This is a genomic window from Microbacterium sp. P5_E9, assembly GCF_054049175.1.
Map to the genome: position 1 here is coordinate 1 of NZ_JBFUMV010000018.1, position 57671 is coordinate 57671.

General features: G+C 70.3%; 48 protein-coding genes, 2 tRNA genes and 1 pseudogene (1 of these 51 running past the window's edge). 38 read left to right on the forward strand and 13 right to left on the reverse strand.

Translation table 11 applies throughout. From position 1 onward, the window contains the following. Window positions 1–297: pseudogene (locus ACXJ3V_RS17015) on the reverse strand (HNH endonuclease signature motif containing protein); the annotation flags it as partial. A 94-nt stretch (window positions 298–391) separates the two neighbouring features. Then, window positions 392–1609, reverse strand: coding sequence for an MFS transporter (locus ACXJ3V_RS17020; protein ID WP_457101526.1), 1218 nt, complete (start codon window positions 1607–1609; stop codon window positions 392–394). A gap of 85 nt (window positions 1610–1694) precedes the next feature. On the opposite strand from ACXJ3V_RS17020, the gene rsmA reads away from it, so the two are divergent. After that, the gene (gene rsmA / locus ACXJ3V_RS17025) at window positions 1695–2540 is read left to right on the forward strand and encodes a 16S rRNA (adenine(1518)-N(6)/adenine(1519)-N(6))-dimethyltransferase RsmA (RefSeq protein WP_457101527.1); all 846 of its coding nucleotides are present in this window, start codon (window positions 1695–1697) and stop codon (window positions 2538–2540) included. 120 nt (window positions 2541–2660) lie between these two features. After that, entirely contained in the window at window positions 2661–3584 is a 924-nt protein-coding gene (locus ACXJ3V_RS17030) for a phosphodiesterase (RefSeq protein ID WP_457101528.1), read from the forward strand. Here the strand turns inward: ACXJ3V_RS17030 and ACXJ3V_RS17035 are convergent. Beyond that, complete coding sequence (locus tag ACXJ3V_RS17035) at window positions 3532–4752, reverse strand: stealth conserved region 3 domain-containing protein (RefSeq protein ID WP_457101529.1); 1221 nt, start codon at window positions 4750–4752, stop codon at window positions 3532–3534. The two genes, ACXJ3V_RS17030 and ACXJ3V_RS17035, sit on opposite strands and share 53 nt — an antisense overlap. Window positions 4753–5290: 538 nt before the next feature. Here ACXJ3V_RS17035 and ACXJ3V_RS17040 point away from each other — a divergent pair. From ACXJ3V_RS17040 to ACXJ3V_RS17055, 4 genes are read left to right on the forward strand one after another with little or no spacing between them, the layout of a single operon-like run. Next, window positions 5291–6358 carry an aldo/keto reductase gene (locus ACXJ3V_RS17040; protein WP_457101530.1) on the forward strand — a complete coding sequence of 356 codons (1068 nt, stop codon included), beginning with the start codon at window positions 5291–5293 and terminating at the stop codon, window positions 6356–6358. Beyond that, window positions 6355–7290, forward strand: a complete 936-nt coding sequence (locus ACXJ3V_RS17045; RefSeq protein ID WP_457101531.1) for a 4-(cytidine 5'-diphospho)-2-C-methyl-D-erythritol kinase — start codon at window positions 6355–6357, stop codon at window positions 7288–7290. The genes ACXJ3V_RS17040 and ACXJ3V_RS17045 overlap by 4 nt, the downstream gene beginning before the upstream one ends. 16 nt (window positions 7291–7306) lie before the next feature. Further along, window positions 7307–8635, forward strand: coding sequence for a GNAT family N-acetyltransferase (locus tag ACXJ3V_RS17050; RefSeq protein ID WP_457101532.1), 1329 nt, complete (start codon window positions 7307–7309; stop codon window positions 8633–8635). Between the two features lie 49 nt (window positions 8636–8684). Further along, window positions 8685–10502, forward strand: coding sequence for an ABC-F family ATP-binding cassette domain-containing protein (locus ACXJ3V_RS17055; protein WP_457101533.1), 1818 nt, complete (start codon window positions 8685–8687; stop codon window positions 10500–10502). 18 nt (window positions 10503–10520) lie between these two features. Here the strand turns inward: ACXJ3V_RS17055 and ACXJ3V_RS17060 are convergent, their stop codons facing one another. Together ACXJ3V_RS17060 and ACXJ3V_RS17065 are read right to left on the reverse strand one after the other, a co-directional pair. Next, window positions 10521–11018 carry a MarR family winged helix-turn-helix transcriptional regulator gene (locus tag ACXJ3V_RS17060; protein ID WP_457101534.1) on the reverse strand — a complete coding sequence of 166 codons (498 nt, stop codon included), beginning with the start codon at window positions 11016–11018 and terminating at the stop codon, window positions 10521–10523. A 20-nt stretch (window positions 11019–11038) separates the two neighbouring features. Beyond that, the gene (locus tag ACXJ3V_RS17065; protein WP_457101535.1) at window positions 11039–12052 is read right to left on the reverse strand and encodes a LacI family DNA-binding transcriptional regulator; all 1014 of its coding nucleotides are present in this window, start codon (window positions 12050–12052) and stop codon (window positions 11039–11041) included. 138 nt (window positions 12053–12190) lie between these two features. Between ACXJ3V_RS17065 and ACXJ3V_RS17070 the strand changes: the two genes are divergently transcribed. The 7 genes from ACXJ3V_RS17070 (at window position 12191) to ACXJ3V_RS17100 (ending at window position 20492) form a co-directional block, all read left to right on the forward strand. Next, a tRNA-Gln gene (locus ACXJ3V_RS17070) sits at window positions 12191–12262 on the forward strand. Between the two features lies 1 nt (window position 12263). Beyond that, window positions 12264–13736, forward strand: a complete 1473-nt coding sequence (glmU, locus tag ACXJ3V_RS17075; protein ID WP_457101536.1) for a bifunctional UDP-N-acetylglucosamine diphosphorylase/glucosamine-1-phosphate N-acetyltransferase GlmU — start codon at window positions 12264–12266, stop codon at window positions 13734–13736. Continuing rightward, complete coding sequence (locus ACXJ3V_RS17080; protein WP_457101537.1) at window positions 13711–14745, forward strand: ribose-phosphate diphosphokinase; 1035 nt, start codon at window positions 13711–13713, stop codon at window positions 14743–14745. Before glmU ends, ACXJ3V_RS17080 begins: the two co-directional genes overlap by 26 nt. A 66-nt stretch (window positions 14746–14811) precedes the next feature. Then, entirely contained in the window at window positions 14812–17511 is a 2700-nt protein-coding gene (locus ACXJ3V_RS17085) for an HAD-IC family P-type ATPase (RefSeq protein WP_457101538.1), read from the forward strand. A 100-nt stretch (window positions 17512–17611) separates the two neighbouring features. After that, window positions 17612–18049, forward strand: coding sequence for an FMN-binding protein (locus ACXJ3V_RS17090; protein ID WP_457101539.1), 438 nt, complete (start codon window positions 17612–17614; stop codon window positions 18047–18049). After that, window positions 18046–18924 (forward strand): FAD:protein FMN transferase, encoded by an 879-nt coding sequence (locus tag ACXJ3V_RS17095; RefSeq protein WP_457101540.1) that lies wholly within the window; start codon window positions 18046–18048, stop codon window positions 18922–18924. Before ACXJ3V_RS17090 ends, ACXJ3V_RS17095 begins: the two co-directional genes overlap by 4 nt. Beyond that, the gene (locus ACXJ3V_RS17100; protein ID WP_457101541.1) at window positions 18921–20492 is read left to right on the forward strand and encodes an FAD-dependent oxidoreductase; all 1572 of its coding nucleotides are present in this window, start codon (window positions 18921–18923) and stop codon (window positions 20490–20492) included. The genes ACXJ3V_RS17095 and ACXJ3V_RS17100 overlap by 4 nt, the downstream gene beginning before the upstream one ends. Here ACXJ3V_RS17100 and ACXJ3V_RS17105 read toward each other — a convergent pair. Next, window positions 20486–22015, reverse strand: coding sequence for a sensor histidine kinase (locus ACXJ3V_RS17105; protein WP_457101542.1), 1530 nt, complete (start codon window positions 22013–22015; stop codon window positions 20486–20488). The genes ACXJ3V_RS17100 and ACXJ3V_RS17105 overlap by 7 nt on opposite strands. Before the next feature lie 11 nt (window positions 22016–22026). Continuing rightward, window positions 22027–22761 (reverse strand): response regulator transcription factor, encoded by a 735-nt coding sequence (locus ACXJ3V_RS17110; protein ID WP_457101543.1) that lies wholly within the window; start codon window positions 22759–22761, stop codon window positions 22027–22029. A 181-nt stretch (window positions 22762–22942) separates the two neighbouring features. On the opposite strand from ACXJ3V_RS17110, the gene ACXJ3V_RS17115 reads away from it, so the two are divergent. Both ACXJ3V_RS17115 and ACXJ3V_RS17120 read left to right on the forward strand, forming a co-directional pair. Further along, window positions 22943–24406, forward strand: a complete 1464-nt coding sequence (locus ACXJ3V_RS17115) for an ABC transporter permease (protein WP_457101544.1) — start codon at window positions 22943–22945, stop codon at window positions 24404–24406. Window positions 24407–24468: 62 nt separating this feature from the next. After that, window positions 24469–25215: an ABC transporter ATP-binding protein gene (locus tag ACXJ3V_RS17120; protein WP_457101545.1), complete on the forward strand. Its 747-nt coding sequence runs from the start codon at window positions 24469–24471 to the stop codon at window positions 25213–25215. Window positions 25216–25218: 3 nt separating this feature from the next. Here the strand turns inward: ACXJ3V_RS17120 and ACXJ3V_RS17125 are convergent, their stop codons facing one another. Continuing rightward, window positions 25219–26214, reverse strand: coding sequence for an SDR family oxidoreductase (locus ACXJ3V_RS17125; RefSeq protein WP_457101546.1), 996 nt, complete (start codon window positions 26212–26214; stop codon window positions 25219–25221). Between the two features lie 43 nt (window positions 26215–26257). Here ACXJ3V_RS17125 and ACXJ3V_RS17130 point away from each other — a divergent pair, with 43 nt between their 5' ends. Together ACXJ3V_RS17130 and ACXJ3V_RS17135 are read left to right on the forward strand one after the other, a co-directional pair. Beyond that, entirely contained in the window at window positions 26258–27268 is a 1011-nt protein-coding gene (locus tag ACXJ3V_RS17130) for a magnesium and cobalt transport protein CorA (protein WP_457101547.1), read from the forward strand. Between the two features lie 32 nt (window positions 27269–27300). Further along, on the forward strand, window positions 27301–28626 hold the full coding sequence (locus tag ACXJ3V_RS17135; protein WP_457101548.1) for an FAD-binding oxidoreductase: 1326 nt from the start codon (window positions 27301–27303) through the stop codon (window positions 28624–28626). Window positions 28627–28630: 4 nt separating this feature from the next. On the opposite strand, the gene gndA is transcribed toward ACXJ3V_RS17135, so the two are convergent. Both gndA and ACXJ3V_RS17145 read right to left on the reverse strand, forming a co-directional pair. Continuing rightward, window positions 28631–30091, reverse strand: a complete 1461-nt coding sequence (gene gndA / locus ACXJ3V_RS17140) for an NADP-dependent phosphogluconate dehydrogenase (RefSeq protein WP_457101604.1) — start codon at window positions 30089–30091, stop codon at window positions 28631–28633. A gap of 269 nt (window positions 30092–30360) precedes the next feature. After that, on the reverse strand, window positions 30361–30483 hold the full coding sequence (locus ACXJ3V_RS17145; protein WP_457101549.1) for a hypothetical protein: 123 nt from the start codon (window positions 30481–30483) through the stop codon (window positions 30361–30363). 230 nt (window positions 30484–30713) lie between these two features. Here ACXJ3V_RS17145 and ACXJ3V_RS17150 point away from each other — a divergent pair, with 230 nt between their 5' ends. Then, the gene (locus ACXJ3V_RS17150) at window positions 30714–31355 is read left to right on the forward strand and encodes a 50S ribosomal protein L25/general stress protein Ctc (protein ID WP_457101550.1); all 642 of its coding nucleotides are present in this window, start codon (window positions 30714–30716) and stop codon (window positions 31353–31355) included. An 87-nt stretch (window positions 31356–31442) separates the two neighbouring features. Next, window positions 31443–32027, forward strand: coding sequence for an aminoacyl-tRNA hydrolase (gene pth / locus ACXJ3V_RS17155; RefSeq protein WP_457101551.1), 585 nt, complete (start codon window positions 31443–31445; stop codon window positions 32025–32027). Here the strand turns inward: pth and ACXJ3V_RS17160 are convergent. Beyond that, a complete protein-coding gene (locus tag ACXJ3V_RS17160; RefSeq protein ID WP_457101552.1) occupies window positions 31992–32600 on the reverse strand; it encodes a hypothetical protein in 609 nt (202 codons plus the stop codon). The genes pth and ACXJ3V_RS17160 overlap by 36 nt on opposite strands. Window positions 32601–32650: 50 nt before the next feature. Between ACXJ3V_RS17160 and mfd the strand changes: the two genes are divergently transcribed. After that, window positions 32651–36262, forward strand: coding sequence for a transcription-repair coupling factor (mfd, locus tag ACXJ3V_RS17165; protein WP_457101553.1), 3612 nt, complete (start codon window positions 32651–32653; stop codon window positions 36260–36262). Window positions 36263–36284: 22 nt separating this feature from the next. Here the strand turns inward: mfd and gdhA are convergent, their stop codons facing one another. Next, window positions 36285–37643, reverse strand: a complete 1359-nt coding sequence (gdhA, locus tag ACXJ3V_RS17170; protein ID WP_457101554.1) for an NADP-specific glutamate dehydrogenase — start codon at window positions 37641–37643, stop codon at window positions 36285–36287. Between the two features lie 144 nt (window positions 37644–37787). Between gdhA and ACXJ3V_RS17175 the strand changes: the two genes are divergently transcribed. Next, window positions 37788–38387, forward strand: coding sequence for a gamma carbonic anhydrase family protein (locus ACXJ3V_RS17175; RefSeq protein WP_457101555.1), 600 nt, complete (start codon window positions 37788–37790; stop codon window positions 38385–38387). A gap of 27 nt (window positions 38388–38414) precedes the next feature. On the opposite strand, the gene ACXJ3V_RS17180 is transcribed toward ACXJ3V_RS17175, so the two are convergent. Continuing rightward, window positions 38415–41087, reverse strand: coding sequence for a phosphoenolpyruvate carboxylase (locus ACXJ3V_RS17180; RefSeq protein WP_457101556.1), 2673 nt, complete (start codon window positions 41085–41087; stop codon window positions 38415–38417). A gap of 81 nt (window positions 41088–41168) precedes the next feature. Here ACXJ3V_RS17180 and ACXJ3V_RS17185 point away from each other — a divergent pair, with 81 nt between their 5' ends. The 17 genes from ACXJ3V_RS17185 to ACXJ3V_RS17265 all read left to right on the forward strand — a co-directional run. Continuing rightward, window positions 41169–42341: a Na+/H+ antiporter NhaA gene (locus ACXJ3V_RS17185; RefSeq protein WP_457101557.1), complete on the forward strand. Its 1173-nt coding sequence runs from the start codon at window positions 41169–41171 to the stop codon at window positions 42339–42341. Further along, window positions 42338–42973, forward strand: coding sequence for a MazG family protein (locus ACXJ3V_RS17190; protein ID WP_457101558.1), 636 nt, complete (start codon window positions 42338–42340; stop codon window positions 42971–42973). Before ACXJ3V_RS17185 ends, ACXJ3V_RS17190 begins: the two co-directional genes overlap by 4 nt. A 31-nt stretch (window positions 42974–43004) precedes the next feature. Then, window positions 43005–44282, forward strand: coding sequence for a histidine--tRNA ligase (gene hisS / locus ACXJ3V_RS17195; protein ID WP_457101605.1), 1278 nt, complete (start codon window positions 43005–43007; stop codon window positions 44280–44282). A 62-nt stretch (window positions 44283–44344) separates the two neighbouring features. Then, window positions 44345–44701, forward strand: a complete 357-nt coding sequence (locus ACXJ3V_RS17200; RefSeq protein WP_457101559.1) for a GntR family transcriptional regulator — start codon at window positions 44345–44347, stop codon at window positions 44699–44701. Next, entirely contained in the window at window positions 44691–45707 is a 1017-nt protein-coding gene (locus ACXJ3V_RS17205) for a DUF1648 domain-containing protein (RefSeq protein WP_457101560.1), read from the forward strand. The genes ACXJ3V_RS17200 and ACXJ3V_RS17205 overlap by 11 nt, the downstream gene beginning before the upstream one ends. Window positions 45708–45738: 31 nt before the next feature. Then, the gene (locus tag ACXJ3V_RS17210; protein ID WP_457101561.1) at window positions 45739–46407 is read left to right on the forward strand and encodes an O-methyltransferase; all 669 of its coding nucleotides are present in this window, start codon (window positions 45739–45741) and stop codon (window positions 46405–46407) included. A gap of 110 nt (window positions 46408–46517) precedes the next feature. After that, a complete protein-coding gene (gene eno / locus ACXJ3V_RS17215; protein ID WP_457101562.1) occupies window positions 46518–47798 on the forward strand; it encodes a phosphopyruvate hydratase in 1281 nt (426 codons plus the stop codon). A 31-nt stretch (window positions 47799–47829) separates the two neighbouring features. Then, window positions 47830–48369, forward strand: a complete 540-nt coding sequence (locus ACXJ3V_RS17220) for an FtsB family cell division protein (RefSeq protein WP_457101563.1) — start codon at window positions 47830–47832, stop codon at window positions 48367–48369. A gap of 38 nt (window positions 48370–48407) precedes the next feature. Continuing rightward, window positions 48408–48923, forward strand: a complete 516-nt coding sequence (locus ACXJ3V_RS17225) for a DUF501 domain-containing protein (RefSeq protein ID WP_457101564.1) — start codon at window positions 48408–48410, stop codon at window positions 48921–48923. Continuing rightward, window positions 48920–50218 (forward strand): S8 family serine peptidase, encoded by a 1299-nt coding sequence (locus ACXJ3V_RS17230; protein WP_457101565.1) that lies wholly within the window; start codon window positions 48920–48922, stop codon window positions 50216–50218. Before ACXJ3V_RS17225 ends, ACXJ3V_RS17230 begins: the two co-directional genes overlap by 4 nt. A 46-nt stretch (window positions 50219–50264) precedes the next feature. Further along, window positions 50265–51683: an NAD(P)/FAD-dependent oxidoreductase gene (locus ACXJ3V_RS17235; protein WP_457101606.1), complete on the forward strand. Its 1419-nt coding sequence runs from the start codon at window positions 50265–50267 to the stop codon at window positions 51681–51683. Between the two features lie 50 nt (window positions 51684–51733). Continuing rightward, window positions 51734–53077, forward strand: coding sequence for a non-hydrolyzing UDP-N-acetylglucosamine 2-epimerase (wecB, locus tag ACXJ3V_RS17240; protein WP_457101566.1), 1344 nt, complete (start codon window positions 51734–51736; stop codon window positions 53075–53077). Continuing rightward, the gene (locus ACXJ3V_RS17245; protein WP_457101567.1) at window positions 53077–54435 is read left to right on the forward strand and encodes a glycosyltransferase family 2 protein; all 1359 of its coding nucleotides are present in this window, start codon (window positions 53077–53079) and stop codon (window positions 54433–54435) included. Before wecB ends, ACXJ3V_RS17245 begins: the two co-directional genes overlap by 1 nt. Before the next feature lie 30 nt (window positions 54436–54465). Then, window positions 54466–54539, forward strand: a tRNA-Leu gene (locus ACXJ3V_RS17250). A gap of 79 nt (window positions 54540–54618) precedes the next feature. Next, window positions 54619–55857 carry an amino acid deaminase/aldolase gene (locus ACXJ3V_RS17255; protein WP_457101568.1) on the forward strand — a complete coding sequence of 413 codons (1239 nt, stop codon included), beginning with the start codon at window positions 54619–54621 and terminating at the stop codon, window positions 55855–55857. Further along, window positions 55854–57167, forward strand: coding sequence for a D-arabinono-1,4-lactone oxidase (locus tag ACXJ3V_RS17260; protein ID WP_457101569.1), 1314 nt, complete (start codon window positions 55854–55856; stop codon window positions 57165–57167). The genes ACXJ3V_RS17255 and ACXJ3V_RS17260 overlap by 4 nt, the downstream gene beginning before the upstream one ends. A gap of 61 nt (window positions 57168–57228) precedes the next feature. After that, on the forward strand, window positions 57229–57671 hold the 5' portion of the coding sequence (locus ACXJ3V_RS17265) for a LemA family protein (protein WP_457101607.1). Its footprint extends 124 nt past the window's final position; only the first 443 of its 567 coding nucleotides appear in the window; its start codon is at window positions 57229–57231; its stop codon lies beyond the right edge, outside the window.

Genomic DNA, 57671 nt, shown 5'->3' on the forward strand with positions numbered 1-57671 from the left:
GGCGTGCGTTGCGCCCGTGAGGTCTTGAATCAACGCGACGGGGGAGCGGTGGCCGCGGACCTGCGCAAGCCCGTTATGGCCCGCATCTCGCGTCGAGCGGGCGGCGACGACCCCGGAGGCCGTGATCCGCACCTTCTCGGCGGCGCGGATGAGCCGGGATGCGACGCCGATCAGGCTCACGACGGTCGCGTCGTCGAGCTCGTTGATCTTCACCGGGAGAGCGTCGGCCGCAGTGTCTTCGCCCAGCGCGTCGCGCAGCACCTCGATGTGCTGCGCAAGGTCGGTGAAGAATGTCATAGTCGATGGTCCCAGCGACCACCGACATTAGAACGGAGATGCGAGCCAATTCCGCAATGCAAAGATAACGAATGCGTAACGGAATCGCCCCAGGTCACGCCCTCGCCGAGCGCACGGGCGAGAACACCGCGATCCCCGCCGCGACACCGAAGACTGCGGCGACGATCCAGAGCGATTCGGGCACGCCCACGGCCGACGCGAGCACCCCGCCCGCGACGGCGCCGATCGCGGCCGCGGTGCGATTCACCGACCTCCCGGTCGCATTCACACGGCCGAGCACCCGATCCGGCACAGCCTGCTGCCGGTAGCTCATCTCGTTCGCGTTCTCCAGGCCCGCCGCGAGACCTCCCACCGCAAGCGCGACGAACAGGAGAACGATCCCGCCTGCGCCCCCCACCGAAGGAACAAACGCGACGGCCACCCAGGCGACGGGATAGATCACACGCGCCCCGGCGATTGTCGCGCCCTGCCCGAAACGGTGGCCCAGCCGCTCAGCCAGCGACGCTCCGACGAGGGCTGCGGCGCCGATGGTGGACAGGAGAAGCCCGAACAGCGCCGCGCCGAGATCGAGCGTGCGCAGTGCGAGCAGCGACAGGATCGTCAGCGACGCGGCGTTCGCGACGAACCAGACGTGCGTCGAGAGCGCGAGCGGCAGGAGAATCGGATGCCGGTAGGTCGCCGTCAGCCCTTCCCTGATGTCCCGCAGCACGTGCCCGCGGGTGCGCGTGGGAGTCTCCTCCACGCGGATGCCGGCGACGAGCACGGCATCGACGAGATACGTGAACGCGTCGATCAGCAGGGCGAACGGTGCACCGACCCACCGGACGAGCAAACCGGCGAGCGTCGGGCCGACCGTCTGGGCGGCGGCCTCGCCCTGGTCCAGTCTCGCGTTCGCGCGAAGCAGTCCATCGCGAGCCACCAACCGCGGCAGAAGCGACTGAGACGCGGCAAAGCCGAACACCGCGAACGAGCCGAACAGCAGCAGCAGCGCGACGAGATTCCACACCGCGGGAACGTGAAGCCACCACAGCACCGCGATCATGCCGAGACTGAGCGCACGACCGAGACTCGCCACCACCAGGGTCGGGCGGCGACGCCACCGGTCGACGTACACCCCGGCGACGAGTCCCAGGACGGCGTATGGGACGAACTGGGCAGCATTGACGATCCCGACCTGCACAGGGTCGGCGCCCAGCCCGTCGACCACGAGGACGGGCAGGGCCACGGCGGTCGCCGTCGTGCCGAACGCGCTGAGCGTGTTCGCGCCCCAGAAACGCCGGAACCCGGCATCCTTCCCACGTTCCGCGTCCATCGCCCCAGTATCGCGTGCGGCGCGAAGAGGCCCAGGGAAGGCGGCCGCGCCGCGACCTAGCAGCCCGCCTGGCTACTGTGGACCCATGCCCGTTACCCTGCTCGGCGCCGGCGAGATCCGCGCCCTCGCCGCCGAACTCGACGTGACGCCCACCAAGAAGCTCGGCCAGAACTTCGTCGTCGACGCCAACTCGGTGCGCAAGATCGTGCACGTCGCGCGGGTCGCGGCGGGCGAACACGTCGTCGAGGTGGGGCCTGGACTCGGCTCCCTGACGCTCGCGATCCTTGAGTCCGGGGCATCCGTCACCGCCGTCGAGATCGACCACCGGCTCGCCGAGCGTCTTCCCGAGACCGCGGCGAAGCACGGGGTTGAGGATGGCGCGCTCACCGTCATCGACGCCGACGCACTGAGGATCACCGAGCTTCCTGGTGAGCCGACCGTCCTCGTCGCGAACCTGCCGTACAACGTGAGCGTCCCGGTGCTGCTGCACTTTCTGGAGACCTTCCCGCACCTCGAGCGCGGCGTCGTCATGGTGCAGGCCGAGGTGGGGGAGCGGCTCGCCGCGCCACCAGGATCCAAGATCTATGGCGCCCCCAGCGTCAAGGCCGCCTGGTACGGCCCATGGCGCCTTGCCGGCACCGTCTCGAGGCAGGTGTTCTGGCCCGTCCCCAACGTCGACAGCGTGCTCGTCGCCTTCGAGCGCGATCAGCTACCGCGCGGCACCGAGGCGGAGCGCCTGCGAACATTCCAGATCGTGGATGCCGCGTTCCAGCAGCGTCGCAAGATGCTCCGGCAGGCGCTGTCCGCTGTCCTGGGCGGCACGTCGGCCGCGGCATCCGACCTTCTCGAACGCGCCGGCGTCGCCCCCACCGCCCGCGGCGAAGAGCTCTCCATCGAGGATTTCGTGCGAATCGCGCGCACTCCGGCGTGACGCAGGGTTACACGTTCCCGGCTTGTTCTCCGGGTGTTCACGAAACATGCCTGTAACATTTGGCGGGCTCGGTCATCGTGGCGTGAGCAGCATCACCACGTCGACGAGAGGGACGAGCGCATGCGTCAAGCCGAATATGCGGCACCGGAGCGTGTGTTGCTGCACCTGAGCGACACTCACCTGCGCGCGGCGGGATCGCGGCTGTTCGACCTCGTTGATGCGACGGCGCAGCTGCGCAAGGCGCTCGGTGCGATTGAGGCATCCGGCATCTCGCCGGACGGGATCGTGTTCACCGGCGACCTCGTCGACCTCGGTGAGGGTGATGCCTACCGCGAGCTGCGGGCGATCGTCGAGCCCTTCGCGGCCCGCCTCGGCACCCGGGTGTTCTGGGTCATGGGCAACCACGACGACCGCGCGGGCTTCCGCTCGCGCCTGCTCGACGAGCACTTCACCGACCCGATGCGCCCCGTCGACCGGGTCGACGAACTCGACGGGCTGCGGCTGATCACTCTGGACTCGACGGTTCCCGGCCTGCATCACGGCGAACTGCGCGAGGAGCAGCTCGCCTGGCTCGCCGGCGTGCTGGCGACTCCTGCGCCGCTCGGCACGATCCTCGCGATGCACCACCCGCCGGTTCCGAGCGTGCTTCCCCTGGCATCGACGGTCGAGCTGCGCGATCAGGCGCGTCTCGCCGACGTGCTCCGCGGCACCGATGTGCGGTCGATCATCGCCGGCCACCTGCACTACTCGACGTTCGCCACCTTCGCCGGCATCCCGGTGTCGGTCGCCTCATCGACCTGCTACGCGCAGGACCTCACCGTGCCGGTCGGCGGCACCCGGCCGCAGGACGGCGCGCAGGCTTTCAACCTCGTGCACGTCTACGACCAGACGATCGTGCACTCGGTCGTCCCCGTGGATGCGCCGCGCACGCTCGAATTCATCGATCCCGCGGAGGCCCGCCGGCGCATCTCCGACGCCGGGATCGCCCCGCTCAGCGCCGCGCGGACGGATGCGCCGACTGAGCCGATCGGCGTGCTTCGCTGATTTCGTCCCGCTCCCACGGCGCGCGTACCGGGAACATCCGCTCGAGCGACGTGCGCAGCGCATGCACGCGCACCTCTTCGGGAATCTGCGCCGGTCCGCCGTCGTTGAGGCAGAACATGTCGATGTCGGTCCGGTCCGCCAGCCGCTCCATGCGGCGCAGCGAATCGGTGAGGGTCGTCTGCACGTAGCGCACCCTTGGTCGCTTCGTGGTGACCGCTCGTCCCGTCATCAGCGCGTAGTAGTGGTACAGGCTGTTGGTGACCGACACGTCGGTGGCGGAGCGGAATCGGGATGCCGCGGTCCGGGCGAAATCGTCCGGGAAGGTCTGCTMGAGCTCGGTCATGACGCTGCGCCGGAGCGGCGTCGCGCAGTGCTCCAGGTCGCGGACGATCGTCCGGCCGAACCGGCGGCGCAGCAGGTCGCGGTTGACGCGAAGCCCGTTGTCATGTCCGCTGCGCGCCGACGCGGGGGCGCCGGCGCCGATGCGCACCTCGCACTCGACGAACTTCGACACCCCGGCAGCGGTGAAGAAGAGCTCCGGCTCGACGAGGCGGCCGAAGAACATGTCGTCGTTGGAGTAGATGAAGTGCTCGGCGAGCCCGGGGATGCGGTGCAGCTGCGCCTCGATGGCGTGCGAGTTGTGCGTCGGCAGCACCGAGGGATCGGCGAAGAACTCCTCGCTGCGCACGATGGTGACTTTGGGGTGCTCCACCAGCCACGTCGGCACCGGTGAATCGGTGGCGATGAAGATGCGACGCACCCACGGGGCGTACATGTGCACGCTGCGGAGTGCATAGCGAAGCTCGTCGACATGGCGGTAGCGCGCCGGACCGTCATCGCCGGCGCCGACGACGTACTCGGCCATCTGCGCGGCGCGTTGGCGCTGGAACTCGCTCGCCGAGCCATCAACCCACGAGAAGACGACATCGACGTCATGGGTGAACTCGTCCGGCTGCGCGTCGAACATCCCGGAGATCGTGCGCCACGTCCGTCCGTAGCGCTCCACTTCGGTGAAGGTCAGGTCGTCCGTCGCAGTGCTGCGTCGGGTGAGGGCGTTGTCGTTCGGCGCTTCTACGACGTCGTCGCCGAAGTGCCAGAACTCGAGCCGCGCGGCGGTCGGCGAGCCGTACCGCACCCGTGCGCTCCCGGCGACGCGCGGGCGGAACACCCGCAGTGCGCTCGGAGTCGTGGGGATCGGATCCGCCTCGACGGCCAGCTGCGCCGGGCGGTTGCGCGCTTTGACGTACAGGGGCTCGTGGGTGCCGAGCTCGGCCAGCGCAGCGGTCGCGGCATCCCGGTCCGCGATGCTCGCGACCAGCGCGGGAACCCGGCGATCATGCCGGATCAGCAGAGTCGCGACTCCTGCCTCCGCGAGAGCGTCCGCGACGAGCAGGAGGTCGGCGATGCGCGCCTCCTCGGGGGAGACGGTGTCATGGACGAGGTGCAGGATGCCGCCGTCCAGCGCGATGTCGCCTCGTTCGACGAGGCCGGACCAGGAGTTCTGCTGCCGCGGCAGTGCCGTGAGTTTCGAAATGGAAAGCCTCCTTTGCGGATCGCGCTGCGTCGGGATCCCGGTGTGCTCCTCACACTATGGACGGAGTGTTTCCGGAGCATTTCCCGGGCCTGCCCCTTGACACCGGATTCACGGCGTGCCACTGGCGCAATCGGCCCTGCGCGCGGKGGGCGCCCGCCGATAGCCTGGTGGCGTGACCGACGCATCCCGCTTCCGCCTTGACGTCAAAGACCTCCACCGCCCCTATTCGGCGGCTGCCGACCGCTACGCGGCGACGGACTACCGTCAGGTCGGAGCGTCCGGTCTCTACCTGCCCCCGATCTCGCTCGGGCTGTGGTGGAACTTCGGCGACAACATCCCGTTCGACCGTCAGCGCGAGGTGCTGCGGCACGCGTTCGACCGCGGGATCACGCACTTCGATCTCGCCAACAACTACGGCCCGCCCTACGGCGCCGCGGAGACGAACTTCGGGCGGATGATGCGCGAGGACTTCGCGCGCTACCGCGATGAGCTCATCGTCTCGTCGAAGGCGGGCTACGACATGTGGCCGGGCCCGTACGGCGACCTGGGTTCGCGCAAGTACATCCTCGCGAGTGCCGAGCAGTCGCTGACGCGGATGAGCCTGGACTACGTCGACATCTTCTACTCGCACCGCGTCGACGCGGTGACTCCGATCGAGGAGACCATCGGGGCGCTCGACACCCTCGTGCGGCAGGGCAAGGCGCGCTACGTCGGGATCTCGTCGTACAGCGCCGAGCGCACGGCGGTGGCCGCCGCGGTCGCGCGGAGCCTCGGGACGCCGCTCGTGATCCACCAGCCCTCGTACTCGATCCTCAACCGCTGGGTCGAAGACGGCCTCACCGCAGTGCTGAAGCAGGAGGGGATGGGCGCCATCGCGTTCACGCCGCTCGCCCAGGGCCTGCTGACTGGGAAGTATCTCGGGGACGGCACCGCCCAGCGCGCGCAGCAGCGCTCTTCGCTGCCGCAGCAGACCGTGTCCGAGACGGGCCTCGCGCACCTGCGCGGACTCGACGTCGTCGCGAAGGGCCGAGGGCAGACGCTCGCCCAGCTCGCCATCCAGTGGGTGCTGCGCGACCCGGTGGTCACCTCCGCGCTGATCGGGGCATCCTCGACCACGCAGCTCGACGAGAACCTGGCGGCGCTGTCCGGACCCGCCTTCACGACCGAGGAGCTCGAGCAGATCGACGCGCTCTCGGATGGCATCGACGTCAACATCTGGGCGCAGTCGGCCGAGCTGTGAGCGACTTCGCCGCCGCCGATCGCGTCCATGTCCGGGCGCCCGGAAAGATCAACCTCTTCTTCGAGGTCGGGGGTGTGCAGGACGACGGCTATCACGACGTCGCCTCGGCGTATCAGGCGGTGTCGCTGTACGAGGACGTCTGGGCAGAACCGGCCCGGGACTTCTCGATCTCGGTCAGCGGCAGCGTCGACATCGACGGTGTKCCGAGCGACGACCGCAACCTCGCCCTGCGCGCGGCGCGCATGCTCGCCCAGCGCGCGGGCTACGACGGCGGCGTGCACCTCGAGATCGTCAAGCATGTGCCGGTGGCCGGGGGGATGGGCGGAGGGTCAGCGGATGCTGCGGCCGCCCTCGTCGCGTGCGACCTGCTGTGGGGCACCGAGGTCGGCCAGGCCGAGATGCTCCGCCTCGCCTCGCGGCTCGGCGCGGACGTGCCGTTCGCGGTGCTCGGCGGCACCGCCGTGGGCACCGGACGCGGCGACCAGCTGAGCCCCGCCCTCGCGACTGGACGCTTCGACTGGGTGATCAGCGTCTTCGCCGGCGAGGGGCTGTCCACTCCGGAGGTGTACGGCCGGCTCGACGAGCTGCGCACCCGCTCCGCGCCCGACATCGAGCCGCATCGGGCGACGCCCGAGGTCGACCCGGGGGTGCTGCACGCGCTGCGCGCGGGCGACCCGCACGCTCTCGCCGAGCACGTGCGCAACGACCTTCAGCCGGCCGCCCTGGCGCTGCGACCGGTCCTCCGCGATGCGCTGGAGCTCGGGGAGCGGTCCGGCGCGCTGGCGGGGATGGTGTCCGGGTCGGGACCGACGCTCGCCTTCCTGACCGAGGGGCCGGAGGCCGCCCTCGAACTGCAGGTCACGCTCGCGGCCGCGGGCCTCCACGCGCTGCACGTGCACGGGCCGGTGCCCGGGGCGCGTGCGATCGGCTGATCGAGAGGAGAGATCGATGCACACGAAGGTCGATTCCACGGCGTTCCTGACGGAGCCCCTCGACGAGGAGTCCCGGCAACGGCTCGCGGCGACGGGGCTGGAGCCGCGACTGGTGTCGTTCGAAGACCCGGAGGGGTACGCGAACTGGTACCAGATCGTGGCGCGCGGGTTCCTCGACGGCGAGCGCTCCGAGGCGGAGGTGGCGGCGAGCCGGGAGCGGAGCGGCCATCGGCGCATGACGGGCATCTTCGATCCCGCCGCGCCGATGCCCGCCGCGCCGGTCGCCTCGATCGCGTCGTGGATCGGCGAGCTGACGGTGCCGGGCGGTCGCGGCATCCCGTCCTGCGCCATCTCCGCCGTGACGGTCGCCCCGACGCATCGACGGCGCGGGATCGCCCGGGCGATGCTCGAGGGCGAGCTGCGCACCGCGGCGGCCGCCGGCATCCCGCTCGCCATGCTCACGGTGAGCGAGTCGCAGCTCTACGGCCGCTACGGGTTCGCGCCGGCGGCGGCGAGCGCGTCGTGGCACATCGATGTCAAGCGGGCGGTCTGGATCGGGCCGCGGCCCGGCGGGCGGGTCGACTTCGTGCCCCGGGAGCGTGCCCGTGCGCTCATCGCGCCGCTGCACGAGCGGGGACGACTCACCGTCGCGGGCGAGATCGATGTGCCGGCGGCGCTCTGGGACGTCTTCGCGGGCACCCGGCCCGACGCTAAGGAACCCGGCAAGACGCGTGCGATCCAGTACGCCGATGAGGACGGCGAAGTGCGCGGGGTCGCGCTGTACTCGGTGCGCGAGAACGAGAAGGACTTCACCAAGTCCACCGTCACCGTCTCCTACCTGCTCGCGGAGACCGACGATGCCTACGCGGCGCTCTGGCGATTCTTCGTCGAACTCGACCTGGTCGGCGAGGTGCGGGCGCATGAGCGCTCGGTCGACGAGCCGCTGCGCTGGATGATCTCCGACCAGCGGGCCGCGACCGTGATGATCGCCGACCACCAGTACGTGCGGATCCTCGATGTGCCGACAGCGCTCGAGGCGCGCACGTTCGGCGCGGCCGGCGTGCTCGCCCTCGAGGTCTCGGACTCGCTCGGCTTCGCTGCGGGCCGGTGGCTGCTGACGGTCGACGAGGCAGGTCGGGGCGAGGTCACCGCGTGGGACGCGCCGGAGGCACCGGCCGGCGCGGTGACGGTGGCGCTCGGAGTCGAAGAGCTCTCGGCCGTCTACCTCGGCGGGGTGTCGCTCGCGACGCTCGCCGCAGCCGGTCGACTGCAGACGACGGATGCCTCGGCCGCCGCTCGCGTGTTCGGCTGGCACGCCGCGCCGCGCCTCAGCATCTGGTACTGATCCCATCCTGGCGCGGGCACCCAGCCGGCTCGCCTAGCCTGGGAGGGACATGGCACATCTTCTCGGGGCCGAAGCCCTGCACCTGGAATTCCCCACCAAGGTCGTCTTCGACGGCGTTTCGCTGGGCGTCGACGAGGGCGACCGCATCGGCATCGTCGGCCGCAACGGCGACGGCAAGTCGAGCCTGATGGCGATGCTCGCGCGCAGATTCGAACCCGACGCGGGCCGCGTGACCTACCGCGGCGGCGTGCGGGTCGGCGTGCTCGACCAGGCCGACACGCTCGACGACGCCCTCACTGTAAGCGGTGCCGTGGTCGGCACGCGCTCCGAGCACGAGTGGGCGGGCGACGCTCGTACGCGCGACGTCATCGCCGGCCTGCTCGCCGACATCCCRTGGGATGCCGAGATCGGGAGCCTCTCCGGCGGCCAGCGGCGGCGCGTTGCCCTCGCCGCGCTCCTCTCCGGCGACGATGACGTGCTCTTCCTCGACGAGCCCACGAACCACCTCGATGTCGAGGCCATCGCGTGGCTCGCCGAGCATCTGAAGCGGCGCTGGGCCGCGACATCCGGCGCCCTGCTCGTCGTCACCCACGACCGGTGGTTCCTCGATGAGGTCTGCACCAAGACGTGGGAGGTGCACGACCGCATCGTCGAGCCCTTCGACGGCGGCTACGCCGCGTACATCCTGCAGCGCGTCGAGCGCGACCGGCAGTCCACCGTCATCGAGGCGCGACGACAGAACCTCGCCCGCAAGGAGCTCGCCTGGCTGCGGCGCGGCGCCCCGGCCCGCACCTCGAAGCCGAAGTTCCGCATCGACGCCGCGAACGAGCTCATCGCCGATGAGCCGGAGATCCGCGACAAGCTCGCACTGCAGTCGCTCGCGGTCTCGCGGCTCGGCAAGGACGTCGTCGACCTGCTCGACGCGTCCGTGTCTTACCCTTCGACAGGCTCAGGGACCCCGAAAGAGGTCCTGCATGCCGTGGAGTGGCGCATCGCGCCGGGCGAGCGGACCGGCATCCTCGGGGTGAACGGCGCGGGCAAGTCCACCCTGCTGGGGCTCGTATCCGGCGACGTGGAGCCGACGGCGGGCCGCGTCAAGCGCGGCAAGACCGTCCAGGTCGCCACGCTCACGCAGCGCCTCGACGAGCTCGAAGAGCACCTGAACGATCCGGTCAGGGTCGTGATCTCGCGCCTGCGCACGACCTACGAGTTCGGGTCGGGATCGAAGTCGCAGGAGCTCACCCCTGGGCAGCTCCTGGAGCGGATGGGCTTCGCCAGCGCGCAGCTGTCCACGCCCGTCAAGGACCTCTCCGGCGGGCAGAAGCGGCGGCTCCAGCTGCTGCTGATCCTGCTCGAGCAGCCCAACGTGCTGATCCTCGATGAGCCGACCAACGACCTCGACACCGACATGCTCGCCGCGATGGAAGACCTGCTCGACTCATGGCCGGGCACCCTCATCGTCGTCTCGCACGACCGCTACTTCCTGGAGCGCGTCACCGACCAGCAGTACGCGATCCTCTCCGGGCGCCTCCGTCACCTGCCCGGCGGGGTGGACGAATACCTGCGACTCCGCAAGCGCGAGCAGGACGCGCCCGCCGCGGGGGCGAGCGCGCCGACCGCGTCCCCGACGGCAGCGCCTGCGCTCGCCGGCGCCGAGCTGCGCACCGCGCAGAAGGAGCTCGCCGCGCTGGAACGACGCCTGGCGAAGCTGGAGACCCAGATCCTCGCCGGACGCGCCGGGCTGGCCGATCACGATCAGGGGGACTACGTCGGCATCGCCGCCGAGATGGCTCGCATCGGGGGCCTCGAGAGCGATCGCGAAGCCGCCGAGGCGCGCTGGTTCGAGCTCAGCGAGCTGCTCGGCTGATCCGCCGGGCTGGCCTGGTCAGGCGTCGAATCCGAGGCTGAGCTTGCGCAGCAGGCCCGCGAGGCGCTCGCGATCGCCGCGCGTCAGCGCAGCGAGCAGCACGGCCTCGGCGTCGACCAGCCGCGTGATCGCGGCATCCACTCGAGTACGTCCATCCGGCGTGAGGGTGACCAGGATGCTGCGCCCGTCGTCCGGGTCGGCTTCCCGCCGCACCAGCCCGCGTGCGACGAGCCGGTCGATGCGGTTGGTCATGGTCCCGCTCGAGACGAGCGTCTGCTGCAGGAGCTGCTTCGGGCTCAGCTGGAACGGTTCGCCGGCGCGGCGGAGTGCCGACAGCACGTCCCATTCCCACGGTTCGAGCTCACTGCGGCGGAATGCCTCTCGGCGGGCGCGGTCGAGGTGGCGGGACAGCCGGTCGACCCGGGAGAGCACTTCGAGGGGCGAGAAGTCGAGGTCGGGGCGCTGCGCGGTCCACGCCTCGACGATGCGATCGACCTCGTCGGCCTCCTGAGTCATGACCCCATTATCGGGGGCGCTCAGGCGCTCTCGCGGACCACGAGGGTGGTCGGCAGGGCGATCGACTCCCGCTTCCGGCCGGCGATGGCGTCGATGAGGAGGTCGACCATGCGCTCGCTGATCTGGTCCCACGGCTGGCGCATGGTGGTGAGCGGCGGCTCCTGGGTCTCGGCGAGCCCGGAGTCGTCGAAGCCCGCGACGGCGACGTCTTCGGGGATACGCCTGCCCGCCTTGCGCAGGGCCGCCATGGCGCCCACGGCGATGATGTCGGATGCCGCGAACACGGCGTCGATGTCGGGCGCTCGCTCGAGCAGTCTCGTCATCGCCTCAGCGCCGGCGCCGCGTTCGTAGGCCACCTGCTCGACGAGCGCCGGATCGAACCGGTCGCCCATCTCGGCCTGAAATCCCACGAGGCGGAAGCGACCGCCGGGCGTGTCATCGGGACCCGTGATGATCGCGATGCGCCGGTAGTCCTTCTCGATCAGATAGCGCGTCATCGCCCGCGCTGAAGCTTCCTCGTCGACCGACACGGTGGGAACGTGCGCATGATCGCCGAGCGGGACGCCCGAGCAGACCGTGGGGATCCCGGCCGCGACGAGGGAGGCGAGCAGCGGGTCGGATTCATGGGAGGAGACCAGCAGCACGCCATCGACGTGGCCCGCCTTCACATACTGCTCGACGCCGGCCCGTTCCGTCGGGGTGCCGGCGACCAGCAGCACGAGGGTCATCGAGCGCGACGTGAGGGCCTCGGCGGCTCCGCGGAGGAGCAGGGCGAACGTCGGATCCTCGAAGAGGAGATGCTGGCTCTCGGTGAGCAGGAACGCGAGGGATCCGGAGCGCCCGGTCGCGAGGCTCCGCGCGGCGTGGTTCGTCGTGTAGCCGGTGCGGTGGATCGCCTCCTCGACGGCCTCTCGGGCCGCGGGGGAGACCCAGTGGCCGCCGTTGAGCACGCGGGACACCGTGCCGTGCGAGACTCCCGCCTCGGCCGCGACATCGCGGATGGTCGGCTTCTTCCTGCCGGTACTGGTCCCCACGAGCGCTGACTCTACCCGGAGCCGTCACGGGCTGATCCACCCGTGGCGGCGGGGGCACGGCGAACCCCGGCGCCACGGTCGTCCGGCCCGCACATGGCAGACTTGATGCGCGGCGCCCGATTCGTTCGGACGCAGCGGTCCGCCGTGGTGTAACGGCAGCACGACAGCCTTTGGAGCTGTTAGGCCCAGGTTCGAATCCTGGCGGCGGAGCATGTCAGAGATCGCCGCAGACCCGCAGCTCGCCGTCATCGTCCTGGCCGCGGGTCAGGGCACCCGGATGAAGTCCGCCCTGCCGAAGGTGCTGCACGGCATCGGCGGCCGGCCGCTGGTCGGGCATGTGCTCGACACCGCCTACTCGCTCTCGCCCGCGCGCGTCGTCGTGGTGGTGCGCCACGAGCGCGACCTGGTCGCCGCGGCCGTGCTGGACTCGGCGCCGACCGCGATCGTGGTCGACCAGGACGACGTCCCCGGCACCGGGCGGGCCGTCGAGCTCGCCCTCGCCGCGCTCGCCGGCTTCGACGGCGACGTGCTCGTGCTGAGCGGCGACGTGCCGCTGCTCGAAGGCGACACCCTGGCCGGCCTCGTGKCGGCCCACCGCGCCGGCGCGGCCGCGGCCACCGTGCTCAGCGCCGATGTCGCCGATGCCACCGGCTACGGCCGCGTCATCCGCGACGCCGACGGCGCGGTGCAGCGCATCGTGGAGCAGAAGGATGCGACGGCGGACGAGGCATCCGTCTCCGAGATCAATGCGGGGGTCTACGTCTTCCAGGCGCCCGCGCTGCGCACGCACATCGCGCTCGTGGGCACGGCCAACGCGCAGGGCGAGCGGTACCTCACCGACGTCGTGGCGCTCCTGCGCGACGCGCGGCTGACCGTGGCGGCGTCGAGTGCTCCGGATGCCGCGACCGCCCTGGGCGTCAACGACCGGGTGCAGCTGGCCGAGGCCGCCCGCCTGCTGAATGCCCGCACCGTCCGGCGGTGGCAGCTCGCGGGAGCGACGATCCTCGATCCTGCGACGACCTGGATCGATGTGACCGCCACGCTCGCGCCCGACGTCACGGTGCTGCCCAACACGCACATCCTGCGCGCCACCGTCGTGGAGACCGGCGCCACCGTCGGACCGGACACGAGCCTCGTCGACTGCGAGGTGGGGGAGGACGCCACCGTCACCCGCACCGATGCGACCCTCGCCRTCATCGGCGCCGGCGCCAGCGTGGGCCCGTTCGCCTACCTCCGCCCAGGCACAGTGCTGGGCGTGAACGGCAAGATCGGCACGTTCGTCGAGACGAAGAACTCCACGATCGGGGCGCGCAGCAAGGTGCCGCACCTTTCGTACATCGGCGACACCACCATCGGCATCGGGGTCAACCTCGGCGCCGGCGCCATCACCGCGAACTACGACGATCTCACCAAGCACCGCACCGAGATCGGCGATGAGGTGCATGCCGGGTCGCACAACGTCTTCATCGCTCCCGTTAGGATCGGAGATGGCGCGAAAACCGGGGCCGGGGCGATCATCCGCAAGGATGTTCCTGCCGGCGCACTGGCGTACAGCGTCGCTCCTCAGCGCAATGTCGAGGGGTGGGTCGAGACCAGAAGACCGGGGACCGGCGCGGCCGAGGTCGCTGCCCGGGCTCGGTCCGCACAGAAGGCGGACGATGGCGCGCAAGAACAAGACGGTTGATCTGGACCGCGAGCACGACATCGCCCCCGGGCTGGTGGCCAAGACCAAGAAGCGTCTCGTCGTCGCCGAAGGCCGCTCGCACCCCACTCTCGCTGCGGATGTCGCGTCGTCGCTCGGCACCCAGCTCGTGCCGACCGAGTACCGCACCTTCGCCTCCGGAGAAATCCTGACCCGGTTCGAGGTGTCGATCCGCGGGTGCGACTTCTTCCTCATCCAGAGCTTCGGTCCGCCGGTGAACGAGTGGCTCATGGAGACGCTCATCATGCTGGACGCCGCGAAGCGCGCGTCGGCGAAGCGGATCACCGTGGTCGCCCCGTACTACCCGTACTCCCGCCAGGACAAGAAGAGCCGCGGCCGTGAGCCGATCAGCGCACGACTCGTCGCGGATCTGCTCAAGACCGCCGGCGCGGACCGGGTGATGAGCGTCGACCTCCACGCGGCCCAGATCCAGGGCTTCTTCGACGGTCCGGTGGATCACCTGTTCGCCAAGCCGGTGCTGCTGGAGTACTTCGAGCGGACGCTCAGCGCGGAGGACCGCGCCAAGCTCACGGTGGTCTCGCCCGACACCGGTCGCGTGCGTGTCGCGGACACCTGGTCGGACAGCCTCGGTGCGCCCCTTGCCATCATCCACAAGCGCCGTGATCCGAATGTCGCGAACCAGGTCACGGTCAACGAAATCGTCGGTCAGGTCGATGGCCGGGTGTGCCTGCTGGTGGACGACATGATCGACACCGGCGGCACGATTGTGAAGGCCGCCGAAGCACTCAAGGCCAGCGGCGCAGAACGCGTGATCGTCGCGGCCACGCACGCGATCTTCTCGCACCCCGCCGTCGAGCGACTGCAGAGCGAGGCGATCGACGAAGTGGTCGTGACCGACACCGTCCCGATCCCCGAAGTCAAGCGCTTCCCGACCCTGACGATCCTCCCGATCGCGCCGCTGCTGGCGCGTGCGATCCGCGAAGTCTTCGAGGACGGCTCGGTCACCAGCATGTTCGACGGCGCCGCCTGACCCCACCGGAATCGCTGTGGCATAGCCTGACAGTGCACCCGCCGGACGGTGCACGAAGGGGTTCCGATGCCGACACCGCAGACAGAAGCCGAACTCGTCGTCGCTCGGCCGTTCGCGCTCGAGATCGATGAGGTGGTCGAGTCGCTTGCCACTGACCGTGGCGGACTGACGACCGCGGACGCGGCCAACCGGCTCACGCTGATCGGCCGCAACGAGCTGCCCGCGCCGAAGCAGAAGCCCGCGATCCTGCGGTTCCTCGCGCACTTCAACGACACCCTCATCTACATCCTGCTGGCCGCCGCGGTCATCAAGGCGCTGATGGGGGACTGGCTCGACTTCTGGGTCATCATGGCCGTCGCGATCATCAACTCCGCCATCGGCTTCATCCAGGAGGGTCGCGCCGAGAAGGCGCTGGCGGGCATCCGGGGCATGCTCTCGGCGGAGGCGAGCGCGCGGCGCGACGGTGGATGGGTCACCGTCCCGGCGGCCGAACTCGTGCCCGGCGACGTGGTCCGGCTGATGCCCGGCGACAAGGTGCCCGCCGATGTCCGGCTGCTGGAGGCGTTCCAGCTCCGCGTCGACGAATCGGCGCTCACCGGCGAGTCGGTGCCCTCGTCGAAGACCACCGAGCCGGCTCCGGTCGACGCCGGGGTGGGCGACCGCACATCGATGGCCTTCTCCGGCACGATCGTCTCGGCCGGGCAGGGGCGGGGCCTGGTCACCGGCACCGGCGTCGGCACCGAGATCGGCAAGATCCAGAGCCTCTCCGACGAGGCGGGGTCGCTCCAGACGCCGCTCACCCGGCAGCTCGACGACTTCGGGCGCATCCTGACGATCGTCATCCTGGCGATGGCGGCCTTCATGCTGCTGATCGGCAAGTTCCTGCACCAGATGCCCTTCGACGACCTGATCTCCGCCACGATCGGCTTCGCGGTCGCGGCGATCCCCGAGGGCCTGCCGGCGCTCGTGACGATCACGCTCGCGCTCGGCGTGCAGCAGATGGCCCGCCAGAACGCCATCACGCGCAAACTCCCCGCCGTCGAGACGCTCGGGTCGGTGACGACCGTCTGCTCCGACAAGACGGGCACGCTCACCAAGAACGAGATGACGGTGCGGCGCATCGTGACGCCGGTCGCGACGTACGACGTCACCGGGCTCGGCTATCAGCCCGACGGCGCGATCCAGCCGCTGGACGGCGCGGTCGCGGGCGGCGACCTCTCGGCGATCCTCGCGGTCGCGACGCTCTGCAACGACGCGCACATCGTGCCCGACCCAGCGACCGGCTCAGGAACCACCGGTTGGGCGCTCGTCGGCGAGCCCACCGAGGGTGCGCTCAAGGTGGTCGCGATGAAGGGCGGCGTCGACGGCGCCGGGAGCGGCCGGCTCGCCGTGCTGCCCTTCGATTCGGCGAACAAGTTCATGGCGACGCTCAACGGCGGCGCCGAGGGTTCCAGGGCGATCCTCGTCAAGGGCGCACCCGACCGGCTGCTGGAGCGCTCGATCGCGCAGCGCGGTGCGAGCGGTCCAGAGCCGCTCGACGTCGCCCGGTGGGATGGCGTCATCGACGAGCTCAGCGCGCAGGGACTGCGGGTGCTGGCGGCCGCCCGCCGCGCGGTCGGGGCGACGGTGGACGGCGTGACGGCGGACGACCTCCGGGACCTCGAGTTCCTGGGAGTCTGGGGCATCGTCGATCCGCCCCGGCCCGAGGCCATCGCCGCGATCGCGGACTGCCACGCCGCGGGGATCAGCGTCAAGATGATCACCGGCGACCACGCCGGCACGGCCCTCGCGATCGGTCGCGAGATGGGACTCGTGAGCGGCGATCACGTGCGCGTCCTCACCGGCCCGGAGCTCGAGGCGCTCAGCCAGGAGCAGCTCAAGGAGGTCGTGCGCGACGTCGACGTGTACGCGCGCACGAGCCCGGAGCACAAGATCCGCATCGTCCGCGCGCTGCAGTCCCACGACGAGGTCGTCGCCATGACCGGCGACGGCGTCAACGATGCCCCGGCACTGACGCGGGCCAACGTCGGCATCGCGATGGGCATCAAGGGCACTGAGGCCACGAAGGAGGCCGCTGAGGTCGTCCTCGCCGACGACAACTTCGCCACGATCCGCAGCGCGATCGCGGAGGGGCGCCGGATCTACGACAACCTGCGCAAGTCGGTCATCTTCTTGCTGCCGACKAACGGGGCGCAGTCCCTCGTCATCCTCATCGCCGTCCTGTTCGGGCTGACCCTGCCGCTCACCTCGGTGCAGGTGCTGTGGGTCAACATGGTGACCGCCATCACCCTCTCCCTCGCGCTGGCCTACGAGCCCGCGGAGCGCGGCATCATGTCCCGGCCGCCCCGCAAGTCCGGCGGCTCCATCATCGACGGCCGCGAACTCGCGTTCGTGCTGCTCGTCTCGTTCGTCATCGGCGGTGCCGCGATGGGCGTGTTCTACTCGGTCGCCGCGACCGGCGTCGACGTGAACTATGCGCGGACCGAAGCCGTGCTGATGCTCGCCCTCGGCCAGATGGCGTACCTGCTGAACTGCCGCTTCATGTCCCGTTCGTCCATCACGCTCGAGGTGCTCCGCGGCAACCGGACGGTCTGGCTGTCCGCGGGCGCGCTGCTCGTGCTGCAGGCGCTGTTCACCTACGTCCCGGTGATGAACACGCTGTTCGAGTCGCAGCCGCTCGCCCTCATCTCGTGGGTGCTCCCACTCGTCCTGTCGGTCGTCATCTTCTTCGTCGTCGAAGGGCTCAAGGCGCTCTTCCGGCGGTGACGCTCATAACCGATTCATAGGCGGAACCGGCCGATCCGGCTTCCCGCGCCCTCTAGCGTGGAGTGAGCACCTGCACCCCCCTGTACCGAGGAGAGCCCAGATGAACCCGCGCACCGTCGCCACCCGAGCCACGATCACCGCCGGAGCGGGGATCATCGGGCTTCTGTCGCTCGCCGGCTGCGCCGCCGATGCCCCCTCGACTGGGGACGCGGCACAGGGCGGCTCGGACACCTCGGCGCCGGCCTACGAGGACGGCACCTACACGGCTGATGGCACCTACTCGACGCCGGAATCGGTGGAGACCATCACGGTCACCGTGACGCTGGAGAGCGACATCATCACCGCGGTCGAGGTCACCGGCAATCCCTCCAAGCCGGAGTCGAAGGTCTACCAGGGCAAGTTCATCGGCGGCATCTCCGAGGAGGTCGTCGGGAAGGACATCGACGAGATCTCGGTGAGTCGCGTGGCCGGCTCCTCGCTCACGAGCAGCGGGTTCAACGCCGCGATCGAGACGATCAAGGACGACGCGGCGGGTTGACCGTGCCCGGTGCCGATGACCGCGCGCGGTGGCGTTTCGACGCGATCGGCACGGTGTGGGAGATCGAGACGGATGCCGCGCTCGGCGCCGCACTCCGCACCGAGGTCACCCGCCTCATCGGGGGCTTCGACGCGGAGTGGTCACGCTTCCGCGATGACTCGGTCGTCTCCCGGCTCGCGCGGCACGGCGGTGAGGTGCCCGCGCCGGCGGACGCCGCGATCATGCTCGACGCGTTCGCCGACCTCTCCCGCGCCACCGACGGTGCGGTCAACCCGCTCATCGGCGCCGCGCTCGAGCACCGCGGCTACGACCGCCGCTACTCCTTCGTCGATCGCGGCCCGCAGGCTGCGCCGGACCAGTGGCAGCGGCTGCTGACCTGGACCGCTGACCGCCTGACGCTGTCCGAACCCGCCCTCATCGACGTCGGGGCGCTCGGCAAGGGCCGCCTCGTCGATCTCGTCATGGCCGCGGTCTCCGCCGTGACCGACGGCACCGTGACCGTCGACGCGGGCGGCGACCTCGCCGTCCGCGGACCCGCACAGCGCATCGGGCTCGAGCATCCGTACGATCCGCGCCGCGCGATCGGCGTCATCGAGCTGACGGATGCCGCGCTCTGCGCGTCGGCGACCAACCGGCGTGCGTGGGGCGAGGGCCTGCATCACGTGCTGGACGCGCGCACCGGCGTTCCGGTGCGGACGATCGCCGCGACCTGGGCGGTCGCCGCCACGGCGATGCACGCCGACGCGATCGCGACAGCGCTGTTCTTCGAGGGCGGACCGGCGCTCGCTCACGCGTGGGGCGTGGAGTGGGTGCGGATGACAACGGACGGCCGCGTCGAGTGGTCGCCCGGGAGTACGGCAGAGTTGTTCGGGTGACCAGCTCTCTCACTGCCGCGTCCGCGCGCGGCCTCGACCTGCTCGGCCGCCTGTCGATGTACCGCCTCGTGGTGCTCTCCCTGGCGTGCCTCGCCGTCTTCGCGTTCGCGAGCTCGTTCTTCGGGCTGGTCGCACCCACGTGGCTCGAGCTCGTCGTCACGCTCGCGGTGCTGACGGGGGTGTGCATCGCGGTGGATGCCGCGGCCCAGGCGATGCTGAAGCTGCCATGGCGGCTGGAGTCCTCGCTCATCACCGCGCACATTCTGCTGTTCGTGCTGCGCCCCACCCTCGACCCGGCGGCCCTCGCGGGGATCGTGCTCGCCGCGGGCGCGGCATCCCTCTCCAAGTACGTCCTCGCGTGGCAGGGGCGGCACATCTTCAACCCTGCCGCCGTCGGCGCGACCGTGCTCACCGTCGTGGCGATCTGGGTGCCCGCGCTCGGGACGTCGTCGTGGTGGGTCGGCACGCCGGTCATGGCGGGACCCGTGATCGTGCTGGGCTTCCTCGTGCTGTGGCGCACCGAGAAGCTCCGTGTCATCGGCGTGTTCCTGGTGGTCGCGGTCGCGGTCGCCCTGATCCGCACGTCTGCGCAGTATCAGGCTGCCGGGGTCGAGATCGAGACCCTCACGCTCTTCTGGCAGATCCTGTGGTCGTCGCCGTTCCTGTTCCTCGGCGCGTTCATGCTCTCCGAGCCGCTTACCCTGCCGCCGCGGCGCTGGCAGCAGTTCATCGTCGCGGGCGTCGTCGGCTTCTTCGCGGGCTGGCCGATCGACCTCGGGCCGATCAGTCTCGGGCAGGAGCGGGCGCTGCTGATCGGCAACGCCGTGGCGTTCGCGCTGTCGCTGCGGATCGCGGTGAAGCTCACGCTGCAGGACCGCACCGCGCTGACGCCCACCGTGCGCCAGCTCACCTTCCGCACCCGCCGGAAGCTCTCCTTCGTCCCCGGTCAGTACCTTGAGCTCGAGCTCCCGCATCACCACCCGGATGCGCGCGGCACCCGCCGCGAGTTCAGCATCGCCTCGGCGCCCGAGGATCTCCCGCTCGTCACGGTCGCCTTCCGCGAATCGGCCGGGTCGGCGACGAAGCCGCTCAGCTCGTTCAAGCGCGCGCTGGCGGAGGTCACCGCCGGCACGGACCTCGGTGTCACCGGGGTGTGGGGCGACTTCCTCCTCCCCGCCAAGACGACGAACCCCATCCTCATGGTCGCCGCCGGCATCGGTGTCACCCCGTTCGTGTCGCAGCTGCGCCACCTGCGTCTCACCGGGGAGGACCGCGACATCGTGCTGGTCTACGTCGCGTCGGATGCCTCGGAACTGGCGTTCCGCGATGAGATCGAGGCATCCGGAGTCCCGGTGATCGTCTTCACGCGGGATCAGCCCGCCGACCTGCCTCGGCACTGGCTGTGGGCGCGCGGCGTGCGACTAGATGCGGAGGGCCTGCTGCGGGTCGTGCCGGACATCGCCGCCCGCCACGCCTACATCTCGGGCCCGTCCGGGCTCATCGCGGAGCTCGCCCCCGCGCTCGAAAAGGCGCGGTCGATCACGACCGACGCCTTCTCGGGCTACTGACCCGGCGCCGCCGGAGGGTCCGCCGGGCGGGCGGGGAGGCGCACTTCGAAGACCGTGTCGCCGGGCTCGCTGCTCACCGAGATCGACCCGGAGTGCGCGTCGACGATGGCCCGGGCGATCGAGAGACCGAGGCCGGTGCCGCCGGTCTTTCGGGCACGTGAGCGGTCGGCCCGCGAGAAGCGCTCGAACAGCTCGTCGCGCACGGCCGGATCGATGCCGGGGCCGTCGTCGCGCACGCGCAGGAGGGCATCGGTGCCGTCGCGCTCGACGCTCACTGTGACCGTGGTGCCGGCCGGCGTGTGGGTGGACGCGTTGGCCAGGAGGTTCGCGGCCACCTGATGCAGCCGGCCCGCGTCGCCCGCGATGACGACGGGCACTTCGCCGACGTCGAGCACCCAGGCGTGGTCGGGGCCGGCCGGCTGGGCGTCGCCCACCGCCTCGATCGCCAGGCGGGTGAGATCCACGGTGCCGTAGACGAGTTCCTGCCCTTCGTCCAGGCGGGCGAGCAGCAGCAGGTCTTCGACCAGCGTCGTCATGCGCAGCGACTGCGCCTGGATGCGCTCCAGCGACTGCTCGGTCGGATCCTCGGCGACAGGGGCCGCGTCATCCGAGATGCCCTCCGCGTCGCGGGCCATTCGYAGGCCGCGCAGCGACAGCTCCGAGTAGCCGCGGATCGAGGCGAGAGGCGTGCGCAGCTCATGGCTGGCGTCGGCGACGAACCGCCGCATCCGCTCCTCATTGTGCTGGCGGGCGTCCAGTGACGCGTCCACATGGTCGAGGAGGGTGTTGAGGGCATGGCCGACCCGCCCGATCTCCGTGCGGGGGTCGGCCTCGGCATCCGGAACGCGCTCGGTGATCGAGACCGCACCGGCGGCCATCGGCACGTTCGCGACCCTCGTCGCCGTCTCGGCGACGGCGCGCAGCGGTCGCAGCCCGGCGCGGACGATGAGGGCGATCGCGATCGCGAGCACCAGCAGGCCGACTGCCGAGATCCCGAGCACCGCCGCGAAGATCTTCGCGATCGTGGACTGGACCTCGCTGAGCGGCATACCGACGATCGCGACGTAATTCTGCAGCTGGTACGCGTAGACCCGGTACTCGCCGATGCCGTCGACCGAGATCGAGCTGGAGCCCGGGTGCGTCACGTCGCCCACCACGTCGGAGACCTGCTCCGCGGTGAGCTCCTCGACGGTGCCGTCCGAGCCGACCACCGCGCCGTTGGTGAGGCCGCTGCCTGAACTCAGGACGAGCATGACGCCGGGCTCCTGGCGCCCCGCGCTGAGCACGTCGTATGCCGTGACCGTGCGGCCCGCGGTCGACGGGTGTCCCTGCAGGCTCAGCAGCACCTGAGCGGTCTCCTGGGCCCGCTCGCTGACCTTGGCGGTGAGGTTGTCCTGCAGGATCTGCCCGAGGAAGGCGCTGATCGCGACGGCGATGCCGACGACGATGAGCGCCACGATGCCGATGATCGTGACCATCAACCGCGCCTGCAGGCTCCACGCCCGGCGCGTTGCGGTGCTCATGGTGCCGTCGCTCACTGGGGTGTTTTGATCATGTAGCCGACGCCGCGCACGGTGTGGATGAGCGGTTCGCGACCCTGGTCGATCTTCTTGCGGAGGTACGAGATGTACAGCTCGACGACACTGGAGCGCCCGCCGAAGTCGTAGTTCCACACTCGGTCGAGGATCTGGGTCTTCGAGACCACGCGGCGCTGGTTGCGCATGAGGTAGCGCAGCAGCTCGAACTCGGTCGCGGTGAGTTCGATCTGGTCGCCGGCGCGCTCGACCTCGTGGCTGTCCTCGTTGAGCGAGAGGTCGCCGACGCGCAGGATCGGCTCGGCCTCGGCAGCCATCGCGGTGCCGGCCCGGCGCATCAGCCCGCGGAGGCGAGCGACCACCTCTTCGAGGCTGAACGGCTTGGTCACGTAGTCGTCGCCGCCGGCGGTGAGGCCGGCGACGCGGTCGCCCACGGAGTCCTTCGCGGTCAGGAACAGTACCGGCACGTCGTTGCCGGACTGGCGGAGCCGGTGCAGCACGGCCATGCCGTCGAGGTCGGGCATCATGATGTCGAGCACCATGACGTCCGGATCGAAGTCGCGCGCCGACTGCAGCGCCTGGAATCCGGATGCCGCGGCCCGGACATCCCAGCCCTCCATGCGGAGGGCCATCGAGAGCAGATCGGTGAGCATCTGCTCGTCGTCGACGACCAGCACACGCAGCGGCGAGCCGTCCGGACGGGTCAAGGCGTGGGTGGGGGAAGTCACGGTCATGACCTCATCTTGGACCCGTTCCTATGGACTTGCTATGGAGCGCGCTATGCGTCATCTGTGAATCGTCAGACGGATGCCTCGTGCCTCATCGCCCATTCATAGGCGGCCCTGAAGATGCGCATCGAACCGCTTCCTAGCCTCGTCGACGACGGCAGGCCCACCGCCCGCCGGAAGGAGATCCATGTACTGGACGTATCTGCGGCGCGAACTCGCCGGCCGCAAGAAGCAGACGATCATCGTCGCGGCGGGACTCGCCATCGCGATCGCCCTCGTCATCATCGTCAACGCCCTGTCGGCCGGAGTGCGCGACGCGCAGGCACAGGCGCTCGAGTCGGTCTACGGGGTCGGCACCGACCTCACCGTGACCGGCGCGATGGCCGAGCCCGGTTCCGACGGCGGAGGCAGGCAGTTCGACTTCGGCGAGGACGGCGGCGAGACCGCGGACGACGGCACGACCTCGCTCAGCCAGTTCCGCCTCTTCGCCGACCGCATGCGCGGCACCCTCGACGCCTCGACCGTCGACACGGTGGCCGGTGTGGACGGCGTGGCCGCGGCATCCGGCGCTCTCAGTCTGACGAACACGACCTTCTCGGGCGAGCTCCCGCAGCGGCCCACTGATAGCACCGACGGTCAGCCCGCTCAGGGCGATCAGGGCGCTCAAGGCGGCCCGCAGGGCGGCTTCGGCGGCGGCTCGTTCGACGTCGACGCGTTCACCGTGCTCGGCATCGATCCGTCCGCCTCCGCCGTGGGACCCCTGTCCGCGGTCACCGTGAGCGATGGCCGAACGCTGACCTCCGACGACGCCGGAGCGAATGTCGCGGTCCTCGACGCCACGTACGCCTCGACCGCGGACCTCGCCGTCGGCGACACGGTCGACGTCGGAGGAACCGCGATGGAGGTCGTCGGGATCGTCACCTCGACGTCCAGCTCGGCAGACACCGCGGCGAACGTCTACATCCCGCTGGATGTCGCCCAGACCCTCTCCGGGGTCGGCGATGTGGTCTCGACGGTCTATGTGCAGGCCGAGTCCGCCGATCAGATCGCGACAGTGCAGGCCGACATCGAGGCCGCGCTCCCCGATGCCACGGTCAGCTCGCAGTCCGACCTCGCCTCGACGGTCTCCGGGTCGCTCTCCAGCGCCTCGTCGCTCATCACGAACCTCGGCACCTGGCTTTCACTGATCGTGCTCGCGGTGGCCGTCGTGCTCGCGGTGCTGTTCACGATCTCGGGCGTCTCTCGACGCACCCGAGAGTTCGGCACCCTCAAGGCGATCGGCTGGTCGAACGGCCGCGTCGTGGGTCAGGTCGCAGGCGAGTCCATGATCCAGGGGCTGATCGGCGGTGTCGTCGGGCTCATCGTGGGGCTGACGGGGATCTGGGTGATCAACCTGGTCTCTCCGACGATCTCGTCCGCGCCGACCGTGACCCAGGGYGGCCCGGGCCAGGGCGGACCCGGCGGCGGCTTCGGCGGCGCGGCAGCGATCGCGCAGCAGACGGCGGATGTCGTCCTCCACGCACCGCTGAGCATCTGGGTCGTCGTGGCCGCGGTCGGCCTCGCGGTCGCGGGCGGTCTCATCGCCGGCGCCTTCGGCGGCTGGCGTGCGGCCCGGCTGAGCCCGGCCGAAGCCCTGCGCTCGGTCGCCTGATGAATCCGCTGGACCGCTCCGCGGCCGCGCCCGCCCATCCCCGCACGATAGGAGAACACGACATGACCATCATCGATCCCACCCACCCCGCGACCTCGACGCCGCAGCTCCTCGACGGTGCACCGCCGGCGGCGCCGATGTACCGGCTCTCCGGTGTCGCCCGCAGCTACGCGCAGAAGGGCCGCGTCGTCCAGGCGCTGACCGGCGTCGACCTCGAGATCCGCGCCGGCGAGTTCGTCGCCATCCAGGGGCCCACCGGAGGCGGCAAGTCCACCCTGCTGCAGCTGCTCGGGGCGCTGGACCGGCCGTCGGCGGGCGTCGTCTTGCTGGGCGACACCGACATCGCGAGCGCGTCGAACGCTCAGCTCGGACGCATCCGCGCCGCAGAGATCGGTTTCGTCTTCCAGGGGTTCAACCTGATCCCCACCCTCACCGCGCACGAGAACGTCGACATGGCGCTCGAGCCGATGGGCCTGCCGAAGGCGGAGCGCGCCGCCCGGGTCAGCGAGGCGCTCAGCCACGTCGGACTCGCCGACCGCGGGGACCACCGCCCCGGGGAGCTGTCCGGCGGTCAGCAGCAGCGCGTGGCGATCGCGCGGGCGATCGTCAAGCGACCCCGCGTGCTGCTGGCGGACGAGCCGACCGGCAACCTCGATGAGAGCATGCGCGACGAGATCCTCGCAGTGCTGGAGACTCTGAACGCCGAAGGGCTCACACTCGTGGTCGTGACGCACGACTCTGCGGTCGCGCGTCGCGCGGACCGTCGCCTGCGACTGGAGCGGGGGACAGTGCGCGAGATCACGCGCTGAGCCTCAGTCCGCAGAGCGGGCGTGGGCCGCGATCCTGTCGAACAGGGCGTCGCGGTCCACGTCGTTCTGCTGCTCTTCTGGGTGCGCGTCGTAGTACGCGAGAATGCGGCGGGCGCCCTCGTCGAACGTGATCGTCGTGCGGAACTCGGGCACGAGGGCGGTCACCTTGCTGTTGTCGAACAGCACCGAGTGCGCCTTGTCGCCGAGGAGCCCAGGTCCGATCTCCGGCGAGAACGCCGCGATGGTCTCCGAGGCGACGTGCACGAAGTCGGGGTCGGAGACCCCGGCAGCCTCGGCGAGCCAGCCGTAGACCTGATTCCAGGTCGGCGCGTGCGATCCGGTGATCGTGAACGCATCGCCGATCGCCTCCGGGTTGCCGAGCAGCCCTGCGAACGCGACAGCGAAGTCGTCGGCGTGCGTGAGGGTCCACAGGCTCGTGCCGTCGCCGTGGATCACGACGGGCTTGCCGGCGCGCATGCGCGCGATGTCGGTCCATTGGCCGGTGGTGGGGATCATCCGCTCGTCGTAGGTATGCGACGGGCGCACGATGGTGACCGGCAGCCCGCGCTCGCGGTGGGCGGCGACCAGCAGGTCCTCACAGGCGATCTTGTCGCGCGAGTACTGCCAGAACGGGTTGCGCAGCGGCGTCGATTCGGTGATCGGCAGGCGGCGCGGCGGCTTCTCGTAGGCGGATGCCGAGCTGATGAACACGTACTGTCCGGTGCCGCCCTCGAACAGGTCGAGATCCTGCTGGACGTGCTCGGGAGTGAACGCCAGGAAGTCGGCGACCACGTCGAACTCGGCGCCGGCCACGGCCGCGCGCACGGCCTCGGCGTCGCGGACATCGGCGACGACCTCCTGCACGCCCGGCGGCAGCGGCCGGCGCGATGAGCCCCGATTGAGCACGGTCACGTCGTCGCCGCGCTCGACGGAGCGGCGCACGCACGCCGAGCTGATCGTCCCGGTGCCGCCGATGTAGAGGATGCGTCGATTGGTCACGACACGACACTAGCCGCGGTGGGCGCTGACCTAGGGTGGCCTCATGACTCTCGTCGACGCCGCCGTGTACAAGGACGGCCGCAGAGTTCTCAGCGGCACCGCCGCCGAAGTGCTCCACGAGGCGAAGGCTTTCGGCGGCATGGCCTGGGTGGGTCTGTATCGGCCCGACGCTGAGGAGATGCACGCGATCGCGGAGGTGCTCGACCTGCACCCGCTCGCGGTGGAAGACACGCTCAAAGGTCATCAGCGGGCAAAGCTGGAGCGCTACGGCGACATGACCTTTCTCGTGCTGCAGCCCGCGCGGTACATGGACGAGTCCGAGACTGTCGAGTTCGGCGAGGTGCACGTGTTCGTGGGTCCCGGCTACGTCATCACCGTGCGCCACGCCGAGAACCCCGACCTGTCCGCTGTCCGTCACACGCTCGAGGCTCGGCCGGAGATCCTTTCGCTCGGCCCGTACGCGGTCGTGTGGGCGGTCTGCGACGACATCATCGATCAGTACCTCCCCGTGGTCGCAGGCGTCGAGAACGACGTCGACGAGATCGAAGATGAGCTTTTCTCCCGGGATCGCGAGGTGTCGAAGCGCATCTTCGGGCTCCAGCGCGAGGTGGTCGACCTGCAGCACGCGACGACCCCGCTGGTGGACATGTTCGATCGGCTCCAGAAGATCGTGATGGAGGTGACCGGTGCATCCGAGGCACCGGCGTTCCGTGACGTGGACGATCACGCGCGACGCGTCGTCGAAAAGGTCGACTCGTTCCGCGCGACCCTCGACAGCGCGCTCACGGTGCACGCGACGATGGTCGAGCAGGAGAACAACGAGGCGATGCGGCGGATGGCGGAGCTCGGCCTGAAGCAGAACGACCAGGTGAAGAAGGTCTCGGGCTGGGCGGCCATCCTCTTCGCACCCACGCTCGTGGGCACCATCTACGGCATGAACTTCGTGCACATGCCGGAGCTGGAGTGGGTGTTCGGCTACCCGATGGCGCTCGGCCTCATGGTCGCGACCAGCGCGACCCTTTACGCCGTGTTCAAGCGGCGGGGCTGGCTGTAGCGGATGTCGCCGGTCACGGTTACCGTGACCGCATGACTGTGACGACCCTGAACGAACTGCCTCCCGGCGCCGTCGCCCGACCCGGTGATCCCGACTGGGACACCGCCCGCCGGTTCCATGCCGGCATCGGCGAACCGGCCGTGATCGTGCGCGCCTCCTCCGTCGACGACGTGCGCGCCGCCCTGCGATATGCCGCCGACGAGCACCTCGAAGTGATGGTCCGCTCCGGCGGCCACAGCGCGTGGGGCACTCTGCCCGGCGGTCTCACGATCGACCTTGCCGCTCTCAACGCCGTCGACGTCGAGGGCACCCTCGTCCGGGTCGGCGGCGGCGCGACCTGGGGGAGCGTCGCGCGCACCCTCGCCGGGCGCGGACTGGGCGTGAGCTCCGGCGACACGGCGTCGGTGGGCGTCGGCGGACTCACCCTCGGCGGCGGCATCGGCTGGATGGTGCGCGCGTGGGGACTCGCGGCCGACCAGCTCGAGGCAGCGCAGCTCGTCACGGCCGACGGGCACGTCCTCGAGGTGTCCGCGGCCTCTCACCCCGACCTCCTCTGGGCCCTCCGCGGCGGTGGCGGCAACTTCGGCGTCGTCACGCGCTTCGACTTCCGCGCGCACGAGCTGCATTCGGTGGTGTTCGCGACGCTGGGCGTGACCGGGGACTCGCGACCGATCCTCCGTGCGCTGCGCGACACCCTCCGCGGCGCACCGCGGGAGCTCACCGTCACCTTCATGGACGTGCCGGCCATGGATCCGAGCGCGCCCGCGGGCGCATCGATCACGGCGTGCTGGATCGGCGACGACGAGCAGGCGGCACGTGCCGCCCTCGCGCCTCTGCTCGCGCTCGAGGGCGTCACCGAAACGGCTCTGTCCGCCCAGCCCTACCCCGCGATCTTGATGGAGGCGCCGCCCGCCGATCCCGAGCAGCCGATGCCCGGGTTCATCGGCGGCAACACGCTGCTGCGCGACCTCACCGACGAGGCGATCGAACGACTCGTGTCGTTCCGCGAGGCGAACCAGATGTCGGTGCTGTTCCTGCGCTCGCTCGGGGGAGCGTACGGCGACGTCCCGCAGGAGCGCACGGCCTTCCCCGCCCGCGACGCGACCTGGTTCGCGATGGCCGGGGCGTTCGACATCCCGGGACTCGTCACCGACGAGAGCCGGGGACTGATCCAGGCGGAGTGGGACGCCACGGCCGCGCTGGGCGAGGCCCTCTATGGCAACTTCACGCTGTCCGCCGATCCGGGGCTGGTCTCACGCATGTATACGCCCGAGACGATGCGCCGGCTGGCCCGGCTGAAGCGCGAGTGGGACCCGCAGAACATCTTCAGCCGGTGCCACAACGTGCAGCCCGCCTAGCCGGTCAGTGCGTGTCTTCCGCCTCGATCTCGGTGCGGTCGCCCGACCACAGCGTGTGGAACGTGCCGGGCCTGTCGATGCGCTTGTAGGTGTGCGCACCGAAGAAGTCGCGCTGGCCCTGGATGAGGGCGGCCGGCAGTCGGTCCGCGCGGAGACCGTCGTAGTACGACAGCGACGACGAGAACGCGGGAGCGGGGATGCCGACGGTCGCGGCCGTCGAGACGATCCGGCGCCACGCTGCCTGGGCACGGCCGAGCGCCTCGACGAAGTACGGCGCGGTGAGGAGCACCGGAAGAGCGGGAGCCTCGTCGTACGCGTCCGCGATGCGGTTGAGGAACTGGGCGCGGATGATGCAGCCGCCACGCCAGATCTTCGAGACAGCGCCGAGATCGATCGACCAGTCGTACTCGGCGGCGCCGGCACGGATCTCGTCGAAGCCCTGCGAGTACGCCACGATCTTCGAGGCGTAGAGCGCCAGGCGCACATCCTCGATGAACGCGTCCGCGTCCTCCGCGAATCCGGTCGATCCGGTCGCTGAGCCTGTCGAAGCGTCCGGGCCCGGGAGGTCGCGCGAAACCTCGCGCTGCTCCGGGTGGCTCGACAGCGACCGGGCGAACGTCGCCTCGGCGATGCCCGAGACCGGGGTGCCGAGGTTGAGCGCGGTCTGCACTGTCCAGGCGCCGGTGCCCTTGGCTCCGGCCTGGTCGAGGATCACATCGACGAGCGGTGCGCCGGTGGCGGCATCCGTCTGCTTGAGCACCTCGGCGGTGATCTCGATGAGGTACGACTCGAGTTCGCCGGCGTTCCACTCGGCGAAGACGTCGGCGATCTCGGCGGGGGACTTGCCGGTGCCGCGGCGGATGAGGTCATATGCCTCGGCGATGAGCTGCATGTCGGCGTACTCGATGCCGTTGTGCACCATCTTCACGAAGTGTCCGGCGCCGTCATGGCCGATGTGCGTCACGCACGGCTCGCCCTCGGCGATCGCGGCGATCGACTTCAGGATCGGGCCAAGGGTGACCCAGGACTCGTCGGAGCCGCCGGGCATGATCGAGGGGCCGAGGAGGGCGCCCTCCTCGCCGCCGGAGATGCCCGCGCCGACGAAGTTGATGCCGGTCTCGCGGACTGCCTTCTCGCGGCGGATCGTGTCGGTGAACAGGGCATTGCCGCCGTCGACGATGATGTCGCCCGGCTCGAACACCTCCACGAGGGCGTCGATGACGGCGTCGGTGGGGCGGCCGGCCTTGACCATGATGATCGCCGTGCGGGGCTTCTGCAGCGACGCCGCGAACTCTTCGTAGGTGGCAGCCGAGACGAACTCCGCCTCGGGGTGCTCCGCGAGCAGCGTCTCGGTCTTCGCGTGGCTGCGGTTGTACACCGCCACCTTGTTGCCCTCACGGCTGGCGAGGTTGCGGGCAAGATTCGAGCCCATCACCGCCAGTCCGACGACGCCGATATTGGCGATCGCGGAGGTGACGGCATCCGGACCCTGCGGCGTGGGAGCCGGACGCGAGACGTCCTCCGGGGCCGGCGCCCCTTCGTGTGCCGGCGCGGAGCCGGGCTCGTCATCGCGGTCGGTCGAGATGTTCGTCGGCGCCGAGGGGTCGTTCGAAGACACGCGTACTCCTGAGGATCGGATCGGGGAGGATTCCAGCCTAGAGTCTCGCGCACGCGTGTTACGCGGCGTTCACCGGCTCCTCACCGATGCGGGAGGGCCGGTGTGAGGGGGAGCGGTCAGTCCTTGCGGTACGCCGCGCGCCCCATCGTCCAGAACGCGAGCACCGTGCCGACGAGGCCGACGGCGGCCAGCCCGCCGATGAGCCACAACAGGGCGTGCGAGGCGAATCCGTATTCCATTTGGTCCTCCGGGGCGGGTCGCGACCAGGCACGACGAGTGTGTTCCTCATGGTAGCCGTGCCACTGATAGACTTGAGGACGAACTTCGGCGAGGGATGCTCGCGCCGGCCCCGGCCGCAGCATCCGTGATCGACGCAGTGATGTGGGCTCCTTGGCTTTCCTCACGCGCATGCGTTCGAGTCGAAACCGCACCCCAACATCCGGGCATATCGCCCGCAAGGAGATTTCACATGTCGACTGAAACCGACACCAAGGTCCACGCCGAGCTGCGCGAGAACTTCGGCAAGGGCTACGCCCGTCGCCTCCGCGCCTCGGGCAAGATCCCCGCCGTCATCTACGGCCACGGCACCGACCCGGTGCACGTCGCGCTCCCGGGCCACCAGGTCGCGCTGCTCATCCGCCGCGCGAACGTCGTGCTCGAGCTGGACGTCAACGGCACGCAGCAGCTCACGCTGGTCAAGGACGTCCAGAAGGACCCCGTGCACCAGATCATCGAGCACATCGACCTCCTCGTGGTGAAGAAGGGCGAGAAGATCCAGGTCGACATCCCGATCGTCCTCGTGGGCGAGTCGGCTCCCGGCACGATCGCGAACCTCGACGCCGTGAGCATCTCGCTCGAGGTCGAGGCGACCCACATCCCGCAGAACATCGAGCTCGACATCGAGGGCCTCGAGGACGGCACCCACATCACCGCTGCCGACCTCACGCTCCCGAAGGGTGCCGTCCTGGTCGCCGACCCGGAGACGCTCGTCGTCGCGATCTCGGTCCCGTCGTCCGCGGGCGACGCAGACGAGATCGAGGCCGCCGATGCGGCCGTGGCCGCAGACCAGGCCGAGGAGTCCGACGAGGCCAAGGGTTCCGACGCCGAGTAATTCCGGCAAACCGTTCGGCGAGGGGGTGCGGATTCCGCGCCCCCTCGCTGCATGAGCGGCCCGAGTCATTCGGGCAGGATGTGTGACATGGCAGACGTGTGGCTCGTGATCGGCCTCGGCAACCCGGGGCCCCGCTATGAGTCGACCCGGCACAACGTCGGTCAGCTCGTGGTGGACGAGCTCGCCGCGCGCCGCGGCGAGGCGTGGCGCGCGCACAAGGCGAACGCGCGGGTCGCCGAGACCTGGCTGCGCCCCGGCGGACCGAAGCTGGTCCTGGCCAAGCCGAACTCCTTCATGAACGTGTCCGGTGGTCCGGTGGCGGGACTCGTGCGGTTCTACGGCGTGGAACCCGATCGGGTGATCATCGTCCACGACGAGCTCGACATCCCGTTCGACACCATCAAGCTCAAGGTCGGCGGCGGCCACGGCGGCCACAACGGCGTGCGCGATGTCGCGAAGGCGCTCGACACGCCGGAGTTCCCGCGGGTGCGCGTCGGCATCGGCCGCCCGCAGGGGCGTCAGGACGCGGCCGACTGGGTGCTCGACCCGTTCGGCGCGACAGAGCGCAAGACCCTGCCGATTCTGGTTTCGGATGCCGCGGACGCGGTGGAGCAGCTCATCGGCGAGGGGCTGCTGTCAGCCCAGCAGAAGCACCACGCCCCCCGCGAATAGCGTTCCCTCCTCGACTGCCGCCGGGAAGCCCGCGGCGAGGCCCAGGCCCAGGAAGACGTTCAGCGCGATGAAGAACGCGATCGGGCCCGCCACGGCCAGAGCGACGGCGGCGATACCGGCGCCACGACCGCGACCGGTCACGATCGCGACGATCCCCTGGGCGAGCGCCCAGAGCCCGAACACGGTGCCCACCCAGAACGAGATCTCGCCGAGCAGCACCCAGTCGCGCACTGGCGCGAGGATGCTCCAGTCGAAGTCGGCGGTCAGCGCGCGTGCGGCGAGCTGGCGGCCGGCGCCGTGGCCGATCTGGTACGCCGCGATCGACACGGCGATCGATGCACCCACGAKGGCGATGACTCCGGCGATGAGCGCGACGACGCCGAGCGTGCCGTCCGGGCGACGCTCCGGCAGCGGCGGAGCGTACGGGACCTGCGGGCGTGGCGCGCCCGGCGCGACGAACTGCGGCTGCCCGGGGTACTGCGGCGGCTGCCCGGGGTAGGGCTGCGGGTACTGCTGCGCGGGGTACGGAGGTCGGGGGTACGGCGGTCCTGGCTGCGCGGCGGGGTCGGTCACGGCACTCATCCTAGGAGTCGCAGTGTCGGACGCGCCCGTAGACTCTTCCGGTGACAGTTCCCGGGATCGTGCGCGCCCTCGAGCAGGCTGAGCCTTTCCGCGAGGCGGCTGCCGCGGCATCCGTCTCCGCGGATTTCTCGCTTGCTGAAGGACTCAGTGCTCCGCTGCTGGCGAGCCTCATCGATCGTCGCCTCGCGTCCGGGCGGGTGGGAGCGCTGCTCGCCATCGCGCCGACGGGGCGTCGCGCGGAGGCGCTCGGCGCGGCCCTCGCGGCGCTGTTGCCGACGGCGACCGTGGTGCACTTCCCGGCCTGGGAGACGCTGCCGCACGAACGGCTCAGCCCGAGCCCCGAGATCGTCGGGCGACGCCTCGAGGTGCTGCGCGGCATCCGGCACTGGTCCGGTGAACACCCGCTCATCGTCACGACCTCGGTGCGCGGCGCGCTGCAGCCGATCGCCACGGGACTCGCCGATGTCGAGCCCCTGCTGCTTTCGACCGGCGCGCGCGGGCACGACCTCAGCGCCGTCTCGGCGCGGCTCGTCACCCTCGCCTACCACCGCGTCGACATGGTGTCGCGGCGGGGCGAGTTCGCCCTCCGCGGCGGCATCCTCGATGTCTTCCCGCCGGTGGACGACCACCCGTACCGCATCGAGTTCTTCGGCGACGAGGTCGACCAGATCCGCGCCTTCTCGGTCGCGGATCAGCGCTCGCTGCCCGGCGAGATCAGCGAGGTCGCGCTCGTCCCGAGCCGCGAGCTGCTGCTGACCGACCAGGTCCGCGGGCGCGCGCGCCAGCTGAAGGACGAGTTCCCGGCCCTGCGCGGCATGCTCGAGAAGATGGCCGAGGGCATCCCGGTCGAGGGGATGGAGTCGCTCACCCCCGCGCTCGTAGACCGCATGGTCACGATCATCGACTACCTGCCGGAGTCGTCGGCGATCGCGCTGGCCGACCCGGAGCGCTCGGTCACCCGGGCGATCACCCTCGGCGACACGAACCGGGAGTTCCTCGAGGCCGCCTGGAGCGCCGCGACGTCGGGAGCGCAGGCGCCGATCGACCTCGGCGCGGGCGACTTCCTCACGATCCCGCGCCTCCAGGAGGCCGCGCGCGATCGCAGCGATCCGTGGTGGACGCTCTCGGCCTTCGACTCGGGCGAGGCCGCCGCCACGGCTGAGGGCTTGATGGATGTGGATGTCGCGCTCGAGGCGCTGTCCGTCATCCGCATCCCCGGCACCGGGGTGCCGTCGTTCCAGGGCAACGTCGACGGCGCGTGCGCCCATGTCGCCGGGCTGCTCCAGGACGGCTGGCGTGTCGTGATCGCGACCTCCGGAGTGGGCCTCGCCGAGCGCGCGCACGACGTGCTCGCCGAGCGCGGGATCGCCGCCCGTCAGGTGGACAGTCTGCTCGAGGCGCCCGAGCCCGGCGTCGCCCACCTCGTCGTCGCGCCGGTCGAACGCGGCTTCGAGGTCGTCGAGGCGAAGTTCGCCGTCCTCACCGAGTCGGAGTTCTACGGACGCACGATCGGCGGCGACAGCCGGGTCATCAAGAAGCTGGCCTCGCGCCGCCGCAACGTGGTCGATCCGCTGCAGCTGAAGACCGGCGACTACGTCGTGCACGCGACCCACGGCATCGGCAGGTTCGTGGAGCTCACCCAGCGCGAGGTCTCCAGCGGCGGTCGCAATGCCGTCAAGAGCGTCCGCGAGTATCTCGTGCTCGAGTACGCGCCCTCCAAGCGCGGCTATCCCGGTGACAAGCTGTACGTCCCCACCGACCAGCTCGATCTCCTTTCGAAGTACGTCGGGGGAGAAGCCCCGGTGCTGTCCAAGATGGGCGGCAGCGACTGGGCCCAGGCGAAGGGCAAAGCCCGCCGCGCGGTGCGCGACATCGCGGTCGAACTCGTGAAGCTCTATTCCGCGCGCATGGCCGCCAAGGGGCACGCCTTCGGCCCGGATACGCCCTGGCAGCGGGAGCTCGAAGAGGCCTTCCCGTTCGCCGAGACCCTCGATCAGCTGCAGACGATCGACGAGATCAAGGCCGACATGGAGAAGCCGATCCCGATGGACCGGCTGCTGTCCGGCGACGTCGGATTCGGCAAGACCGAGGTGGCCGTTCGCGCCGCGTTCAAGGCGATCCAGGACGGCAAGCAGGTCGCCATGCTCGTCCCCACGACACTGCTGGTCAAGCAGCACATCGAGACGTTCACGGAGCGCTTCGCCGGCTTCCCGGTGAAGGTGCAGCCGCTGTCGCGCTTCCAGACCGACAAGCAGGCGCGCGACACGCTCGCCGGGATCACCGACGGCACCGTCGACATGGTCATCGGCACGCACCGGATCCTCACCGAGAAGGTGCTCTTCAAAGACCTCGGACTGCTCATCATCGACGAGGAGCAGCGCTTCGGCGTCGAGCACAAGGACGCCCTGAAGAAGCTGAAGACCAACGTCGACATCCTGGCCATGAGTGCCACGCCGATCCCGCGCACACTCGAGATGGCGGTGACCGGCATCCGCGAGATGTCCACGCTGCAGACCCCGCCCGAGGATCGGCATCCGATCCTCTCGTTCGTCGGTCCGCGCAACGACAAGCAGATCGCCGCGGCGATCCGGCGCGAGCTGCTGCGCGAGGGTCAGATCTTCTACGTCCACAACCGGGTGTCGTCGATCCAGGGCGTGGCCGCCCATCTCGCGGAGCTGGTGCCGGAAGCCAGGATCGCCGTCGCGCACGGCCAGATGGGCGAGAACGCGCTGGAGCATGTCGTCGACGACTTCTGGGAGCGCCGCGCCGATGTGCTCGTCTGCACGACGATCGTCGAGACCGGTCTCGATATCTCCAACGCGAACACGATCATCATCGACCGCGCCGACAAGTACGGGCTCTCGCAGCTGCACCAGCTGCGCGGCCGCGTGGGTCGCGCCCGCGAGCGCGCCTATGCGTACTTCCTCTACGACGAGTTCAAGCCGATCTCCGAGCTCGCCGCCGACCGCCTCGAGACGATCGCCGTGAACAACGACCTGGGCAGCGGCATGCAGGTGGCGTTGAAGGACCTCGAGCTGCGTGGCGCGGGCAATCTGCTCGGCGCGGAGCAGGCCGGGCACATCGCCGGGGTCGGCTTCGACCTGTACCTGCGCATGATCGGCGAGGCGGTGTCGGCGTTCCGCGGCGACGAGACCGAGGAGCAGACCGAACTGCGCCTCGAGCTGCCGGTGCAGGCGCGCATCCCCGAGGACTACATCGACAGCGAGCGGCTGCGCCTCGAGGCATACCAGAAGCTCTCCGCCGCGGCAGCCCTCACCGCCAAGGACGACGCGCTCGACCTGGTCATCGAGGAGCTGCACGATCGCTACGGCGAGCCGCCCGCAGAGGTCGATGGCCTCCTCGCCGTGGCGCGGCTGCGCCGGCGCGCCGCGCAGGCGGGGCTGTCCGATGTCGTGGCGATGGGCCCGAACCTGCGGATCGCGCCCGCGCACCTGCCCGACTCGCGCCGAGTGCGCCTGCAGCGGCTGTACCCGACGGCGAAGCTGCTCGCCGGCGGGGACGCGCTGGTTGTGCCGATGCCCCGGCCCGGGGGCGAAGCCCTGGCCGACGCGGAGCTCGTCGCGTGGGTCGCGCAGCTGGTCGGTCAGCTGTGGCCGGCCGAGGTTCCCGCGCAGGCTCAGGCCGACGCCTGAGCCCKCGCAGTTGGAGCGTCGGTCAGATGACGCCCTGGGCGAGCATCGCGTGCGCGACGCGCTCGAACCCGGCTGAGTTCGCACCCACGACGTAGTCGCCGGGGCGGCCGTAGCGCTCGGCGGCCTCGAAAGCGGAGTCGTGCACGCCCTGCATGATCGACCGCAGCTTCGCCTCGCTGTCGGCGAAGCTCCAGCGCTGGCGCGCCGCGTTCTGGCTCATCTCGAGGGCTGAGGTGGCGACACCGCCCGCATTCGCCGCCTTGCCCGGTCCGAACAGCACACCGGCACCCTGGAACGCGGCGACCGCGTCCGGAGTCGAGGGCATGTTGGCGCCCTCGGCGACGGCGCGCACGCCGTTGGCGATGAGCGCGCGGGCATCGCTCCCGTCGAGCTCGTTCTGCGTCGCTGAGGGGATCGCGATGTCGACCGGCACCTCCCAGGGACGTGCGCCCTCGACGAAGCGCGCGCTGGAGCGCTGGGCGGCGTACGCCGAGATCCGAGTGCGGTCGACCTCCTTCACCTGGCGCAGCAGGGCGAGGTCGATGCCGGCGTCGTCGACGACGTAGCCGGAGGAGTCGGATGCCGTGACCGGCGTCGCGCCGAGCTGGTAGGCCTTGTCGATCGCATAGATCGCGACGTTGCCCGAACCGGAGACCCCGACGCGCTTGCCTTCGAGGGATTCGCCATGCACGGCGAGCATCTCCTGCGCGAAGTACACCGCACCATAGCCGGTCGCCTCGGTGCGCACCTCGGCGCCGCCCCACTGCACGCCCTTGCCGGTGAACATGCCCGACTCGTGCCGGTTGGTGATCTTGCGGTACTGGCCGAACAGGTAGCCGATCTCGCGCGCGCCCACGCCGATATCGCCCGCGGGCACGTCGGTGTGCTCACCCAGGTGCCGGTAGAGCTCGTTCATGAACGACTGGCAGAACCGCATGATCTCGGCATCCGATCGACCGTGCGGATCGAAGTCGCTGCCGCCCTTGGCGCCGCCGATGCCCTGGCCGGTCAGCGCGTTCTTGAAGATCTGCTCGAAGCCGAGGAACTTGATGATGGAGAGGTTGACCGACGGGTGGAAGCGCAGCCCGCCCTTGTAGGGGCCGAGCACCGAGGAGAACTGCACGCGGAAGCCGCGGTTGACCTGCAGCCGCCCGGCGTCGTCGACCCACGGCACGCGGAAGATGATCTGACGCTCCGGCTCGACGAGCCGCTCCAGGATGCCGTTCTCGACGAACTGCGGGTGCGCCTCGAGCACGGGTGCGATCGACTCGAGCACCTCGTGGACGGCCTGCAGGAATTCCGGCTCGTCGGGATTGCGCGTCACAACGGTGTCGAACACGTCGCGCACGATGGGAGGGGTGTCAAGGAGGGGGAGCGACATGGTGGAGCCTTCGAACAGGTGAGGGGAGCTGCCCGCGGGAAAGGGCATCGTCAAGCCTAATCACGCGGCGGCTGTGTCCCGACCACGTGACAGCCTTCCTGCGGCGGTGCCGAGCGCTACGCTGGCGCTGACCGAGGAGGTTGCGTGCAGTTCGAGCATCTCGGGGCCAGCCCCCGCATCCATCCCGACGCGGTAGTGGCCGCCACCGCCGTCATCAGCGGCGATGTGACCATCGGCGCAGACTGCCAGGTGCTTCATGGCGCCGTGATCACGGCCGAAGGCGGCGCGGTCACCCTCGGCGAGAACGTCATCGTCATGGAGAACGCGCTGATTCGGGCGACCTCGGCCAATCCCGTGCACATCGGCGACCATGTGCTGGTCGGACCGATGGCGAGCATCTCGGGCGCGACGATCGGCGACGAGGTGTTTCTGGCCACCGGCACGCGGATCTTCAACGGCGCCCGGATCGGCGACCGATGCGAGGTCCGCATCAACGCCGTCGTGCACCTGCGCACCGTGCTGCCGCCCGAGACGGTGGTGCCGATCGGGTGGGTCGCGGTCGGCACGCCGGTGCAGATCCTCCCCCCAGAGCGCCACGAAGAGATCTGGGCGGCGCAGCGCGAACTGGACTTCCCCGGCTACGTGTTCGGTCTCGACCGCGAGACGCCCGACCTCATGGTGCAGCTCACCGAGCGCTACGGCCGCGGGCTCGCCCGGCACGCCGACGACCGCCAGGTGGAGTGAGCGGATGCCGCGTCCGCGGCACCCTCGTCACCCGGTGTTCTGCAGGCCGGCCGCCACACCGCTCACCGAGAGCAGCAGCAGGCGCTGCAGCTCCGGGTCGACGGGGGCACCAGCCGCCGCATTGTCGCGAAGTGCCCGGAGCGCCCGCAGCTGGAGCAGGGACAGCGCGTCGACGTAGGGGCTGCGCAGCTTCACCGCACGCTGCAGCACAGGCTTGTTCTGCAGGAGCTGCCCGCCCCCGGCGATGCGGATGACCCAAGACCTCGTGAGGTCGAGCTCCTCCATCACGAGCGCGGCGAGATCATCGCGATCGCCCAGCCCGAGATAGCCTCGCGCGATGCGGCTGTCGGATTTTGCGAGGCTCATCGCGACGTTGTCGATGAGCGTGCGGAACAGCGGCCACTCGTCATACGCCCGACGCAGGAGCGCCTCGTCGCCGACAGCGTCCAGGCCCGAGCCGAGCCCGAACCAGCCCGCGAGGTTGATGCGCGCCTGGCTCCAGGCGAAGACCCACGGGATGGCGCGAAGATCCTCGAGCGATTCGACGGACAGTCCTCGTCGTGCCGGGCGGGAGCCGAGGGCGAGCAGCCCGACCTCCTCCATCGGCGTGACCTGCGCGAACCATGGCGCGAAGCCCGGTGCCTTCACGAGGGCGAAGAAGCGGTCGCGGGACGCGGCATCCATCTTCGCCGCAGCCTCGGCGTAGCGCTCCGCCGCGGCGCGGTTGCGCCGCTCGATCGACGGCGACGAGGCGAGCAGCACAGCGGCGGCCACCTGGTCGATGTGCCGCATCGCGATGGCCGGGTCGCCGTAGCGAGCGAAGATGACCTCGCCCTGCTCGGTGAGCTTGAACCGGCCGTCCACCGAGTGCGGTGGCTGACCGAGGATCGCGGTGTTGGCAGGCCCCCCGCCACGGCCGAGCGCTCCGCCGCGCCCGTGGAACAGGGTGAGCTCGATGCCGCTCGCCTGCGCCCACGCCGAGATCGCGGCCTGGGCTTCGTAGAGGGCCAGGGTCGCGGCGACCGGCCCCACGTCCTTCGACGAGTCGGAGTACCCGAGCATGACCTCGAGACGGCGGCCGGTGACGGCCAGGCGCGCCTTGAAGTCGGGATGCTCGACGATCTCGGCGAGGATCTGCGGCGCGGCCTGCAGGTCGGCGAACGTCTCGAACAGCGGAATGACGTCGAGCACCGGCGTCCCGCTCGAGTCCTTCGCGTACTCGGCGAGGCGGTAGACGTTGGCGAGGTCTTCGGCGGACCGGGTGAACGACACGATGTAGCGGCCGGCGGCGTTCGGGCCGAGCCTGCTCTGGATGGACGAGATCGTGCGGAAGACCTCGAGCACCTCTTCGGTCTGCGCGCTGAGCGCAACGCCCGCGGACAGCTCCTCGAGCGATTTCGCGTGCACTGCCGAGTGCTGGCGCACCTCGAGTTCGGCGAGGTGGAACCCGAAGGTCTCGACCTGCCAGATGAGCTGCTGCAGGTGGCCGTAGGCCTGCCGCGGGGCTCCGGCCAGGTGCAGCGACTCCTGGATGATCCGCAGGTCCGCGAGGAGCTGCTCCGGGTCACGGTAGGACAGGTCCGCGTCGCCGCCACCGGACGCGGCGATGCGCCGGGCGATGAGCAGCAGCGTGCGCCGGTGCGGCTCGCCCGGCGACCGCTTCGCGATGTCGACGGCGGCTTCCTCATCGTTCGTCGCGAGCCGCTGGAGCAGCGCCTGCAGCGCCGCGCTCGGCGGCGTGGTGACCTCATCCAGCGTCAGGGTTCGGCCGATGCGGTTCGCGGCGCGCTCCAGTCCCAGCAGGACGTGCTGACTCGCGATCTTCGCGGCCTTGCGGGTGACGGATGCCGTCACGAACGGGTTTCCGTCGCGGTCGCCGCCGACCCACGAGCCGACACGGACGAAGGGCTTGACGATCGGCGCCCGCGAGCCCGCGGCGGGCCCCTGCAGGGCGTCGTCGACGCGGCGGTAGACATGCGGGACCGCGGTGAAGAGGGTCTCGTCGAAGACCTCCATGATGGATCGCACCTCGTCGGTGGGCGAGGGCTTCTCCGCGCGCAGCGGCGCGGTGCGCCACAGCGTGTCGATCTCCTCGATCATGCGACGCTCGGCCCGTCGCTCGTCGGCGCCGTTGCGCAGCATGATGTCGTGCTCGTCGAGCAGCGCGGTCAGCCGGCGGATGCTGCGGGAGATCGCACTGCGGCGCGCCTCGGTGGGGTGCGCGGTGAACACGGGGTGGAACCGCAGCGCCTGCAGGCGTGCGAGCGCCGTGTCGTCGCCGACCTCGGCGGCGAGGTGCACGAACGCGGCGGCGACCGAGTCGGTCGCATCCTCCCGATCGGGGCGCCCGTCGCGCTCCCGGAGGATCCGCACCCGCTGGTGCTCCTCGATGAGGTTCATGAGGTGGAAGTAGACGGTGAACGCCCGGGCGACCTCGTCGGCGCGCTGGATGCTGAACGAGTCGGCGATCACCGCGGCGCGCTCGAACGCCTCCGCGGTCTCGTCGGTGTACGCCTGGATGGTCGCGGCGCGCAGGCGCTCCACGTCGTCGAACAGACCGGGGGAGCCGCTCTCGCGGAGCACACGACCGAGCAGCGCACCCAGCATCCGCACATCCGCGCGCATCCGCTCGGGGATCTCCTGGCCTGCTTCATAACGTCCGACCAGGTCGATCGCTTCGGTCTTGGTGAGCTCACGCATGCCTCAACGCTATCGCCGCGTTGTTTCGTCGAAATCACAGCAGCGACCGGCCCCCGCTAGCATGGGGCGGCCGGAGGTGCTGTGAAACTGCTGCGTTCTGCCCGATTCCCCGCGCTGCTGCTGCTGCTTGCCGCCGCGGCGGGGCTCATCGTGGCCAATTCCCCGGCAGGCCCCGCCGTGCTCGAGTTCTTCCACCACCACCTGGCCATCCCGGGGACCGAGATCGACCTCTCGCTCTCGCACTGGGTCTCGGACGGGCTGCTGGCATTCTTCTTCTTCTCCGTCTCGGTGGAGCTGCAGTACGAGCTCACCCGGGGAGAGCTGCGCAGCGCGCGGCGGGCGCTGCAGCCGGCGATCGGCGCGGCGGGCGGGGTGATCGTGCCGGTCCTGATCTACCTCGCATTCACCGCGGGCACCGGCTACGAGCACGGCTGGCCGATCCCGACGGCGACCGACATCGCGTTCGCCCTGGGAGTGCTGGCCGTGTTCGGGCGTGGCCTCCCGCCCGCGATCCGGGTGTTCCTCCTCGCCCTCGCGATCCTGGACGACATCGTCGGCATCGTGCTGATCGCGGTGCTCTTCGCGACCGACCTCAACTACCTCGCGCTCGCGCTGGCATTCCTGTGCGTCATCGCCTTCGCTGTGCTGAGCCGGATGCTGCACACCCGCGCCCAGGCCGTGGTCGTGATCGCCCTGATCGTGCTCGCGATCGCCACGTGGGTGCTCGTGCTGCTCTCCGGGGTGCACGCGACGATCGCCGGTGTGCTCCTCGGCCTGGCCATGGCGCAGACCCCCGCGCTGGTCACCCGTCACGCGCTGGAGCCCTGGATCAACGCGATCATCCTGCCGATCTTCGCGTTCACCGCCGCCCTGGTGCCGATCCCGTCGGCAGGGAGCGGCCTCTCGCCGGTCTTCTGGGGCATCGTGTTCGCCCTGCCGGCCGGCAAGCTCGTCGGCATCGCCGGTGCGGGCTGGCTCGGCCAGAAGCTGTTCGGCGGCGGCGATCATCCGAAACTGCCGCTCGGCGATCTGCTCGCCGTCGGCGCTCTCGGCGGCATCGGCTTCACCGTCTCGCTGCTCCTCTCCGACCTTGCGTTCGAGGGCACGCCCGAGATCCGGGACGAGGCGATCCTCGGCGTGGTCAGCGGCTCCCTCATCGCCGCCGTGCTGGCCGCGCTCATCGTCACCTGGCGCCGCCGCCACCATCGCATCGCCGGCACCCTCGTGGCGGAGACCGAGGAGGTGCACGCATGACCGATCCGCTCCGCGAGGCGGCGGACACGATGCGCGCCGTGCGCGACCGCTGCGTGTGGACGCAGCAGATCGACCATCGCTCTCTCGTGCCGTATCTCATCGAAGAGAGCGCCGAGCTCATCGACGCGGTCGAGGAGGGCACGCGCGAAGATCTCCGCGAAGAGCTCGGCGATCTGCTCTGGCAGGTGCTGTTCCACGCCGAGATCGCCTCCCGCGACGGCGAGGCGCCGTTCGGCATCGACGACGTCGCCCGCGGGCTGACCGAGAAGATGGTGCGGAGGCATCCGCACGTCTTCGGCGACGCGGTCGCGACGACACCCGAAGAGGTGCTCGTGCACTGGAACGCGGCGAAGGCCGCCGAGAAGCGCGCCCGCACGAGCGTGCTCGACGGCGTATCGGAGCGGATGCCGTCGCTCGCGCTGGCCCAGAAGCTGCTGGCCAAGGCGGCCCAGGTGGGGGTCGCGGCACCCCCGGCCACTGCGCCCGCCACCGAGGCGGAGCTGGGCGACGCCCTCCTCGCCCTGGTCGCCACTGCCCGCGCGAACGGATGGGATGCGGAGCGCGCGCTGCGCGCGCGGCTCCGGTCCCTGGGGGCTGAGATCAGGGATGCCGAGGCCGACCTGAAAGAATAGGTCTGTGGCATCCGTCAATCCGCCGCGCGGCATGCGCGACTTCCTTCCCGCTGACAAGACCAGGCGCGAGCGCGTGCTCGCCGTCATCCGCGAGCGCTATCGCGCGCACGGGTTCGATGAGATCGAGACGCCGGTCATGGAGGAGTTCGGCCGCCTGCACGCCGGCATCGGCGGCGACAACGAGAAGCTCGCCTACAACGTGCTCAAGCGTGGGCTCGACGCCGATGCGATCCGCGCCGCGGCCGACGACCCCGCCGAACTCGCCGATCTGGGGCTGCGCTACGACCTGACGGTGCCGCTCGCGCGCTTCTACGCGAGCCACCGCGGCGAGCTGCCGACCGTGTTCCGCGCGATCCAGATCGCCCCGGTGTGGCGCGCCGAGCGCCCGCAGAAGGGTCGGTATCGCCAGTTCATGCAGTGCGACATCGACATCATCGGGGATGCCTCATCCCGCGCCGAGGCGGAGCTCATCGTGGCGACGCTCGACGCGGTCGATGCGCTCGGCCTCACCGGCGCGACAGTGCGCATCAACGACCGTCGCCTGCTCGAGTGGATGCTGGCGAGCTTCGGCTTCACCGCAGACGAGCTGCCTGGCGTGCTCATCACGATCGACAAGCTCGACAAGATCGGCCCGTCCGGGGTGACCGCCGAGCTCGCCGAGCGCGGCGCGACACCGGCCGCGGTCGAGGCGTTCGGGGCCTTCCTGGTGCGTCCGATGACTCTGGAGTACAACCCGTTCGGCGAGCGGCAGATCCGCAAGCTGCTGCCCGATGGCGCTCCCGACGAGGTCGTCGCGGCCCTGACCGGCATCGGCGAGGCGGTCGCAGCAGCCCGTGCTTCGACAGGCTCAGCAACCTCGTTCGTCGACATCCCGCTCGTCTTCGACCCCTTCCTCGTGCGCGGCATGGGCTACTACACCGGCACGATCTTCGAACTCGCGCACCCCTCGGTCGACTACTCGCTCGGCGGCGGCGGACGCTACGACGGCATGATCGGGCGCTTCCTGGGTCAGGACGCACCCGCGGTCGGCTTCTCGATCGGGTTCGAGCGGATCGTCGATCTCGTCGACGAGACGACGGATGCCGCGGCCCCCACGGTGGTGCTGGTCCACGATCGCGACGTCGCGTATGGCGAGCTCCTCGCGCTTAAGGCGGCGCTGATCGCCGAAGGCTCGCGGGTGCGGCTCGAGCAACGCACCAAGAACCTCAAGGCGCTGCTGGAGCGCGCGGCATCCGACGGCTACACCGCCTTCGCGACGGTCTCCTCAGGGGCGACCCGGGACTCGCTCGAGATCAAGCCGCTCACGTAGCCGAGGAGTCCAGGGCGGCGGGGCCGCGCACCGAAGTGTTCTAGTTGTTATAGAATAGTCGCATGCTGCTGCGACTCGACCCTGCGAGCGACGTCCCGCTGTTCGCCCAGGTGGCGACGTCGGTGCGGGCGGATGCCGCAGCCGGGCGGCTGAAGCCGGGTGACCGGCTGCCTTCGGCCCGCGACGTCGCCGGCGCGCTCGGCGTCAACCTGCACACTGTCCTGCGCGCGTACCAGGAGCTGCGCGACGAAGGTCTCGTCGACATGCGACGGGGGCGAGGCGCGGTCGTGACGGATGCCGCGGCGCCGCTCGCGCACCTGCGCGACGACGTCATCGCGCTCACCGAGCGCGCCCGTGCCCTCGGCTTGTCGCCCGACATGCTCGCCGCCCTCGTGAAAGAGACCGCTCGTGACCGCTGATCAGCTCCACGCCCTCGCCATCCGGCGCTTCATCCTGGTCGCGATCGCGATTCCGATCGGGATCGTCGCCATCGGCGTCGTGGTGCAGCTGCTCACCCTGCCGCAGGTTCCGTCGACGATCGCGGTGCACTGGGATGCGACCGGTCAGCCGAATCGGTACGCCGCGGCCTGGACGCAGCCGCTCTGGACGATCGTGTTCGGCGTCGGCGTCTCGCTGCTCATCGGCTTCGCGACGCTGCCGGGGCTCCGCCGTGGCGATCGCGGCGCGACCTACCGCCTCATGGGTGCGATCTCGGCCGCGACGGCGGCGTTCGTGACGTTGGCGTTCACCTGGACCTTCGTGATGCAGGCGGGTGAAGCCGGTGCTGCGAGTGCGCTTTCGGTGTGGCCGGCGCTGCTCGCGGCGTTCCTGGCATCCGTCGCCGTCGGTGTGATCGCGTGGTTCCTCCAGCCCGCCGAGGAGCGGATGCCGCGCACCCCCGCGGCGGCGAAGCCCCTGGCGCTCGCGCCCGGTGAGCGGGTCGTGTGGCTGCGGACCGCGAGCATGGCCCCGGCCGCCGCGATCTCGCTCGTCCTCGCTGTCGTCGCGGTCGCCGTGTCGGCGTTCGCGGCCTGGCTCGCCGGGGCCTCGGACGAGGTCGTGCTGCTGCTTGCGGGCATCGCGATCGTCCTGGTGATCGTCGTCGCAGCGACCGTCGCGTTCCATGTCCGCGTCGACGACACGGGTTTCACTGTGCGCTCGGTGCTCGGCATCCCGCGCTTCCGTGTGCCGCTGGCGGAGGTCGCCACGGCCGCGCGGGTCGACGTCAACCCGGTGGGGGAGTTCGGCGGCTGGGGGATGCGCCTCGGCGCCGACCGGCGGTTCGGCATCATCCTGCGCGCCGGCGAGGCCATCGAGGTCGCCCGGTCGAACGGCAGGCGCCTCGTCGTGACCGTCGATGACGCCGGCACCGGAGCCGGGCTGCTCGAGGCCCTGACGGCGCGAGCGGCCGCCGCCCGCTCTTGACGGAGCCTGCCGGCCGGGGTTGGCTGAGGCCATGGCCGACCCCACCCCCGACACCTGGCGTCTCGTCGACGCCTATCTGACCGCGACCCTCGTCGGCCACGACGCCGACCTCGACGCCGCCGTCGCCGACCAGAACGCGGCGGGGCTCCCGCCGATCGAGGTCGCGCCGGTCAATGGCAAGCTGCTCCACCTGCTGACGCGCATGAGCGGCGCCCGGCGGGTGCTCGAGATCGGCACCCTCGGCGCGTACTCCACGATCTGGCTCGCCCGGGGGCTCCCCGAGGACGGCCGGGTCGTCACGATCGAGGTGGAGCCGCACAACGCCGCGATCGCCCGCGCGAATCTCGACCGGGCGGGGGTCGGCCACAAAGTCGAGATCCTGCTCGGGCGCGCCGCCGACATCCTGCCCACGCTGGAGGGCGAGGAGCCCTTCGATCTCGTCTTCATCGACGCCGACAAGGAGTCGGGCACGATCTACCTCGACTGGGCGGCCCGCCTCGGCCGATCGGGCACCGTCGTGGTCGTCGACAACGTCGGCAGGGGCGGCCGGGTCGCCGATCCCGCGACGATGGATCCGCAGGTGATCGGCACCCAGCGCGCGCTCGAGCTGCTCGGCCGCGATCCGCGCTTCGATGCGACCGCGCTGCAGACGCTCGACGCGAAGGGCTGGGACGGCGTCGCCATCGCGCTCATCGTCTAGCACTCTCCGCGGCGAGGAGGCCATGCGGTCCAGGCATCCCCATCACTAGAGTGGAATGCGGACCGACGACGCTCCGCGATCCAGCCCTCCACGAACCTAGGAGTTCTTCCGTGGCACTTATCGAGGCAGTCAACGCGCGAGAGATTCTCGACTCGCGCGGCAACCCGACCGTCGAAGTGGAGGTGCTGCTCGACGACGGGATCGTCCAGCGCGCAGCCGTCCCTTCCGGCGCGTCCACCGGCGCATTCGAGGCCTATGAGCTTCGCGACGGCGACAAGTCGCGCTACGGCGGAAAGGGCGTCCTCAAGGCCGTCGCCGCCGTCGTCGACGAGCTCGGCCCCGCACTCGAGGGGGTCGAGGCGAGCGAGCAGCGCATCGTCGACGAGATCCTCATCGAGACCGACGGCACCGAGAACAAGTCCCGCAGCGGTGCCAACGCGATCCTGGGCGTCAGCCTTGCCGTCGCCAAGGCCGCAGCCGACAGCGCCGACCTGCCGCTGTTCCGCTACCTCGGTGGCCCGAACGCGCACGTCCTGCCCATTCCGCTGTTCAACGTCATCAACGGCGGGTCGCACGCCGACAACGGCATCGACTGCCAGGAGTTCTTCCTCGCGCCCCTCGGCGCGTCGAGCTTCGCCGAGGCGCTGCGCTGGGGTGCGGAGACGTACCACGTGCTGCACAGCGAGCTGAAGGCCGCGGGATACGCCACCGGCCTCGGCGACGAGGGTGGTTTCGCGCCCGATCTGAAGAGCAACCGCGAGGGCCTCGACTTCCTCGTCAAGGCGATCGAGAAGGCCGGCTTCACCGTCGGCACCGACATCGCGCTCGGCATGGATGTCGCCGCGACGGAGTTCTTCCGCAACGGCGCCTACCACTTCGAGGGCAAGGACTGGAGCGCCGAGGCGCTCACCGACTACTACGTCGAGCTCGTCGACGCCTACCCGATCGTCACGATCGAGGATGCGCTCGCCGAAGACGACTGGGACGCGTGGAAGGCGCTCACCGAGAAGCTCGGCACGAAGACCCAGCTGGTCGGCGACGACCTGTTCGTGACGAACCCGATCCGGCTGAAGAAGGGCATCGACCTCGGCATCGCCAACTCGCTGCTGGTCAAGGTCAACCAGATCGGCACGCTGTCGGAGACCCTCGACGCCGTCGAGATGGCGCACCGTGCCGGCTACACGTCGATGTTCTCGCACCGTTCAGGCGAGACCGAGGACACCACGATCGCCGACCTCGTGGTCGCCACGAACGCGGGTCAGATCAAGAGCGGCGCGCCCGCTCGAAGCGAGCGCGTGGCGAAATACAATCAGCTTCTGCGTATCGAGGAAGAGCTGGGCGATGCGGCGGAGTTCATCGGCCGCGCGGCCTTCCCGCGGTTCAAGGGCTGACGCCCACCAGACGTGAATGAGAGGGGGAGCCGTGAGTGCGAAGGCGGCTCCCCCTTCTCGTGCCCGCCAGGCGCCGCGCGAGCGCCGGCCGGTCGATGTCCGCGCGTGGCTCGGCGGCATCCGCCTCTCCGGGTTCATGGTGATCATGATGGGGCTCGTCGTCCTCGCGGCCTTCGTCCTGGTCCCGACCATCGGCACCTATGTCGACCAGCGGCAGCGGATCGCCGCGCTCGCGATCGCGGTCTCGGTCAGCGAGGACGAGGTCGCCGATCTGAAGGCCCAGCGCGAACGATGGCGCGACCCGGCCTACATCACGACGCAGGCGCGCGAGCGGCTGTACTACGTCAAGCCCGGTGAGGTCGTCTATCTCGTCGACAACGACCTCACTGCGGCGGAGGTGCCGCAGGAGACCGACGCCGTGAGCGACGCGGTCGGGCAGACGCGCACGGATTGGATGTCGCAGCTGGTCCGCTCGGTCACAGAGGCGGGCCTGTCCCAGACCGCGACCACCACGCCGGTCATCGGAGTGCCAGACCCCACGCCTTCCGCCACGTCCACGGGCGACGGCTGATCCAGCGGCGTCCCAGCCGACGGCGCTACCGTGGAGGCGTGACCACGCCGCCCTTCCCGCCCGTCGCCGAGGCCGACCTCGAGGTTCTGCGCGCCCAGCTCGGGCGCCCCGCCCGCGGTGTCGTCGGGATCGCCGCGCGCTGCGTCTGCGGCAACCCGACAGTTGCGGCGACCCTCCCGCGCCTTCCGGACGGCACCCCGTTCCCCACCTTCTACTACCTGACCCATCCGGCCGCGACGGCGGCGATGTCGACTCTCGAAGCCGGTCAGGTGATGCGCACGCTCTCCGATGAGCTCGCGGATGAAGACGTCGCCGCCGCCTACGGCCGCGCGCATCTGGCCTACATCGCCGATCGGGATCAGTTCGGCGACGTCGAGGAGATCGAGGGGATCTCCGCCGGCGGCATGCCGACCCGCGTGAAGTGCCTGCACGCGCTCGCCGCGCACGCCCTCGCCGCCGGACCGGGCGTCAACCCGATCGGCGATCGCGCGCTCGCGCTGTCGACCTGGTCACCGGCGCGCTGCGCCTGCGCACAGCCGGGGAACGCGGGGTGACGCGCAGCTCACGTCTGGCCGCGGCCGGACGGATCGTCGCGATCGCGGCGCTGCTGGGTGCGCTCGTCGGTGCGCCGGCAGCGGCTGTGGCTGCTGAGGTCGACCCGGAGGGCGACCCGGTGCGAGCCGCCGAGTACTGGCTCGACGAATACGGCATCCGCACCGCCTGGACGACGACGAAGGGCGCGGGAGTGCGCATCGCCGTGATCGACACCGGCATCGGGCGCGTGCCCGAGCTCGACTCCGCGGTGGTGGGAGGCACGGATGTCTCGGGTCAGGGGTCCTCCGATGGCCGGACGGCGGTCGGCGCGGTGGACGGCAACCACGGCAGCTGGGTGGCCTCGCTCGCGGCGGCGCGGGGCACCAGCCCGGACACCGGGATGATCGGCGTCGCGCCGGAGGCCGAGCTGCTCTCGATCTCGGTCGCCTTCGGCTCCTCGGCATCCGTCCCGTTCGCTGAGCAGATCGCGCAGGCGATGCACTGGGCCGTCGATCACGGCGCCGACGTCATCAACCTGTCGCTCACCACGAACACGCCGGCCTGGGATGAGAGCTGGGACGACGCGTTCCTCTACGCCTTCGACCACGACGTCGTCGTGGTCGTCGCCGCGGGCAACCGGGGGAGCGGCACCACGCGCGTCGGCGCCCCCGCCACCATCCCCGGCGTGCTGACCGTCGCCGGGGTCGACCCGCAGGGCAAGGCGAGTCTCGAGGCCTCCACGCAGGGGATTACCATCGGCGTCTCCGCGCCGAGCGAGAACCTCGTCGGCGTCTCGGCGGACGGGAGTCTCGTGCTCTGGGACGGCACCAGCGGCGCCGCGCCGATCGTGGCCGGCATCGCGGCCCTCGTGCGGTCCGCGCATCCGGACCTGGATGCGGCGAATGTCATCAACCGCATCATCCGCACGGCGCATCCCGCGGCCGACGAGACTGCGGTGCCCGATCCGCTGTACGGCTACGGACTGGTGGATGCCGGTGCCGCCGTCGGTGCGAGCGTTCCGCTGGTCACGGCCAACCCGATGGGCAGTCTCGAGGACTGGATCCGCACCTATCGACGGGCCGACGCGGCCCCGGTGCCGCAGCCTCAGGCGGGTCCGGTGAAGATCGATCAGCTCCCTACGGTGGAGACGGTGACGCGTGCGGCTTCCCCGCTCCTGCCGACGGTGAACACGCTCCTGTACGGCACGCTTCCAGCGTCCGGGGCGACCGTCACCGCTATACTGGTAGCGCTCGGTATCACCGCTGCTGTCCGACGCATCCGAATGGCGCGCTCTTCCCGCACGCCGAGCCGCTGATCTCCGAGGAGTTCCTCTCACCGTGTCCCGCACCGCGAACAGCACTGTGCCCAAGATCCTCATCGTCGGTGGAGGCTACGCCGGCTTCTACACCGCCTGGAAGCTCGAGAAGCACCTCCGCAAGGGCGAGGCAGAGGTCATGGTCGTCGACCCCCTGCCGTACATGACCTACCAGCCGTTCCTCCCCGAGGTGGCTGCCGGATCGATCGAGGCCCGCCACTCGGTGGTTGCGCTGCGCCGCCACCTCAAGCGGACGACGGTCATCGCCGCGAAGGTCACCGGCATCAACCACGCGAACCGCGTGGCGACCATCACCCCCGAGCGGGGCGAGCCGTGGGAGCAGTCCTACGACCAGATCGTCGTCACCGCCGGTGCCGTGTCGCGCACGTTCCCGATCCCGGGCATCGCCGACAACGCGATCGGGCTCAAGACCATCGAAGAGGCCGTCGCGATCCGCGACCGCCTCATGTCGAACTTCGACCTCGCGTCGACCCTTCCGGCTGGTCCGGAGCGCGACCGCCTGCTGACGGTCGTCGTGGTCGGTGGCGGGTTCGCCGGTATCGAGGTGTTCGCCGAGCTCCGCTCGCTGGCCTCGTCGCTGGTGAAGGACTACCCGCAGCTCACGTTCGACGACACGCACTTCCACCTCATCGAGGCGATGAGCCGCATCATGCCCGAGGTGTCGCTGAAGACCAGCGAGTGGGTGCTCGCCAACCTCGCCAAGCGCGGCGCGTACGTGCACCTCGAGACGCAGGTCACCGGCGCCGTGGACGGCAACATCGAGCTGTCGACCGGTGAGGTGCTCCCGAGCGATCTCATCATCTGGACGGCCGGCGTCATGGCCAACCCCACGGTGGTGCGCGGCGGCGACCTTCCGGTCGAGGAGCGCGGTCGCATCCGCACCCGCCCCGACCTGCGCGTCGGCACCGACGAGGAGATCGTCGAGGGTGCGTGGGCTGCCGGAGACGTCTCCGCCGTCCCCGACCTGTCCGGCGGCGGCGTCGGCGGCTACTGCGTGCCCAACGCGCAGCACGCGGTGCGCCAGGCCAAGCTGCTCGCGCGCAACCTCGTGGCCGTCCTGCGGGGCGAGCTGCCTCGCGAGTACCACCACAAGAACCTCGGCGCGGTCGCTGGTCTGGGCCTCGGCATCGGCGTCTTCCAGTCCGGCAAGTTCGCGCTCAAGGGTCTTCCCGCGTGGGTCGCCCACCGCGGCTATCACGGCATGGCGATGCCCTCGTGGGAGCGCAAGTGGCGCGTGCTGTGGGGCTGGTGGCACAACCTCTGGCTCGGTCGCGACCTCGTGAACCTTCAGACGGTGCAGAGCCCGCGCTACGTCTTCGAGGAGTTCGCGGCGCGTCCGCGTCCTCAGCAGCCCGTGGCGGCGCCGGTTGAGGCGAAGCCCGAGTCCAAGGCCGCAGCGAAGCCCGCAGCGAAGCCCGAGCCCGCGGCGGTCGCCTCGAAGTAGCCCGGGCGGCGCGCCGTCGCCGGTGGGTTCCGCACCGCTATCGTGGCGGCATGGAACCCGTTCGGGCGAACGCCCTCTTCGTGATCGGCACTCGCCCTGAGGCCATCAAGATGATGCCGCTGATCCGGGCGTTCCAGGACAGTCCGCGGGTACGCCCTGTCGTGGTGTCGACCGGTCAGCACGCGGAGCTGGTGGAGGATGTGCTCGCCCTGGCCGGCACACGGCCGGACATCACGCTGACCCTGTCGCCGACCCGACGATCGCTCAACGACCTGTTCGCCGAGGTGATGCTCGGCCTGGAAGGGTTCGTCCGCGAGCGCTTCGGCGAGCCTCGGCCGCCCTCTGAGACGGTCTCCGGCGACGGGTACCCCGGGGCCTGCTTCGTGCACGGCGACACCACGAGCGCCGCGGCATCCGCCCTCGCGGCGTTCCACCTCCGGCTCCCGGTGATCCATGTCGAGGCGGGACTGCGCACCTCCAACACGCTCTCGCCGTTCCCGGAGGAGCTGAACCGGCAGCTGATCAGCCGTATCGCCGCCTGGCACCTGGCGCCCACCACCCAGAACAAGGAGAACCTCGTCCGCGAGGGCATCCCGTTCGGCCGCATCTACGTCACGGGCAACACCGGGATCGACGCCCTGCAGTTCGCCGCCACGCTCGAGGCCCCGTTCGGCGACCCGCAGCTGGACGACCTGGAGACCGATTCGTCCACGCCGCTGATCGTGGTCACCGCCCATCGCCGTGAGAACTGGGGCAAGCCGCTCGCTCGCATCGCCAAGGCGGTGCACCGCCTTGGCGGCCTGTATCCCGCTGTGCGATTCGTCGTGGTGCTGCATCCGAATCCCGCCGTGGCCGCGGTGCTCCATGAGCGCCTCGACGGTGTCGCCAACGTGTCCCTCGTCGGCCCGATGGGCTACACCGCGTTCGCCCGGCTGCTGCGCCGTGCCGCGGTGGTGCTGACCGACTCGGGCGGCATCCAGGAGGAGGCACCCTCCCTCGGGACGCCGGTGCTCGTGCTGCGGGACACGACCGAACGCCAGGAGGGCGTCACGGCCGGAACCCTCGAGCTCGTCGGCACGGAGGTGGAGGTCATCGTAAGCGCCGCGCAGCGGCTGCTGGAGGACCACCGGGAGTATGAGCGTCGACAGCGCCGGACCAATCCCTATGGCGACGGGCGAGCATCCGAGCGGATCGTGGCGGCGACCTTGCACGTGCTGGACAACACACCGCCCCCGTCCCCGTTCGGGCCGGGGTTCGATCGTGCCGACGTGCTCGCCGCGGGCGGCGCAGAAGACCCGATCGAGCGGATCGAGCTCGTCCGGGAGGACGACACTGCCTCGCTCACCCTTCCGATCCCGATCCACCGCGCGTCCGACGGAGCGCGGGAGGGGTGATGGATTTCGTCGGCCAGCTCTACCCCGGGGTCCCCACCTGGGCGCAGGTGCTGTTCACCGTGGCCCTCGTCGTCGCGCTGGGCTCGTTCATCTCGGTCATCACGCTGGTGGTGCTGTCCGCACGATTCCGCAGGCTGCTGCGTCGCGCGGAAGGCGCCGAGGCCGCCGATCCGATCGACGAGAGCGAATTCGTGTGGGTGTTCCTGGTGCCCGCGCTCAATGAGGAGGTGACGATCGCCGACGCCGTCGCGCGCCTCCAGGCCACCCGCGCCGCGCGCTCGATCATCCTCGTCATCGACGACGGCTCGGAGGACGCGACCCCCGAGATTCTCGCCTCGATCGATGATCCGCGCCTGCAGGTCCTCACCCGCAGAGCGCCGGATTCCCGGCAGGGCAAGGCGGCTGCGCTCAACGCGGCGTATCGCGAGCTCGAGACCCTGCTTGCCTCGCCGGAGCTCGCCGGCGTCCCGCGCGACCATGTCGTGGTGGGTGTGATCGACGCGGATGGGCGGCTCGATCCGGACAGTCCCGCGCAGGTCGTCCGGCACTTCGTCCGACCGAACGTCGGGGGAGTGCAGGTCCTGGTGCGGATCTACAACCGCCGCGGATTCCTCACCTGGGCCCAGGATGTCGAATTCACGACGTTCGGCCTGATCTTCCAGGCCGGGCGCGCCTGGTGGGGAACGGCCAACATGGGCGGCAACGGCCAGTTCACCCGATTGAGCGCTCTGGATGCCGTGGCCGACGACCAGGCGGGCGGTCCGTGGCGGGACCGACTCACCGAAGACCAGGATCTGGGCGTCCGCATGATTCAGGCGGGCTGGGCCGGCGAGCAGGACAACGACGCGACGATCGATCAGCAGGGCCTGAACTCGCTCCGCCGCCTGTACCGCCAGCGGGTGCGCTGGGCGCAGGGCAACTGGCAGGCGCTGACCCTCCTGCGCGGCACAGGCCGGGCGCGCACCTCGATCCTCGGTCACATCGATGCCGTCTGGTACCTGCTGACCCCGCCGCTTCAGCTCACGGTCGGCGTCGGGTTCGCGGTGTCGATCATCCTCGATCTGGTCGATGACGTGGGCTACCAGCCGCCCTATCTCCTCACCGCGATCTTCTTCGCCTCGATCGCGTTCGGGCCAGGCCTCGTGGCGCTCATCCTCCGCGGCGGACGATGGTTCTCGGTGTTCACCGCGCTCGTGCTCGTGATCCCCTACACGATCTACTCCTGGATGGTCTTCCCCGTGCTGTTCGTCTCGCTGGTGCGCCAGCTCGCGGGCCGCACGAGCTGGACGAAGACCGCGCGCGAACCGCTTGGCGATGACGTCGCGGATGCCGAAACCGGCGCTGCGCCAGCCGGATAGTGTGAAGGTGCTCCGACGACACCGTGGGACGCCCCCGTAGCCCAACCGGCAGAGGCAAGCGACTTAAAATCGCCGCAGTCTGGGTTCGAATCCCAGCGGGGGCACGCGTCGGGAACACCCAGGCGCGGCCCGTAGGCTTGTCGTGGTGCGCGCCGACGACGGCGCGCCAGAAGGAATATCCCGATGACCCTCGATCTGCTGGCGGCACCCGAATCCGCCCAGAATTCGCCCTGGTCGCACCCCGCGACCTACTGGGGTGCGCTCACCGCAGCCACCGCCGATCTGTCCGGTCCGATCGCGACGCTGAGCATTCCCGCGATGCGCTACAACGCGCTCGACATGGTGGTGCGCTCCGGCGGCGTGCCCATCCGCGTCGCGAGCAAGTCGATCCGCGTGCGCGAGATCATCGATGCGACGCTGGCGCTGCCGGGCTACGCGGGCATCCTCGCGTTCACCCTGCCCGAGGCGCTCTGGCTCGCCGAGACCCACGACGACGTCGTGCTGGGGTACCCGACCGCCGATCGCGCCGCCATCGCCCAGCTGGCGGCCGACGAGCACGCCGCCTCCCGCGTCACCCTCATGGTCGACGACATCGCCCAGCTCGACCTCATCGATGCGATCGTCCCGCCGACGCGGCGCGCCGTGCTGCGCCTCGCGATCGACGCCGACGCGTCCTGGAACGCCCCTGCGCCGCTCGGCCACATCGGCGTGTACCGGTCGCCGGTGCACTCGCCGGCCGAGGTCTCGAACCTCGCCAGGCTCATCGCCGACCGCCCCGGCTTCTCCCTCGTCGGCCTGATGATGTACGAGGCCCAGATCGCCGGACAGCCCGACGCCACCGGCTCAGGCGATTCGATCATGCGCTGGATGAAGGGTCGGTCGGGAAGCGAGCTGCTCGACCGCCGTGCGGCGATCGTGCGCGCGGTGAACGCGATCGCGCCCCTCGAGTTCGTCAACGGCGGCGGCACCGGTTCGCTCGAGTACACGGCATCCGATCGCGCCGTCACCGAGGTGACCGCCGGCAGTGGCCTGCTCGTCGGCCACCTGTTCGACGGCTACCGCGCCTTCGACCCGGCGCCCGCGGCCGCGTTCGCGCTCGAGGTCGTGCGCAAGCCGGCCCGTGACATCGCGACAGTCCTCGGCGGCGGCTGGATCGCCTCCGGGCCCGCGCTCGCCTCCCGTCAGCCTGCACCGGTGTGGCCGCAGGGCCTGGCCATGATGCCGCGCGAAGGCGCCGGCGAAGTGCAGACCCCGCTGCGCGGCGAGGCCGCCCGCGACCTCAAGGTCGGCGACCGCGTGTGGTTCCGGCATGCCAAGAGCGGTGAGCTCTCCGAGCGCGTGGACCGCTTCCACCTCATCGACGGCGATCGGCGCGTCGGCGCGACGCTCACCTACCGCGGTGAAGGGAAGGCCTTCCTGTGACCCGTCCTGGTGGTATGTGGCAGAACTGGGGCCGATCCGAAAGCGTGCGGCCGCAGCGCGTGGAGCGCCCCGACTCCATCGAGGCGGTGCGTCGGTCGGTCCTGTCCGCGCGCGCGAAGGGGCTGCAGGTCAAAGCGGTCGGCGCCGGCCACAGCTTCACCGGGATCGCGGTGGCGCCCGGCGTGCTGCTCGAGCTCGACGACCTGAGCGGTGTCGTGAATGTCGACCGCGAGAGGTCCCGGGTCACGCTCCTCGCCGGGACCCGCCTGCACCAGATCCCCGCGCTCCTTGCGCCGTTCGGCCTGGCCATGCAGAACCTCGGCGACATCGACCGGCAGTCGATCTCCGGCGCCATCTCGACCGGCACGCACGGCACCGGTGCCCGGTTCGGCGGCATCGCGACCCAGGTCGTCGGCGTCACGCTGGTCACGGCAGCCGGTGACCTCCTCGTCGTCGACGAGCACCAGAACACCGAGCTGCTTCCCGCGGTGGTCGTCGGTCTCGGCGCGCTCGGCATCTTGGTCGAGGTAACGATCCAGTGCGTCCCCGCGTTCGTGCTGCACGCCGTCGATCACCCCGAGCCGCTGACCGACGTGCTGGCGACGCTCGACGAGCGCGCGAGCACGCCTGACCACTTCGAGTTCTACTGGTTCCCGCACACCGAGGTCGCCCTCACCAAGGTGAACACCCGGCTGCCCGCCGATGCGCCGCGGCATCCGCTCCCGCGCGTCGGCAAGTGGATCGACGAGGAGCTGCTCTCGAACGGCCTGTACCGCGCRGTCTGCGCGACCGGCACCGCCTTCCCCGGCATCGTGCCCGGCGTCAGCCGGCTCGCGGTCAAGCTCACCGGCAATCGGGAGTACACGGACGCCTCGACCCGCGTGCTCACCCAGAACCGCGACGTCCGCTTCCGCGAGATGGAGTACGCCCTTCCGGCCGAGAACGTGCGCCCCGCCTTCGAGGCGATGCACGCCCTGATCGAAGAGCGCGGCTGGAAGATCTCCTTCCCGGTCGAGGTGCGGTTCGCGGCGCCGGACGACCTGTGGATGTCGACCGCGCACGGACGCGCCTCCGGCTACATCGCGGTGCACCGCTACTGGCGCGAAGATCCCACGGAGTACTTCGAGGCCGTCGAGCAGATCATGCTCTCATTCGGCGGACGCCCGCACTGGGGCAAGATGCACACGCTGGATGCCGCGATCCTCCGGGAGCGCTACCCCCGGTTCGACGACTTCACCGCGCTCCGCGATCGCCTCGACCCCGACCGGATGTTCCAGAATCGGTATCTCGAGCGCGTTCTGGGTGCGTAAGGGCTGAGAGTCCGCCGCACGCTGTGATCCGCGCGCCTGCGCTGGTTAGGATGTGGACATGCTGGAGTGGCTTGTCCCCGTACTGATCATCGTCGCGCTCGTCGTGGTCATCGGGATCTACCTGTGGGCGACCTACAACTCGCTCGTGCAATTGAACGTGCGCGTCGACGAGGCGTGGAGCGACATCACCGTCCAGCTCAAGCGCCGAGCCGATCTGCTCCCGAACCTCATCGAGGCGGTGAAGGGCTACGCGGCGCATGAGAAGGCCGTGTTCGAGAACGTCACACGAGCGCGAGCGGAGACACTCACCGCGAAGAGCCCCGCCGATGCGGGCGTAGCCGAGGGCCACCTGCAGCAGGCGCTCAAGTCGCTGTTCGCGGTCGCGGAGGCCTACCCGCAGCTCCAGGCGAGCCAGAACTTCCTGCAGCTGCAGCAGTCGATCGTCGATACCGAAGACAAGATCCAGGCATCGCGCCGGTTCTACAACGGCGGCGTGCGCGAGCT

Coding starts and splice junctions, on each gene's coding strand:
- ACXJ3V_RS17180 (WP_457101556.1), bottom strand. CDS start 41,087: ATGCGTGAGCTCACCAAGACCGAAGCGATCGACCTGGTCGGACGTTAT.
- gdhA (WP_457101554.1), bottom strand. CDS start 37,643: ATGTCGCTCCCCCTCCTTGACACCCCTCCCATCGTGCGCGACGTGTTC.
- hisS (WP_457101605.1), top strand. CDS start 43,005: ATGCGCGACTTCCTTCCCGCTGACAAGACCAGGCGCGAGCGCGTGCTC.
- ACXJ3V_RS17110 (WP_457101543.1), bottom strand. CDS start 22,761: ATGACCGTGACTTCCCCCACCCACGCCTTGACCCGTCCGGACGGCTCG.
- ACXJ3V_RS17200 (WP_457101559.1), top strand. CDS start 44,345: ATGCTGCTGCGACTCGACCCTGCGAGCGACGTCCCGCTGTTCGCCCAG.
- ACXJ3V_RS17145 (WP_457101549.1), bottom strand. CDS start 30,483: ATGGAATACGGATTCGCCTCGCACGCCCTGTTGTGGCTCATCGGCGGG.
- ACXJ3V_RS17255 (WP_457101568.1), top strand. CDS start 54,619: ATGACCCTCGATCTGCTGGCGGCACCCGAATCCGCCCAGAATTCGCCC.
- ACXJ3V_RS17245 (WP_457101567.1), top strand. CDS start 53,077: ATGGATTTCGTCGGCCAGCTCTACCCCGGGGTCCCCACCTGGGCGCAG.
- ACXJ3V_RS17030 (WP_457101528.1), top strand. CDS start 2,661: ATGCGTCAAGCCGAATATGCGGCACCGGAGCGTGTGTTGCTGCACCTG.
- ACXJ3V_RS17150 (WP_457101550.1), top strand. CDS start 30,714: ATGTCGACTGAAACCGACACCAAGGTCCACGCCGAGCTGCGCGAGAAC.
- rsmA (WP_457101527.1), top strand. CDS start 1,695: ATGCCCGTTACCCTGCTCGGCGCCGGCGAGATCCGCGCCCTCGCCGCC.
- ACXJ3V_RS17130 (WP_457101547.1), top strand. CDS start 26,258: ATGACTCTCGTCGACGCCGCCGTGTACAAGGACGGCCGCAGAGTTCTC.
- ACXJ3V_RS17050 (WP_457101532.1), top strand. CDS start 7,307: ATGCACACGAAGGTCGATTCCACGGCGTTCCTGACGGAGCCCCTCGAC.
- ACXJ3V_RS17135 (WP_457101548.1), top strand. CDS start 27,301: ATGACTGTGACGACCCTGAACGAACTGCCTCCCGGCGCCGTCGCCCGA.
- ACXJ3V_RS17210 (WP_457101561.1), top strand. CDS start 45,739: ATGGCCGACCCCACCCCCGACACCTGGCGTCTCGTCGACGCCTATCTG.
- ACXJ3V_RS17080 (WP_457101537.1), top strand. CDS start 13,711: ATGGCGCGCAAGAACAAGACGGTTGATCTGGACCGCGAGCACGACATC.
- ACXJ3V_RS17060 (WP_457101534.1), bottom strand. CDS start 11,018: ATGACTCAGGAGGCCGACGAGGTCGATCGCATCGTCGAGGCGTGGACC.
- ACXJ3V_RS17190 (WP_457101558.1), top strand. CDS start 42,338: ATGACCGATCCGCTCCGCGAGGCGGCGGACACGATGCGCGCCGTGCGC.
- ACXJ3V_RS17020 (WP_457101526.1), bottom strand. CDS start 1,609: ATGGACGCGGAACGTGGGAAGGATGCCGGGTTCCGGCGTTTCTGGGGC.
- wecB (WP_457101566.1), top strand. CDS start 51,734: ATGGAACCCGTTCGGGCGAACGCCCTCTTCGTGATCGGCACTCGCCCT.
- pth (WP_457101551.1), top strand. CDS start 31,443: ATGGCAGACGTGTGGCTCGTGATCGGCCTCGGCAACCCGGGGCCCCGC.
- ACXJ3V_RS17120 (WP_457101545.1), top strand. CDS start 24,469: ATGACCATCATCGATCCCACCCACCCCGCGACCTCGACGCCGCAGCTC.
- ACXJ3V_RS17090 (WP_457101539.1), top strand. CDS start 17,612: ATGAACCCGCGCACCGTCGCCACCCGAGCCACGATCACCGCCGGAGCG.